Genomic DNA, 57,671 nt, shown 5'->3' with positions numbered 1-57,671 from the left:
CTGATATTCTTTTATGATAATAATTATCAGCTATCTGTATTGATTATTATGTTAGCATTTGCTAACTTATTTTTCAAGGGGATAACCTCTATTTTTTACTTAATTTCTAAGAAAGGACATAATCAGATGAGTAAAGTAAAAGTAATCTTTTGGACAGGAAGCGGAAATACTCAGGCAATGGCTGATGCTGTAGCAAACGGAATCAATGCTGCAGGCGGTGAGGCTGAGGTTCTTACATTTGACGCTATCAGCGTAGCAGACGCAGCAAAGGAGTCTGTTATCGCATTCGGATGCCCCGCTATGGGCGCTGAAGTTCTTGAGGAAGGAACAGTTGAGCCTTTCATGGCTGAGTACGAAGGTTTCGCAAGCGGCAAGAAGATCGCTCTCTTTGGTTCATACGGCTGGGGCGACGGTCAGTGGATGCGCGATTGGCAGGACAGACTTACAGCTGCAGGCGCTACAATAATCGGCGGTGAGGGTCTTATCGTAAACAGCGCTCCCGACGAAGACGGAATCTCTAAGTGCGAAGATCTCGGAAGACAGCTCGCACAGGCATAAAGTAACTTAACACGGGTGCCCGGATTTATTAATGACGCCCACATATTAACACGACATACACTACAACTTCCTCCGTATTCGGAAATAAATCGAGTAGGAGGGAGTGATTAGCTCCCGTCCTCTCACAGCACCGTACGAACCGTTCGGTATACGGCGCTTTCAATAGTTGACGTGCATAGACTGATAGGCTGTGGCTAAATCATAAAAGCCACTGTTTATCAGTCTTTCTTTGATAAGGATTGAGTTACCTGCTCCGAGAGAGATACCCTTGCTAAGACGCTCTGTATTTGTAACGAAAAGATCGTCACCTACAAGCTGAACCTTGTGACCAATCTTAGCTGTCATCTTCTGCCAGCCTTCCCAGTCCTCCTCATCAAGTCCGTCTTCGATGGAGATGATGGGATACTTATCTACGAGGCTCTCCCAGTGAGCGATAAGCTCATCTGATGTGAACTCTTTTCCTGACTTAGGCTGCTTGTAGAAGCCTTTTCCTTTTTCGCTCTTCCACTCTGATGAAGCAGCGTCCATAGCGATCATGAAGTCTTTTCCGGGCTCAAAGCCTGCTGCCTTGATAGCCTCAAGGATCTTCTCGATCGCATCCTCGTCGCTCTTAAGCTGGTTGGGAGCAAAACCACCCTCGTCACCAACTGCTGTTACGTCGCCCATGTCTTTGATGAGTTTCTTGAGGTTGTGGAAGACCTCAGCGCACCAACGAAGAGCTTCCTTGAATGAAGGTGCTCCGACGGGCATGATCATGAATTCCTGTGTATCAACGGCGCTGTCAGCGTGTGCTCCGCCGTTGAGAATATTCATCATAGGAACGGGAAGTCTGTTTCCGGATACGCCGCCAAGGAATCTGTAAAGCGGGATTCCAAGTGACTTAGCTGCTGCTCTTGCAGTTGCAATTGAAACCGCAAGGATTGCATTTGCGCCGAGTTTAGACTTATCTTTTGTTCCGTCAGCCTTGATCATGGCTGCGTCTACTGCATATGTATCAGATGCATCGATACCTTTGATGACATCGTTGATAACAGTGTTGATATTGTCTACGGCCTTTGTAACGCCCTTTCCAAGGTAACGTGACTTGTCGCCGTCTCTAAGCTCAAGTGCCTCGAACTCACCTGTTGATGCTCCGCTGGGAGCTGTTCCTGTTGCTACTGTTCCGTCAGCAAGAATAACTTCCGCCTCAACGGTAGGATTTCCTCTTGAATCAAGGATTTCTCTTCCTATTACTTTTTCAATTGCAAGCTTTCCCATATTTGCTTACTCCTTTCAATCTAAAAAACACCAATTGTTAGCTTCCGCTAACTAAATCATTCTATTATAGCCGTTTTTTCATGTCAACGAAATGGGCATGGTTTGTGGCTTAATGATAAATAATCTCAAAAAGATTAAAACGCTTCTTTCAGAACTTCCTTAAGCGTATCCGCTGACGCCTTAAGCGCTTTATTTTCCTCGTCGCTCAGTCTGATTGGAACCGCACCCTCAACGCCGCTTCTTCCTACGATCGCGGGCATGCTGAGTGCAATGTCTTCTATTCCGAACTCGCCGTGCTGAATACTTGATACGGGAAGTATAGATTTCTCATCTCTGATTATCGCTTCGCAGATACGCCTTACGCTCATAGCTATTCCGTAATAGGTCGCACCCTTTTTCTCTATGATCTTGTACGCGCTGTTCTTGACGTTTTCAGCGATCTCTTTCATTGATTTCTCATGCTCGAAATGTCCTCTCATCTCGCAGAAATCATTGAGCGGGATTCCGGATACGTTGGCACTGCTCCACGCCGCGATCTCGCTGTCTCCGTGCTCTCCTATGATGCAGGCATGAACGGATCTGCTGTCGATGCTAAGGTGCTGTCCGAGAAGATATTTAAGTCTCGCGGTATCAAGAACTGTACCCGAGCCGAATACTCTGTTTTCGGGGAATCCGCTGAGTTTCGCCGCAGCATATGTAAGTATGTCCACGGGATTTGCAACGATAAGAAGTATTCCATCCGTGTTATATTTTGCAATTTCGGGAATGATGGATTTGAAGATTCCGATATTCTTTTTTACAAGATCAAGTCTTGTCTCGCCGGGTTTCTGGCCTGCGCCCGCAGTCACGACAATAACTGCCGCATCGGCGACGTCTTTATAATCACCTGCATATATCTGCATGGGCTTAGCAAAAGGAAGGCCGTGACTTATATCTAGTGCCTCGCCTTCTGCCTTTTCTTTATTCACATCAATCAGCACCATTTCAGAAAACAAGCCGCTTTCCATAAGTGCAAATGCTGATGCCGATCCGACAAATCCACAACCTACTACCGCTACTTTTCTTTCTTTTAAAGCTGCCATGATGTGCCTCCTCACTTAGAAACCTATATGATATACGAAATGCTCCATGACTTACGTCATTTTCTTGTTTTGAATTATGAAACCTATATCAATTATACCTCACTTAATTCCCGCTTGCTTAAGTGCGTCGTTATACGCATCTATAACCGCCTGCGTAGAAAAAGTCGCTCCGCTAACAGTGTCTACGTCCCCCAAAGGTTCTTGCTTTAGCTTCTCTATCACGTCTTCGGAAAAGTGCTTGTAATCATCCTCATCTTCATAGCTTGGAAGTGTGATATCAACAACTTCTCCGTTCTCAACTTTTATCTCGACGGTTATGTCTCCGGCATATCCAAAGCATGTGGCGCTGTATACTCCATCGGTCACGGCCTGAGAAATCTCTTTTGCCCCATCCTCATCCGCGGAAGTTTCGGAACCTTCGCCTTGTGCAGGTTCATCGGCGCTTTCAACGATCACATTCTTTGCCAAGTTTGAAGCGTTAGCCGCAGTGCTTTTTAGTCCACCGTATATTCCGAGAGAAATGAAAACGACCGCGATGAGCGAGATGTATCTGCATCTGTCGAAATCAAAATCCTTGTGCTTTGTACTATAGGCCTTCATTGGTCTGCAGATAAAGTACCAAAGGAATATGATCGAGTACGTAAAGATATTGAGTGTTGACCTTGCATCGCCTCTGAGTGCGCCTCTTGTATATAAGAGCAAGATGTGGCAGTAGATGAATGCGTAAAAGATATACGCAAAGCGCTGCAAGTTTTTCCACGCCTTGGGATTCATCTTTTTTCTGATCAGAATAAAAGATGTAACGAAAAGCGGGATCATGATGATAAACATTATGACTGACAGGATGTATAGCAGTGTCTTTTCCGGGGAAAAAATTCCCGAGATTGAAAAGACATGTCCCAAAGTCAGGATTGAAGCTATTATTGACAGTTGTCCTCTTAGGGGCATTAAAAGCTTAATCGGCTCGGAACCGTTTTTAAATGTTGATGCGTACATCACCAAAACAAAAAAGGATGTTCCAAGCCCTGCTTTACTGAACATAGGAAATATGTATTCGCCCACAAAACCGCCGGGAACTATCCCCTGTGCCTGTATGATTATTGTCGCAAGGGATAGGATCGCCGAGATCACATAAAACGGTATTGGATTCTTTTTAAGCGGTTTTTCAAATAAAAGGACAAACAATACAGCCGTTAATAAAGATATGAAAATTACCATGGCAATATTGTTCCTTTCTTGATCTTAATATGAATCTGATTATTTGTGCTCTTCTTCTGCGGGAGCAACCTCAGTGATTTCCACATCAAGCTTCACATCGGGATATCCGGCTGATTTTACAACAACCTTGAAGTTTCCTTCTTTATCAAAAACTTTTGAAAGAGTCTTATCAGCTGTTCCGTCTTCTTTGATGATCTTGGCACCGTGACGACCTGCACCGGAAACTTCTTCTCCGTTAACTTCGTACTTCTCGATGTTTTTAAGGTATGCGGCAAACTCTTCATCAGATGCGCCGTCAGCTTTTTTAACTCCGTCGTCGGACGCATCGGCAACTGCCTTATCTGTTGAAAGGACGAAATCTGCTGTGTAAGGAGCATAAACTCCGGACTTGTCACTTACTGTAAGTGTGTATTTTCCTGCAAGTGCATCTTTCCATGTAATCTCTTTTCCATCGCAGGTGATGTCCTTGCTGTCACCCTCAACCGCATATTCAAGCTCGTAATCCTCAGGGAAACCGGTGAGCGAAACAGTTGTTTTGCCGCTCTTTACGGTTGCATCGGCTACCTTGATCTCATTATCGAATTTCAAAGGAAGATAGAGATTTACGCTTGTCTTTTTCACACCTTCTGTTGTGTAGAGAATAATCTCATCGACCGTCTTTCCGGGAAGATCCGCGTAAGGCTCGTATACAACGGTGTTGCCGTGAGGCTCTTCGTACTTATCTGTTGTCGCAAAAGCGATCTCAAAACCTCTCCATACGTTTTCAAGAGAACGCATTGCATAAGTCTTGCCGTCAGTTGTGTGAATGCTTGCTGCGAATACGGTCTTCTCGGCAAGTGATTCATCAAGGTCGATCTCATAGTCGCCCCAGAATGTTGCCGTATTTATGTTTGCCTCTTTTGAATCGAAATCTTCAGCATCGCCCTGCGTTTTTCCAAATGAATATTTTCCTGAATCATCTACAGAAACTTCCTTGTAGTTTGCGGGAGTTTCGGAAAGCTCGGCGTAAGAATAATCTGCAGCTGCATATAGATCTGCTTCATCGGCTACCTTGAGGCTTTCATCAAGTGTAACTCCTTCGGGAATAAGAACCGGGAAGCTGACACCAAGGATCTTACTGTTGTCTTCAAGGTGATATGTACCACCTGTGAGCTTCTCGTTTGCAGCCTTGTTCATCGTCGCGCTTGAAACGGCGTCAACTCCGTCTCCGCCTTCAAACTCGGCTGCAAAAAAGTCACCGTAAGGAATGTTCATCTTAACGAAAGTTCCTTCGACCTTTACCTCTTCGGTTGTAGCTTCTGCGGCCTGTGTTTCTTCGGTTGCCGCAGCGCCTGTCTCTGTTGCATTATTGGCTGCAGAATTGCTCTCAGCTTGGTTTCCGCATCCTATAAGTGTAAATGCCATAATGGCAGCGCATGTTACTGATATAACTTTGCTTTTCATAAATAGACTCCTCTCTTTTGTTAGCTATTGCTAACTACATTTTAAAAGTAGTCTATCATAAATTTTTCGGAACATCAAAATGGAATAGCAACTCCGCCTTCGGGGATTACTTTCTTTTTATATTGTAAGTACCGCATCCAGGCGCTGATACCTGCCATTGACCACACGATTCCGACTGACCACCAGATGCCCCAGACGCCGATCGCAGCGATTCCCGTAAGGGGTATGGGTACAATGAATCTTCCGATTACTTCGACGATTCCGTTTATCAGCGCAAATACAGAATCTCCAAGACCGTTAAGCACACCTCTTACGATGTAGATCGTTCCTAGCATGATATAAAAGATACTGGTTATCTGCAGTGCTCTTGCGCCCATATTTATAACGGCTGAATCTGCGACAAAAATTCTTATTATATATTTTCCGAACAGCTGCATTACAGGCAGCATTGCAACAGAAAAGATTGCCATCATCATTACGCACTTCTTAAATCCGACCGTGATTCGATCGTACTTACGCGCGCCGTAGTTCTGGCCTGTAAAAGTAGCAAGGGCTGCACTGAGCGTCTGATAAGGAAGGTGGATTATCTGCTCTATTCTGCTGGTTGCTGTAAATGCCGCTACGGCAACAGGTCCGAAGGAATTAACCACTCTCTGAAGCGCCATGCAAGAGATCGCGATCATTGAGAATTGCAGTGAGAGCGGTATTCCGAGCTTTAAAACTCTGGAGACAATGTACGGTTTAAACGCAAGGTCTTTTCCCTTAAGATGAAAAAATTCATTTCTATTTATTGCGTATATAAGGCATCCTATTCCCGAAGCAAACTGCGCTACCACAGTCGCTACGCCTGCGCCGACAACGCCCATATGGAAGCCGCACACAAGCAGCACGTCCATTGAGGCGTTGAGAACGCAGGAAAAGATAAGGAAATAAAGCGGTGTTTTTGAATCTCCGAGTGCACGAAGCATGGAAGATGCGTAGTTATAAAGCGACACAAAAACAAGACCGACGCACATTATCTTAAGATATGCCGCGGAATCGGCCATTATGTCTGCCGGTGTCTCAAGAAGCCTTAGTATTTTCCCTGACAAAAGAAATGCGATAATGCCTACGATCGTCGGGAAAACCACCATGATATATCCCGTATTGGCGATACAGCTCTTTACATCGTCGTCATCGCCTTTTCCGAAAAACTGCGAAGTGATGATGCCTCCGCCGTTTCCGATTCCGTTGCAGAGCGCAAAGAAAAGAAACGTCACGGAGCCCGTAGCACCAACCGCACCAAGCGCTTTCGCGCCGACAAATTGGCCTACGATGATCGCATCCACCAAATTGTAAAGCTGCTGAAAAAGATTTCCGATAAGCATCGGAATTGAAAATTTTATTATCAAAGAGACCGGATTTCCCTCGGTCATGTTGATCACTGCGGATTTATGCGTTTTATTACTCATTTTAAAGTTACTACCTCTTCATTGTCGTCAACGAACTGTTTTTCAACTTCGACGCCATCGCAGCCGATCTTGTAGTCACCCTTAAATGCATTCACGATAGCATAACCGTTTTCATCGGTTGTGACTGTCTCGTCCGTCCACCATTCTTCTTTTACAAGCTTTTTGAGCATCTCAAACGAAGGCTTCTTGGAATTATCAAGTCTGATATATCCGCTCGGAGCCTTGAGCCATGCGCCGTCTCTGTAATCCCATGTTGTCACGGCTTCAACAAGAGGATGTGAAAAGAGAATTCTATACATCTCCTCTATTTCTTTTGCCTGTCTTTCTTCTCCCTCGGGGGTCGAAGGCCATTCGTCAACCTGCCAGTCGTTCAGATCGACTATGTGCGCCGGCATGATATCGCCCGAGATCAAAGTGTTCTCCGTAAAATGAATCGGAAGTCCGAAATGGGAGTATCTCTCAAGAACCTCCTCCAATTTCTCTTTTCCCCAGTATCCCTGATGCTGATGGGACTGGATTCCGATGGCGCTTATCGGAACTCCGGCGTTGAGGCAGCCGTCGATAAGTATCTCGTAGCTTGTTGAAGTATTGAAATCGTTGAGCAAAAGAACTGCATCGGGATTGTCGGCGTGAGCTCTTTCAAAAACCTCTTTTATCAGGCCGACTCTGCCTTTTTCCTTGCAGATCCTTGTGATCGCATTGTCGTACTTATCGAAAATCGGCATGATCACGACTTCGTTGATAACATCCCACATGTCGATGACGCCCTTGAAGCCTACAACTTCTCTGTCTATTCTCTCAAGCTGCTTCTGCATGATCGTCTTGTTGTCGTATTTCATGAGCCAATCCGCACAGGCTGTGTGCCAGCAAAGCGGATGCCCTTTGACCTTAGCGCCCTTGCTCTGAAGATACTTGGCCGCCTTCATGAGCGCGTCCTTATTGGGCTTGCCTTCCTCGGTCTCATATTGTCCCCAGTAAAAAGGCAGCGTGCCGTAGTTAAAAATCTCCAGCCAGCTGTCCGTTATCTGCTTGTATTCATCTTCTTCCTTAAGTACGTATGGAATAAAATCAAAGGCTCCGCAGCCAAACAAAAACTTGTGGTTCGTCTGCCTGATGCCTATATTCTTGTTAGAAAGCGGATTGCCCTGTGCATCCACGAATCGTATCCGCTTGTTGACTTTTCTGTGTGCTATTTCCATTATATCCACCTCTCATTTGTTTATGAAACCCACCTAAGAGTAATGATAGTAGTACATGGAAACCGCAGCCTCTTATATTTCGATTTTTCAGTTGTCATTTTTTGTTATATCCATACCGCTCGTTGTATCATTTTTCTCCTGAAAAATGCCATGCATCCTCGGCAAGTCGATTTGCACCTCCCATCGCCTCGAAAATGAGCGCAATATCGTTTATCGGCACGCAAATCAACTATTTTTGCAAAAATGCATGCATCGAAACCATAGAAAAAGCATGCGCTTTCATGAAAAACCTCAAAGCGCATGCTTACAAACCTCTGCTTATACCCAAATTTCAATTGTAATACCGATAAAATCGCCAAATTAGGCATGCAAATTTGAAGAAAATCGTATTTCGCATGCCCAAGTTGCAAAATCCTGAGAAAGAATTGTTTTATAAATTATCCATCTCTACCTATTTCGCGATATCCAACAATAGCTGTCACTACATCTTCCTTTTTTATAATTGCTACTTTCTTCTTTTCAGATATTAATTCCTGCGACAAAAGCACCACATTTTCAGGATAACCTGAAACTTCATCGTATCCTATCACCGTATATCCATCTATTTCATTCAATGCATTCGAAGCACTCTTCAAAAAAATCTTTTTTACATTATCTAATCCCAATTCTTTTTTGGGCAAAAAAGAATACATATCGGTTATATCATATTTTTTCATAATCCCTTATACTTCCTCACAAAAATACATTCTTCTATCCCTCATCCACGCCAGGGCTTCTTTCTCGGTCGCAAAGCCCGCTTCCGTGCCGGACCATTTCCCTGTGCCGGTGTCAGAGCCCTTTCCAACGGTGGTTCCGGGGCGCGTTCCCGCAGAAATACCGGAGCCATTGCCCGCGGAAGTGCCGGAGCCCGCGCCCACTGCGGCGGCGAACGCCTCGAGGTCGGTGATCTTCGCCATGATCACGGGCTTATCGGGGAGAACTTCGCCTTTGTCGAGCGCGCGAAGTTCATCTTCCTTATTCATTCTGCGGATGTAGTCATCGTCTCTGACGCAGTAGATATCGTAGTTTTTCTTGATTTCTTCGTAGTCGGAGATTCTATTCAAGGTAAAATCGCACACCTTTTCAAAGCCCATCCAGGAATAGATGGACTCGTCCACAGGCAAAAGAAATACGAAAGGAATGTGCTCTTTCTTTAAGAGCTCAAATGTCTTTTCAAACACCTTCGCCATCTGCCGCTCGCGTCGCCTGCTTTCTTTGGTCGCGACGGCAACGACGTAGTAAGACGGAACAAGTTTTCCGCACAGATTAACCGTGTACGGATTGAGGTGAAGCATCGAAATCACTTCACCGTTTTCCTCGCTCACTATCATCCTGTTGTCGCTGCATTTGTCTTCATAGTAGTAGTCGACAAACTCCTTCGGATCGTCAAAAGACTCTTCGTAAAGCTCTCTCGTATTCTCTTTTTCCAAAATATCTTTCTGTGAATACTCTTTTATCATGTGTTCTATACTCATCCGGTTTTGCGAATACTCGTTTATTATCGGATTCCCTTAAATGCTCTTCTCACATACTCTGTATTTCCTGGCGTAGCCAATCTGGTTGTAGCTCTCCTTGGCTTGCCTAAGACCCTCGAGACCCATGTCATCTTCTCTGTTGACAAGCTCGGCGTCTTCAAACGCGTTTAAAAGAAACTGTTGATTGATGACCTGATAGATTCCGGGAATCTCGGAGTTGCCTTTCTCAACGCTGATAACCGCCATCTTTTCTCTGCTGTTGTAGGAGCCGATGGTGAAGGCTTCAAGCATTTCGTCGATAAAAATTCCGCCTACTCTGAACGTAACTTTGTCGCAGTTTCTGAGAACATCGACAATTCCGTTTTTTTCCGCAATTAGCGTATCTTCGCTCTCTGCGCCTTCCGCTATCCTATTCTCTACCCATTTTTTCATGAACTCTTCAAGGAAATATTCGTCGACGCAGCACATGGTCTTGTATTCCCATCTGCCCTCATATTCTTTCATGAATTTGTTTACGAGATTTCTTTTCTTCTGGAACTTCTTTCCCGCAAGGGTTCTGAGTTCCTCGGCATCGTAGAGATAGTCTTTAAGGTCGGTTTCTTCCTCGACGGCATATTCGGGGTCATCAAATAATCCCAAAACTTTCAGCGCATCTTCGTCCGCAAGGTCAATCCTTAACGGGCTCTTTAATTCCTCGTGGAAGTACTGTCTTAATAGCTCAAAATACTTTGGGAGATCTTCGTCCGAGCAATATGGCATCGCCGCAAAATATCCTTTTTCATCCTTCATAAGAATGAGCGCAGCGCCGTCTTCCAGATAGATTTCCGTATTGTACAGGCCCTTCCAAATATACGTATCAAGCACCGTGCTGTCGCAGGTCTTGTTGTTTCTCAGCGCATATATCTTGGAAAGCTCCGCAGCTTCTTCAAAATTCGGTTTGTGAAATGCGATGGTCCTAGGGGACGGGGTTTGTGGTCCATTTTGCTTCTCAAGCTTTTCCGCCATATTCATATCCTGCTTCCTCGACAGCCGCCTTGATAAGCGCTTCGTCGATATCCTTGGTGGTTTCTATAGTTACAAGGTTCTTTTCGTGAGATGCTGTCGCACTTGTGATTCCGTCGATTGCCTCAAGTGCTTTTTTTACGTGTGCTTCGCAGTGCTGGCACATCATTCCGTTAACTGTGATATTCATTTGATTGTTCTCCTTTTTGTTTTTATATACCTTTATTAGATTCAGCCTCAGCGCATTCGATACCACGCAAAAACTTGAGAGTCCCATTGCCGCCGCGCCGAACATCGGATTTAATGTCCAGCCGAAAGCCGCAACGTAGCAGCCTGCCGCAAGCGGGATTCCTATAACGTTGTAAAAGAATGCCCAGAATAGATTTTCCTTTATGTTCTTAAGTGTTGCTCTTGAGATCCTGATTGCTGCCGCAACATCGAGAAGGCTTCCCTTCATAAGCACGACGTCCGCTGCATCTATCGCAATGTCCGTTCCCGCGCCGATCGCGATTCCGATGTCCGCACGTGTGAGCGCAGGCGCATCGTTAATTCCGTCTCCGACCATGGCGACTTTGCCTTTTGCCATAAGCTCTTTTACCACGGACTCTTTTCCGTCGGGCATCACTTCCGCGACAACTTCGTCAACGCCGGCCTGATCCGCGATTGCCTTGGCTGTTATCTTGTTATCGCCGGTGAGCATGACAACGTGAAGACCCATTTCTTTCAGCTGCGAAATCGCCGCGGCCGAATCCTCTTTTATCGCATCTGCGACAGCAATTATTCCGAGCAGTTCATTGTTCTTGGTAAAAAGAACCTGTGTCTTGCCCTGCTTTGCGAGCTCATCCATTGTGCTCTTATGTGAAACGACGGCGTCACCTGCGATTCCCGCGATAAACTTAGCGTTTCCGCCCGCGATCACGTTGTCGCCAAACTTTGCTCGAAGACCGTTTCCGGACAAAGCCTCAAACTCTTTTGTCTCCTCAAGCTTGATTCCCTGCTCTTCAGCGCATGTTGCGATTGCCTTTGAAATCGGATGTTCGCTCTTTGCTTCAAGTGAAAAAGCTGTGCTAAGTAGTTCTTCTTTGCTGTGACCTGCAACCGGTATAATATCCGTAACGCGCATGATTCCTGTGGTTATCGTTCCCGTTTTATCGAGCGCGACGATATTTATTTTGCCCGCAAGTTCCTGAGCTGCAGCGGTTTTATACAGAATGCCGGCTCTTGCACCGACTCCGTTTCCGACCATAATGGCTACGGGTGTGGCAAGTCCAAGCGCGCAGGGGCAGCTGATGACAAGAACGGATACCGCTCTGGCGATCGCATAACCGAAAGTCTGTCCGACAAGGAGCCAGACGATAAATGTGACAATTGCGATGGCGATTACAACAGGGACAAAAACGCCGGATACTCTGTCGGCGATCTTGGCAATCGGCGCCTTAGTCGCTGCCGCGTCGCTCACCATGCGGATGATTCCCGCAAGCGTTGTGTCTTCTCCGACTCTGGTTGCTTCGCAGACCATATATCCCGAGGTATTTATTGTTGCGGCGGAAACCTTGTCTCCGACTTGTTTTTCCACGGGAATGCTCTCACCCGTAAGTGCGGATTCGTTCACGGCGCTCTCGCCCTCAGTCACGATACCGTCCACGGGTATGCTGTCTCCGGGTCTTACAACGAATCTATCTCCGACTGAAACTTCCTCGATCGGAACCTCTTTTTCCACGCCGTCTTTTAGAAGAACAGCTGTCTTGGGTGCTATCTTCATGAGCGACTTGAGCGCATCGGTGGTCTTGCCTTTGGACTTAGCTTCAAGCGTCTTTCCGACTGTGATAAGTGTGAGTATTGTCGCCGCGGATTCAAAGTAGAACTGATCCATGAAGTACATGATCTTGTCGGTGTCGTTTGCGAGCACGGCGCCTGTCATCGCAAAAAGCGCATATACGCTGTACGCAAAAGAAGCTGTGGCTCCGAGTGCAACGAGCGTGTCCATGTTGGGCGATCTGTGGAGAAGCCCTTTGAAACCGCTTATAAAGAATTTCTGATTTATGACCATGATAAGGCCCGCTATCAGAAGCTCGTACAAGCCCATCGCGACATGGTTTCCGTCAAGGAACCCGGGCAGCGGCCAGTTCCACAGCATGTGTCCCATCGATACGTACATAAGTGGAATCAAAAGAACTACCGAAGCGATCAACCTCTTTTTTAACTTGAGAGTTTCTGTGTCTTTCAGAGAATCTTCCGCTTCCTGCGCGGCGCTACCGCCTGCTGCCTTGGATGATTTCTTAAGGCTTGCTCCGTATCCTGCGGCCTCTACCGCTTTAATTATTTCTTCGCTGGATGCGCTGCCTTCAACGCCCATCGAGTTTGTGAGAAGGCTTACCGCGCAGCTCTCGACTCCGTCGATCGCGCTCACCGCCTTTTCAACTCTGGCCTGGCATGCAGCACAGCTCATACCTGTTACGTTGTATTGTTCCATTTCTTTTACCTTCATTTCTTATTCGCGATATACGTAGTTCTGCTCGTACACATGCAAATAATGAACGATGCTTACTTCATAAGCTTCTGCAATGTAACAACAAGCTCGTCTATGATCTCGTCGTTACCATTTCGGATATTATCCGCAACGCAAGACTTCATGTGATTGGCAAGAAGCACCTTATTAAAGCTGTTGAGCGCGCTTGTTATCGCTGACACCTGCACCAGAATATCCGTGCAATATGCATCGTTTTCAAGCATTCCTTCTACGCCCCGAACCTGCCCTTCAATTCGCTTAAGCCTGTTTATGAGATCTTTTTTCTCTTTATCTTCTCTGTCTTTATGCTTACCAGAGCAGTGCGGGCAGCTTGTGTTCATCTCTTCTGTATCGTGCATGTCTTGAGCATTTTCCTTCTTCCTTGCCATATCTTCCTCCTACCGAACAGTACATCTTTTATGATATAAAAATACCCTAGAGGGGTATACCAATCTTTTGAGATTAATATATACCCCCTTAGGGTATTTGTCAATTAGGTTTTGTGAAATTTAATTTTTTGCAGCCGGCTGTGTTTTCCCCGCCCCGATTTCAAAATGGCGTCTTACAATTCCAAGATCCACTTTGCTGAAGGGGCCGCCTTTGTCGACGAATTCTATCGTTTCGTCGTCTTTTAGTTTGACAAGGAATCTCTGCTGATTGATCGCAGTGGGCGCCAAAAGAGCCATCTCCATCCCTTTGTCGAACCACTCAGGTCTGCTGCCGGGCGCTTCGCATAACTGCGAAATGTCTTTTGACTTATGAGGATTGCCTTGATTCTTGCCGTATCCGATCGCGATGGATATCACAAGTCGCTCACCATCCAAAACCTCAGCTGCAATCTTCTTGCGGTTGAAGGTTCCTGCCCAGCAGGTGTTAAGTCCAAGGGTCTGTGCAAAAAGAACGAGCTTCTCGCCGTAGTATCCGACTCTTTGCTCTAAATCTTTTGCATCTTTTCCAACGCAGGCTATAACGCTCGGCGCGGAAGCCAGTCCCATAGCCTTGTTGAGGAGCCTGTTGTACGCATCTCCCGCATCTTCGATGAACTGCAGATGAAGATTCCCTTCCTTGTTGAGCTCATCAACTTTTTCTTTTATCAACCTAACCTTTTCGGGTTCGATTCTTTTTTCCAAATAGTTTCTGACTGAATGTCTTGCAAGGATTGCTTCTATATCGTTCATTGCTTCTCCTTTCAGCGCGCTTATTTAAGCTCTATCTCTTCACCCGGGCGAACAATCAGCTTGCCGGGGCCGTCGAATTTATCTGCCGCGTCTTTATCGAATCCGGTCTTATCTTTTACGGGCTCCATGTGGTAAGGGATTGTATGTTTAGCGTTGATGACTTTGGCACATTCTGATGCCTCGGTGACATCCATGTTGAAAACTCCGTCGCAACAGATGAAAGCGTAGTCGAGATTTCTTTTGCCCAGATCAGGCATTGACGGCGTAGTCGAAGTGTCTCCGGAAAAATAAACCTTAACTCCGTCTGCGAAAGTGAGTATAAATCCAACACAATCCGATGCCTTATGATTCTTGTTGTATCCGGCTTCCACAGCCTCGACAGTGACATATCCAAGGTCAAATGTCTGATATTCTCCGCGTTTAAGCGCATCTTTCCATTTGATCAAAGTGCAGACCGGATTTTTCTTTTTTATCATCTTATCCTGAGTGTGATCGTAGTGATTATGCGTCATAAGGATGAGATCCGCGGGAAGATCATAGCCGTCTCCCATGAATGGATCAAGGTATATTACTTTGCCTTCTTCGGTGACAATCCTTACGCTTGCGTGTCCTTGGTACAGAAGTTTTGCTGCCATGCGCTTTACCCTCCATCATTACAACACTGCTTTTTTCCACTCATCTTCCTTGAAGCCTGCGAGCACGGTTTTGTCTTTTATGAGCAAGGGTCTCTTAACGAGCATTCCGTCTGATGCAAGGATATCCAGCATCTCGTCGTCGCTCATGTTCGGAAGCTTCTTGGAAAGTTCCATTTCTCTGTAGAGCATTCCGCTTGTGTTGAAGAACTTCTTCAGCGGAAGGCCGCTTTTTGCGTTAAGATCTTTGAGCGTCTTTTTGTCGGGATGGTTCTCTTTTATGTCGATGTTTTCGTATTTAACGCCATTGTCATCAAGCCATTTCAAGGCTTTTTTGCAGGTGGAACATTTTGAATAGCAATATACTTTTATCATTGTGTGTCCTCCTAGGTTATCTAAGTCTCAGCATTTTCTTCTCTCATCTTCATTCTATTATAAATGCATATCATGGCTATTGCGAATGTAAACTTACAAAAGCCGACGTTCATAACGCAGGATTCGATGCATCTTATAAATCCTTCTCTTCCGGTTCCTTCCGTCAAAATAGGCAATCCATCTTTTATAAGACTAAATACAAAGCTCCACAAGTAACTGATAATAAACGGGGCGAAAAAGGATGGAACTCATATACTGCATGGTGGCAAAAATCATTTGAATTTAATGGAGATGATTATCTTAGAGTCAGCCAAGGCTATTCTCTTGTCCCTACTTACACAGATAGAGATCTCGATTATCTATTCTCATTAGTAAAGGATAAATGCCTTATCGGAACATACAGTCAATACAAGACTCCCAAGCTTATTTGGAAAACAATACGTGAGCACGATGAAAAAATCCGCCGAGAAAGACCAAGTATCTTTGAAAAAATATGTAATCTGAATCAAATGAGTATAGCTAGCAGTTTTGAGTAATCCGACCACATAGTGATCTACAAGCAAAAGCCCGCAAATGATGCGGGCTTTATTATATTCCTATGCTTCGTGAACCCTTTCATTACTAATATCCATAGCAACTTTGCGCTTTCTGTACAATGTCCGGGTCTGGTAAAATAACAGCGCATAACTTGTTATTCCAAGTAACAACATCAAAGCATTGTCCTTAGAAATTTAAGTGAGATATTTAGATATTCGGCTGATGGATGGAGCAGTTTTGGCCACTGGAATTATAATGTATCGTCGAGACCGCATCCGAGATTGACTACCGCTGCACTTGGATGTTTTTTCAAATAGTCTTTTACCTCCCATGCAAGACCATATTGTCTCTGGGCAACCTCAAGCGCTCCGTGAAGTCCTGTCTTGGTCTCCATCTTCTTGCACTTTTCTTCAAAATCGTAATCGATCATTGAGCATATGCGCTCAGCCTCGGGATCATTAAATAGCTCAGGGAAATGTTCGGAGCACACTTTTCTTCCTATCAAAGGTATTATCAGTGTTTCTTGAACAGTGTTCTTCTCGATTTTGTACATGAAATATAAACCCTCTCATATTTTTATAAAAACGTGATTCTATAATACTACAAAAAGTTAGCACGCGCTAACTTTTATTCATTCGATATTTTCTTTTAAATAAAAAAGCGGGCGGAGCGCCATTTCAGCGTTTCGCCCGTTTTATCATTTGTTCTCTCATTTAATTTAGCAAGCTTGCTTCAGCACCACAGCTTGCTTTTTTCTTCCAAGCACATGATCTATCAGCATAAAGATAAATCCCAATACAATGAAGAATACCAGTAGTACAAGAACCCAAGTGATCACACCCTGTATTCCGACTCTCTCCGGATTTAAGAAAAAGTACGGATAGATGAGCGGATTTGTTCCTGTGTGATTCATTATGCTGCTGTCAAAGTTTCTGAGTGCCGCGTGTGCGAATACATATCCCACATATGTAAGCGGGAACAGCGATGACAGAAGTGGCATTTTCCAGTTCATTGTTCCATGCTCATAGAACAATACCCAATCAGCTGTATACATAATAGGCAAAACGACATGGCACAAAATACATTCAACTTTATAATTAAGCGCAGGATCTCTTCCCGCATCTCCGGCCAGCAAGATATTGAAAACCAAAAATGTCAGTATGATTCCAAGCATACTTATCACGCGAAGCCCCGGCTTAAGTGTCACATATCCATCGCCTTTTTTCCTCAGGGTCTGAATAAGCTCGGCAAGCATAATGCCAGCACATAGATAGTTACTGATGTTGGTGAAGAAGATATAGAAGTCCCCTTCAAATTGCATGTTAAAAAACCCAACGCTCCCCACACATGCAATCACCGCAAGTGCGCAGTAAAAAGACTGAAATACGATCTGCGCATCTCTGCTCTTAGAAATTTTACTCATATTTAGTTACCTCTTTCCTTTTTCTCTTTTCCCCACCAAGTATCTTATTTTATCTCATCTGAGAATTTTGAGCAAATCGTCAAAAAACTGTTCGCGGTATTTCAAGCATATCCAGTAGCTTTACAAAAGTGTCCTGTCCATCGAGACAGGTATCAATAAGCCAGCCCTTCTCATTTTTCCATTCGGAAAGTCCTCTGTAATAATAGTTCTTCTTTGTATCTTCAATGATGAAAGGTATCACATTGTGATGAAGACATTCTTTTAATGCAACAAGTCTTCCGACACGCCCGTTTCCATCCTGGAAGGGATGGATTAATTCGAACTCTGCATGAAATGCTACGATATCTTCAAACGTGACCTTTTCCTTGGCATTATATTTATCAATCAAAGCCTTCATGTGCTTATGCACCTCAGATGGCTTTGATGTTTCTCTGCCACCAACGACATTCGCACGCTTTTTGTAATCACCTACCGCAAACCATCCCAGAGTCGAATCCTTGGTATCATGCTTTAAAACAAAATGCAGTTGTTTGATGATATCTTCAGTTAGCTCATCCTCTGCAATATCTATCACATAATCTATCGCCCTAAAATGATGAACCGTTTCCAGAACATCATCCACAGGAATCCCATCTCTCACATCAAGAGTATTGGTTTCAAAAATCAATCTTGTCTGATCTTCCGAAAGCTTGCTTCCCTCAATATGATTTGAATTATATGTCATCCTGACCTGGAGCTCATGATAAAGGCCACCGGACAATCTCATTTCTTTTTCATCACGAAGAACCTGAAGAATGCTGTTGTCTGAAATATCTCTCATGATCACATCAGGCGATTCGCCGAGATATTCAGCAATCTTCTGTATACTTCGCTTGGAAAGCTTCTCTCCCTTAGCTATCTTGGCGACCGTTCGTGTGGATAGCCCAAGTTCCGTAGAGAGCTCAGTCTTTCCTATGCCTTTTTTCTTTAAGGCTTTTTCAAGACCCTCATACGAAATCATATTTGTCTCACCTCCAATAATCTTTACTTATTTTACCGCGGCGCGCTAAAAAAGTAAAGATTATTGGACTTTAAGGAATAAAAAGTAAAGATTATCCAGCCGATTCCAATTCATCCTTCCAGCGCTTTACGTTTTTCTCGGTAATACTCTGATTCCTGTGTGGCATTAAAGCCATCGAGCAAATACTCTTTTGGAATGTACTTATCATATTCAAGGTCCATGAAATAGTTACAGAATATCTGCTCACCATAGATTATTTTGCCTTTTCCGTCAGTCAGAGCATAAATAAATCCCTGATATGGATCGGCGTTTACCGCAAGAAGCTCATATGTTTTTTCTTCTTCCACACAATAGTATCCGATATATTCCGTAGACTCATACTCTTTTAACCTCTTTACTTCTTCAGCATAAGCATCCTCGGAATATTCCACGACCATATAACCCAAATACTGCGCATCCCACGGGTTGTAATAGACCATCTTAAAGTCTGTAACGTTCATTTCCTTAGATATTTCTTTTGGCCAAATGGTCTCGTCCATACCCCACTTCGTCCACTGAGTATCAACGCCTTTTTCATAGGCCCCGTTAGAAAAGTTCATATAATCGTTGTAGGCAGACACGTCATCATATACTTCTACCTTCGCGCTTGATACCATCAGCATAAGAATTCCAACAATAAATGTCATTACGATCGCTCGCCAAAAAGCTGCGATCACTCCGACTATTGTAACGAACTTTATCCATTTAACGAGTCGTTTATTCTTAGTGATCTTTTCCAAAAGACCTGTCACATAAAGCGTTAAAATCGCCATGATCACAAGCGCTATAAACGAAACAAACAAGATACCTTTATTTATCTCGTCCAAGCTTTTATGAAATGTCTGCAGAAAAATAGCTACCAATAAAACCAACACACCGACGAAACTAATTATCTGCATCTTCCTTAAAAGACTGCCTTTTTCCTCATTAGCATAGTCAGCCATCTTAGTGGCGACATCTCTTACTTCTTTATCCATCATCTCGCTTTTTCTTTCTCCTTCAATTATTTCTCTGACATCCACATCATAGAAATCCGCAATCTCAACCAGTAACGAAATATCCGGTAGATTGGTTCCGGTTTCCCAACGTGATACGGATCTGGAGCTTACATTAAAAACCTGCGCAAGCTGTTCTTGTGTCATTTGCTTTTCATGTCTTAATTCTTTTAAAAATCTGCCTGCTTTTTTCTGGTCCAATGATTTTTCTCCTCCTTCCCTTGGATAATTGAAGTTTAAAAAATCAGTCCGAACAATACCACGACACAAAGCGAGGAATGCCGTTTTTTCGTACCGGACACGGTGTGTCTAATGAACTAAAACCATTTCTTCGTCCCTACGGTTCATTTACCAGGTCCATCGCCGTTCTTCTCTTTCTGTACAATGTATATGTCTGGTAAATGATCAGTACAGATAATGCAATTCCAAGTAAAAAGTCAGCTATAAATGCGTTTATATTTACAATAGCATGATCATAAGATGCTAAAGAATTATTTATAGTATAAAATTTCTCCATCCTAAAGCTTTTAATAAATCTGATCACAGTATCAAGTATTATCAGCGCCGAAGCAATTGTCAGCATATTCACCCACAACTTACGCTTCCCATCGCGTATAAAGAAGCCTAATGATGCTATTGCCCCCAAAGCACAAGGTATGATAGTCGTCCACACAATTTTAAATACATTTCTGATTATCATTATATAATACGATCCGGGATTATTAGAAACAACACCATACTTTTCACCGCCGGGATCCATTGCATGTTTGAGCATCTGACTATAATCCGGAATTCTACTATAAAGCCTGATCCCGCCATCCAGTAATAAATGTGCCCCAAAATAAATAAGCAAAATTATTCCTATTCTCTTTGGCGTCAATGTATCTTTTACAGCACTATATATACCGTAAGAAAAAATAATCAAAAGTATTATTCTCTCCAATTCAACACTAAGCGGAAAATAACCTCCAAACCTCTCATTAGCATGAATATACAGTAAGCCCATATCTAAAGCTATTTTCATAAAAACAGACATCGCTATAAGTGCATACAATACACTCGTAATAGCATTAATTGTTTTGTTCTCCACCACAGGATTTTTTTCAACCACGTTAGTCATCTCCTTTCCGGATAAAAGGTCGTCAAGGCTAACACTCAAAATCTCGGATATTTTCTTTAATGTAATAATGTCAGGATAACGCTCACTGCACTCCCAACGTGAGACCGTCTGTCTTGTAACATATAATTGCTCAGCCAGTGCTTTCTGCGTCAATCCATTTGATTCCCTCGCGCTTCTGAGTTGCTCTCCAAATCCGACCATATAATAAACCGTCCTTTTCAAATTAATTTTTCACACCTGCAGATGTTGAATTCAGTATCTCGCAACGTTCTTCTTTTTACAAGAAAAATGCATGAAAAAGCGGGGTTCCATTATGGTACCCCGCATTCAGCATTTGAAGATTGTGCAGTCTATAGCCATCGTCATCCAAAAGAATTGGCGAGATCAGGCTCTTTCGATCATTATGCATTTCAGAATAGAATGATTCCGGCGTGGCATCACATGCTTTAAGCTTACCGATCACACTGTCCAAGAGCGACAATTCAGCTTCCGCCCTATTGATCAGCTTCTCTAAATAATCCTTCTGCGCCAACTCTTTGACAAGCTTAATGTTCTCTTTTTTGATGTACTTGCCACGGGTATCACCATTGTCAGCTATCAAATAGTACTGTGCCGAGCCTTTTCTATGAGAAATGCGGAGTTTCCCCTCCCGGGCCTTCTTTACGCCTTTCCGCACCAGCGCTATCGCTTGACTTAGCTCATGCTTTCTTGCGTCAAGTTCTTTTATAATTCTGTCAGTGTTCAGCGCTTGCGTCACCTCTTGCTTACACATGCAATTCTAATATAACAGTTCTTCAATGCTATAATGTCACAACCTTTTATAAAAACGGTACCATGTATACCGGGATATAACTAATACCATTTTCCCTCTTATAATCTTTCGTATGAACAACGTATTTTTCGCATATACGACTCCTGAATTTATCACAAAACACATCCAACGACTTATGTCCTCTGTAATTTCCCGACTTCACCTCTATAGGACAAATCTTGTTTCCCGCCGAAGTCAGAAAATCTATCTCATACAAATGATTTGATGAATCACTTTCCATCGTGTAATAGAACAGATTATTACCTTTGGCAACAAGCATCTGGGCAACGACATTTTCATAGACATAGCCCAAATTGGCTTCAAGTTTATCGGAAAGCAACTTATTATAAATTGTATTCTCTGTATAATTCTTATCCCTGAACGCAAGCGTCACAAACAAACCTACATCGGAAGTAAACAATTTATATCTGCCTGCGTCCTTCTCTAACGCCATACCAACTCCGGGATTATTTGCGTGATATGCTATATTGACCGTGTAAGAAGAAAGCATATCCGGCAACAGATCACGTACCTGTCCGGAACGTGTGCCTTCTCTCGCGCTTGATAATACATACCTCGAAGCATTGCCGCTTAAGTTTGCGGGTATCGCATCATATATGTCCCCCGCCAGACCGGAAGGATCGATTTTTGTAAAATCTTCTTCGTAAAGATCTACTATGTCTCTTTTGATCTCATCTACCGCCTGCAGATTATTCTGTTCTAAATATGTTTCTATGGCCTGAGGCATTCCTCCGATCAGCATATATAATCTAAATGTCCGCATGAGACTCCTGTGAATAGAATTCCCCGCAGGTCTCTTTTTTTCCATAAGCATTTTGATCGTCCCGGTAGAAACCTCATCACCGATTGCCCACAAAAATTCCTCAAAATCCATCGGATACATAGATATTTTATGTTCTTCGCTTGGGATCAGAATATCCTTCGTATTCTTCCTGATTGATATAAGTGACCCTGTCTCAATGTATTTATATCTGCCATCGGCTACGAGATACTTTATTGCCTGCCTTGCCTTGGGAAACAACTGGACTTCATCAAAAATGATCACAGATTCTTTCTCAAATAATCTTGTTCCGGTCAATTGCTGCAACTGTAAAAAGAAGAAATCCAGATCATAAGTATCATCAAATAAGTCCTTGATTGCCTTGCTGGTATGGGCAAAATCAATCATGATGTATGATTTAAACTCTTTTTTAGCAAATTCTTCCGCTATAGTCGATTTACCGACTCGTCTCGCTCCCTTAATCAGCAATGCGTACTTATCACTTCGATTTTCCTTCCATTCAAGAATCTCGCTATAGATTTTCCTTCTAAATACCGGTTTTTCCATACATCAATCCGTCCTTTCAAACCGAGTATAACGCAAATCCCCATTCGTGTAAATGCATTTTTAACGCAAATCCCCATTCATTTATTTTGGATTTTTACTCAAATCCCCGTTCAGTTGACTACAATCCCTATAATATATTCTCCGGCTTAGTCTTTCTGCCGGTCCATAGGGTTCAGCATCACCTTTTTGCACTTACCAGAGCTCTCATCTGTATCAGCATGATCACGCTTACCATAGTATTTTTCTGATTTGTTTTAGAGTAAATCGTGAGGTAATCATATGGCGTATAGAAAAGGCAATAACACTTGGTGCGCTGCCAAGACCCATGAACTTGTTCAGCAGCTTGTTAATCCTTCTGAAATACCCTATCTACGATAATTACTAGGGCTTCCTTGCGAAGCTTGTAGCCTGCTTTGGCTTCCCTGACTAGGTTTTTAAAACTGTAATAAGCCATGGAATACTGATCTGCTCCTTCCAGATAAGTTGCATAATGATTTTCATTGCCTGTAAGGTATTTCTCCAGGTCGGGGCCCTCTTTTCTCTTCTTTGCCATACAGAGCCTCCTTCTTTGATTTTTGCTATCACAAGATTTTTGCTACAAAAAAAGCACTCATAACCAGTGTTACCTGGCTATAAGTGCCTATTTCATAACTTTAAGGAGCTGTTCCTTTAAGTCAAACTAATTTTTCAGTTTATAAGTACGTGCATCAGAGGTCATCAATTTATTAGCAAATTGGCATCAGCTCTCATCAATTGGCATCTTCCGTTTTGACTTTGAGGTCAGTGCGTATCGATGCATCCTTGTGCGTCTGCTGTTGCCGGCTGTCGACGCGTGTCGTCCTAGTCCTGTCCTTTCTGACTTTTCAGAGTCGGGATTTTTTCGACCGCTTAAGCATTTGGAAGCATTTGAGAACATATACGAGCATCTATCTTCATAACTGAACTTTTTGGGTTACGCATTTGAGAACATTTACGTTCATTTGACTTCCCCACAGATTTGTCAGCTGTTTGTCAAAGGCTATATCAGTCACGATATTTCGTACTTGTTTCAGCGTATACTTTCCGTAGACTTTTGCGCTTTTCCTTTGACTAATTATGCTCGTTTGTCAGAATGTTGTTTTGTCAATTTTGGTTTGTCAGAAAAATTCTTTTCGGAGTACCATTTTAGAAAACGCCATTAAGCTTTGCTGCAAGCTTATTGATTGATTCTTTGTTTCTCCGATCTGACGAATCAGCATAGATTTCATATGTAGTAGAAATCTGTCTGTGTCCCATCACTGCCTGGATCACTTTTGGATTGTCTTCCACCTCACAGAGCCTTGTAGCAAATGTACGTCTCAGATAGTGGCATGTGAAATGCGGAAGTATTATCGGTTCCCTATCTTCCCTAACAGCGTCAATCTCTTCCTCATGATTGTAATCATTGTAGATTCTCTTAATTGCTTTATTAACTGAGGCAGCGCTCATTACTGAGCCATACTTGTTTTGGAAAATGAATCCCGAATATCCGTCTACTACAGTCTGATTGTACCCCTTGCCTGCAAGTTGGTTTTCCTTTTCAAATTGGAATGCTTCTTTAACAGCATCCATCATAGGGATTACTCTGCAGCCTGCTTTGGTCTTAGGTGTTGAGATCCTTAGCTTTGATGTGCGTGAACCCTTCTGAGGGTAGTACGACAGTGTATGATTAACATCTATCCATCCCTCTTTCAGATCGATGTCCTGCCAACGAAGGCCAGTGCATTCTCCAATTCGCATTCCCGTTCCAAGAAGTACAGTAAAAAGCGGCCACCAATGATAATACACCGGGCTCATAGCAACATATTCCATAAAGGCTTTTTGTTGCTCTGGAGTAAGTGCCTGCCTTTCCGTTTCCGTCTTAGGAAGTCTCTTTGCAAGTTCTCTCTTTGCTCCTTCGGTCGGGTTCTTTCTTATTATATCATCTCTTACAGCCAACTCGAATGTTGGATGCAACAATCCATCTACAGATTCAATAGTAGAAAATGAAAGATGCCTTTCCGAATGTAAAAAGGTGTAGAACTGCAACACATCGGAATACTTTACATCAACAAGTTTCTTTTTTCCGAAGTCATCTCTGACATAACGCTCGTAAGTATATTCATAGTTGCTCTGTGTCGAATCCTTCAGGTCTATTCTTGTTGAAATGTATCTGTCATATGTCGAATTGATGGTTGCAAGGCCTGCAGCATAGATATCAAGTCCATCCAGCTGATCCTTTTTTAATTTGTCCTCTTTCCGTCTAAGTTCTAACAGATTATCTGCATATATGTATTTCTTCCTGCCGATAGGATCAATGTAGATATACATATAACGCTTGTCTGATTTTCTCTGATGTTCTCCGCGGAAGAGGGTGTTACCTTTCAAGTCTTTTCTTGAATTTGCCATTCTTCCTCCATAACTACCGTTTTTTCGCGGTTCGTAAATACTCCTCTACAAGTTCCGGATCCACAAAAACAAGCGTCTTACTATGTGGATAATAAGCTCCGCAGGCTTCTGCCAACTTTTTCATAGTTGCTCTGCCGACCTTAAAATACTCCGAAGCTTCTTTGAGTCGCATCAGTCTTGTTGCCTTTGCTTTAGTCTCTTTTACTGTAGCAATGTCATTGCCCATTTGATTCCTTTCTGCAAAGTTAAAGACGTTTTATGAAATTAGACTTGGCTGTAATTCATGAAAAGTACTTCAGCACAATATTATTATGACTCTATTCGAGCGCTGTAGCAAGAACTAATCTGAATCTGCCAAGTCTTATTCATACGTTACCGATTCTTATGTGACAAAATAAATTCTTCCAATATTGGATAATCAATATACACTGTAGCCCTGTTTATATAGTGGTACCTGGCTCCGTAGAACCAGGTATAATAGCTGCTTTTCTATATTTTAGAACACTATATAAGCCCTCTATATAAATATGGAAGAAATGTCATGTCATATTAAAGAAGGCTTTTTGTCCGACAATATGTAGGCAAAGACTATTCAAAGGATTCTACGGCAATCATATTTCTTCATACCGGATTCCAAGAATCCCTCCTGAACAATCGTTAAGGTCGTATCCTGTGATGTCGTCACGCCAGGCATATTTTCCCCTTATAACACAGTTATAACATTTGAAAAGTCCTATAAATATGCCAGCACTCATGCAACAGGCTACATCAGGGATAAATATGCATTGCTTATATGGTCTTTCCTTATGTAAAATGAAAATGGAATTTATTTCTGAATATGGAGATGACGATGAATAGCAGATTTGATGAACTAAACCCTATGAATTATGAAAACAATATCGAAAGATTTCCAGATACTTACGTAGATTATTTTGACACACGAAAAAGAAAAGTCCGCTGCATATCTGAAGGTACCGACGAGGTGGTTTACCTTATCAGGAACAGCCAGAACTTCTCTACAAATACCCATATCTTCATCCATATTGTTCCGAACATATTCAGCCCTCTCTTTCTTCCAAAACTTTTTTCTCACGATTACCATTTGTTTGATACATTCCTGCAGGCTGGTGGAATCTCTCAAGATACTCATCAAAGATGTCTCTGTTGATCAGAACGGTTCCTTCTCTCCTGTAAATCGCTCCTGCCTGGTCTGCCATCTCAAGAATTTTCTTATGTTCAAGGCTGTAAACAATTTCTGCATCCCTATATCTGAGCCATTTTTTCCTCAAGGTACGCATCACTACTTTTTCCTGGACTATAACTTCCCGGTTAAATGGACTGTTTTTCTCATTCTCATTTTCAAGTTCGCCAACGTAATCACGGTTATCATCAAAATACGGTCTGTCTTCTTTTTTTCTTTTCATGTATGATGTCCTCCTTATTTTTTATGTGCTGAAGAACCATCCATGAATTAGCCAACAAAAAAGAGCTACTTTTTAGAATTTTGTTTTCTAAAAAGTAGCTCTTATAACCTTTTGTAAAGTTATCGAAAAAAAGTTTTCTGTTTTTAATGGTGCGCCTCTGAGCGCATCTACAAACCTCTAAATTCATCTCCCGTTTGTCAGGAGTTTGTCAAAATGACATTCCTTATCTCAAAAGCCCTCATGGATACTGGGCTTATCACTTCATGGACTTAAGTGTCGGGAAGAGTATTTGACTTACGGTACTATCGGGTAAACCTCAGTATTATCAAGTATTCCCGTAATTTCCTTTGAAGTATTATTGAGTGCTATGCAGTAGGCAAAAAACGGAATTTGCTGTACCTTTGCTGTACTTCCGATTTCTTGCTGTACTTTGCAGGAAAGAAGCATAGATCTCTTTTCTAAAAGATGTCTAAATTCGCTGACAAATTGTCCAATGCTTCCTTCTTCTTTGCCTCTGACACTTCAGCATAGATATCCATTGTGGTCTCAATGCTCTTGTGTCCCATTACCGACTGAATTACCTTTACGTTCGTTTCATTCTCGCAGAAGCGTGTACAAAACGTGTGCCTCAGATGATGACAGGAAAAGTGCGGAATGATTACAGGCTCCCTGTTCTCATTCTTCGCCTTCACGATCTCTTCAGCGTTATGGGCTTCGTAGATCCTCTTGATAGCCCTGTTCACCGCCTGAGGATTATGGATCGTTCCGAAACGATTGGTGAAGATGAATCCCGTCATCCCATCGACCACTGCCTCTGAAAAGCCTTCTTCCATCTGGCGATCGTACTCTCCCTTCAATGCATCATATACCTGCTGCATCATCGGAAGAAGCCTGATACCTGCCTCAGTCTTCGGAAGCGATACCCTGAACTCACACTTGTAGGTATCGTCGCGCCTCGGATAATAAGACATTGCGTGGTTCACGCTGATGATCCTCTTTTCGAGATCCACATCCTCCCAGCGAAGTCCTACCACCTCACCAATCCTGCAACCCGTTCCCAAAAGTACCGTGAAGAACGGAAGCCATCCTACGAATACCGGGCTCTGTGCAATGTAGCCCATGAAAGCCCTCTGCTGTTCCAAGGTAAGAGCATGCCTGATGCCCTTCTTGTTTCCGGTCTTCTTCCTAAGTTCAGCCATCACCCTGTCTGACGGATTCGTTCTGATGATACCGTCACGGACTGCAAGCTGAAACGTAGGATGCAGGATAGTGTGGATCGTGTCGATAGTGTTGATCTGAAGCCCTCTCTTCTCCAAGAGATCATGATAGAACTGAAGCACGTCAGAATACTTGATATCACCGATTTTCTTTTTCCCGAATCCATCTCTAACGTAATGATCATACATATAGGTGTAATTCGAGTAAGTGGTTGATCTCAGCTCTGACTTGGTGGAAATGTAGCGGTCATAAAGGAAATTCAAATCCGCGCTTCCTGCCACATACACATCCAGACCATCCAACTGGTCTTTTACCAGCTTCTTCTCTCTTTCCCTGAGCTTGGCCAGATCCTTCGAGTAGATGTAACGCCTCTCACCATTCGGATCCGTGTAACCATACACATACTTACCGTCGCTCGCCCTCTGGAATTCACCCTTTCTAAGCGCTCTGCCTTTGTTATCTTTTCTTGCTGCCATTTTGCATTCTCCTTTCTAATGAAAGAAAAGAGATCTGCACTTATTTCCGGGGCTCCTTCTCGTAAAGCAATTCGATGCCGTCTTTTAAAGCTTCGGTCATGGTTTTGTTGATTGCTTCAGCGTAAGCCTTCAGCCTCTGGTATTCCCTCTCAGTGAAACGAACCGATACCTTATGAACCATCGGCTCTTCCAATGGTGGTCTTCCCATCTTAGCCATCTGCTGCGCCTCCTCTCTCAACGTACCTCTATTTTACTTATTGCCCGTCAATAAGTCAAGCCCTATTTTGAAAAAGTGCAAATCAATTTTCGGGATCAATCTGATAAGCGGAATGTCTCCAGGTACTGCTCGAATATGTCGCAGTTCACCAGTACCAGCTTGTTCAGCTTGTAGACGGCACCGGCATCCTTTGCCATATCCTCGAACTTGGATTGACACATGGAATACATCTCTGCACCTTCCTTGTATCTGACAAAACGCTTCCGATCGACTTTCTTAGGTATTTTTCTATCCATAGTAGTTAGCCTCCTTCAAATTATTTGAAGCTCTCTGCTTCTACTACTATGGAAAAAAGTTAACCCCCTGTTTACTCGATAACAGCTTGCTCTACGGGATAATACTGAAAAAAGCGGCTGACAGAGATAAATCCCCATCAGCCGCTCTTCTTAAACTCTTTTCACATAATCCAAGCTTATCCACCCGGCTCCGCTCTTCAGCCTTCCCCATCCAGCCTTGGAGCCTTTACCGGACTTCACCTCAACGATAGTATATGTTCCAACCGGGATATACTTTATCCTATCAAAATCCGTACTGGCACCTTTACGGATATTGAGATCTGTCGCCCTCACTCTCACAAGGAACGGACAATCTTCGTTACTCATCCCACCGGATGACGGATCACTGCTGCCACCAGCGTATTTCTTATAATACCCCTCACCGTACTCAGCTCTCTTCACCTGCACCGCATTGCTCTGATCCGCCGGCCTCTCATACCAAAGCAGCACCGCATCGGAAGCCTCTCTGACATTCTCAGCATTCGAATACGGAACACCAATTTGTGTAGAGTGCAGCGGTGGAAAGTTGATTATCACCAAGGCTGACGAGATCGAGGCGACATTCACGGAGATCGGAACGGAACCGGTAATGTGCGTGGCTGAAGGCGCTACAGAGTACGGAAGGAGGGATGCGTAATGGGAAAGATCATCATGTGCGGTTCATTTAAGGGCGGTGTTGGGAAATCCGTTACCACCTTCAATCTGGCTTACTCTCTGGCTGAGATCGGGAAGAAGGTGCTTGCAGTGGACTTTGACAGCCAGGCTAATCTTACCACCTGTTTCGGGGTGGAGGATGTCGAGGCTCTTCCGGTAACTATCGGTCATCTGATGATGGCTGAGATTGAGGAAGAAGCCCTGCCTGAGACAGTCGATTACATTCATAGCAGGAACGGTGTGGATTTTATCCCGTCTTCGATGGTTCTTTCGGCGGTAGACAGCAAGCTGAGACTGGAAATGGGAGCTGAAGGGATGCTTTCCACCACGGGATGCGGATGAGAAGTATATCCTGCTTCCGTTCTTTTGGGTACCGGAAGAGACGATACCTCAGAGGGTAAAGCAGGCTTCCGTTCCTTATGATGTATGGGAGGGGCAGGGATACCTGCTTTCGACAGAGGGCAACGTGATCCACTATGACTTCATCGAGCATTTTATAAATGAGCTTGCTGAGAAGTACCACATTTTTTTCTTAGGCGGGACGGCTTCAGGCAAGTATGTGACCGAGAGATCCGCGATGCAGATGACAGCGGTGTACTGTTGCGTGAGGATATCTTGGTGGAACGATGCGGAATCAGGACTGAGAGCGAATAACCTTCAGAACAGTTTTGAAAAGAAGCTGGGTATGGATGATGAGGCATACACGCTTGCGGTCGATATGGGAGCGTATGGCAATTTCATCAGAGACGGTGCCGGATATGGCCTGGCTCAGTGGACTTTTTGGAGCAGGAAGCAGGGGATTTTTGAATTTGCTAAGTCCAGGGGAAAAAGCATCGGGGATCTTCAGATGCAGCTAGATTTCCTTTGGAAGGAACTGATGATGAGTTATCAGGCGGTGCTGACTGTGCTTCAGAATCCAAGTTCTTTGAGCCACTGTCCTTTGAGCATAATCGTCGGAGTGCTCTTGTAGCGATAGCCCGACTGCTCGTAAACCTTCATATTCCTGATCTTCTTAAATGCCATGTTCGTTGCCTCCTTGTTCATTGTATCCTTGAAGCTTTGTGTGCATCGTTGCCTTGCTGAAGGTTCCCGGACATTCGCCAAAACGAAAAGAGCCACTCTTCCAAGATTTCTCTTAGAAAAGTGGCTCTCAATAAGCGCAACTTCTATTTTTCTTTCCTGCTGCTTCGTACTGCTTTTCGTCCTTTCCCGTATTATTCAGTGTTATCGGGTATTATAGGAGCGAAATTTGCTGTACTCTTGCTGTACTTTTTTATCTCAAGGGCTCGGAAGCCTTGATTTTACTGCATTTCTCAGCTCAACGACTTCAAGGTCGGGAACTCCAATACATCTCTAATTCTCCATTTATTTAACGAAGACATGATTAAGATATCTATTCCATATCCTATCACGCCTGACTGTGGCATTTACATTTACAACGCCAAATAGTCTTCTTTTCCCGATAAGATAAGCGTTGTTAATTTACATCGGTTTCTTTTAACTTTCTGCGCAACTCTTCGATTTCTGCCATGACCGATTCTTTAGTTGGGAAAGAATAGTAGGTTGGCCAACCGAAATCCCTACTGGTTATCCTTGTTCCATCATCATAAAGCTTGTTTCTGGCAGCTTGCATATTATCAAGCCATCTAAGCGATAATAGATCAAATCCTGATTTCGTCCATTTTATAAGTCCGTCTAGATAGTCCCAGCTTTCGGATGGCTCAAGTCTTCTTTCGATTATACCCTTAATGAATTTAGGATCGTATTTCATATCGCCAATCCCCGATATATCTATAGTGTTTTCTTCTATCTCATTATCGCTAAAAAGAACCGCCTTACTCCTGTTATCTCCACGAACGTCTTCAAGCCCGTCCATTTCATTTTTCAATGATTCACCTTCATCATATGACGCTTCTATCTCACTAGGGTTTACGACACTAATATCGATTCTGTCAGCATGTTCTTTATTATCCCCTTCCGGTTTAGCCACTTTCACTCTTACTACCGGATCCTCAAGATCAAATGACAAGTATTTTTGACCTTCCACTACGATAACTTCACCATATACCTTGTATTTATTAGCGGTATCCCATTTCATACAACGATATACAGCATTCGCAAGTGCCGACGCAGCACATCTTTTCATTTTAATTAAACCATTTTTGTTCATGCACCATATTAGCTTGGTAAAACCGACAGATTCATCCGCAGCTTTTCGCAAGAGCATTTTTCCATATATCGGATTATAAAGGACCTCTACCTCATACGATATGTCCGGAACTCCCAGCTTTTCCAGACATGTTTTATTACAGATAAATCCATTCCTGTCAAATGTAAGCACCGGTTTACTTCCTGTATAAAAAAAGCGTGCACTTACCGGAGAATACATTGATACCGTAGCATCGACTTTAACGCTTACCATCGCTCTTAGTTCATCCAACTCATCACAGTAATCACCGTTATCTGATTCTATAATCTCACATTCTTCATCCGTCATGCCCTGCTCTGAATTAAATTCTTCATCTGACACCACATATAGATGCTCAATTTCTTTTTCAGTTTCCTGCATAGCCGATTTTTCTGATTCAACCATACCTGATAGCACATAATCTGGATATATGGACTCTTTTCCCTGATAAACGTCATACGCCTTAAGAGATGCACGCATATAATCGGTAGCTTCAAATCCCTGCCATCCCGGAACTACAAGCACGTAACCTTTAAGCACCCCTGTCATATAAGTTTTAAGGACCTGCGGTCCATTCCTCCAGCCATTCTTATTGGCATTCTTGAGTTTATATGCCAAGTAAAAATCATCTCTGGATATTATCGCAGGATGTTGGTCAATACCATAGTACTGCGTAACGTTTCTTATATTTTTTCTGGAAGTATGCTCCTGACAATCAACAGTATATGTTTTCTGCGCAAGAACATCTCCACATTTCTTCTCATTATCAAATACTCTCAGCACGCTATCTGTGTTCCAGTTCATCAACCCTTCTTTTACAGTGCCGTTAAGGCATATATGCGTGTGTTTCTTCCGCCTTAATTCAATCAATGTTTGTGCTATTTCCTCCGGGCCAAACCCGGCCAGGTACATATCATAAATAAGCCTGACAGTCTTTGCTTCCTCTTCATCAATGTCAATCCTGTTAACACCGGTTCTTCTGTATCCCAGAGATGCCGGCACTGTAAAAGAGCCATCTTCGTAGCGTTGCCTGTAGGACGCAGTAATGGCTTCTGATTTTTTCTGACTTTCTTCCTCTGCGACAATTGCAAGAACATCTATAATAAGACGCATTGTAGGATTGAAAGTATCCATCTTTTCAGTTTCAAAATAAATCGCGACAGGCTTATCCAGTTTTCTAAGTTCTCTGGTTATACGAACACTGTCCCCAAGATTTCTGCATAGCCTCGATATACTCTTGGTTATTATAAGATCAAACTTACCCGCTCTTGCATCCTCCTCCATCATCTGAAGACCAACACGATTTTTTGTAGTTGTTGCAGACTTTCCCTCGTCAGAATACAAGGCCACCAATTTCCAATTCGGGTTGGATCTGACATAGTTGATATAATATTTCTTTTGAAGATTAAAAGAAACCGCCTGACTTACACTGTCTGTCGAGACCCTGCAGTAGACCGCCACCCTAAGCTTTCTGTCTTTAAAATCAACTTTTGGTCTTTCAATCGGCAATATTTTCTTTATCTTGGACTTATCCTTTCCGTTCCATACACGTCTCTTTACATCCTCTTTTGTTTCGTATACTGCCATATTTTACTCCTCCCCACCGGTATCTTCTATCCTTATCTTAGCTTTAACCTTATGTTCAGCCGGAGGCGGGCCAAAAGTATATTGTCCCCAATCATCCGGATACAATATATACTGTGTAACAGGACCGGGATCCTTTCCATCGCCCTTTGCCTTCTGTCGCCGTTCCTTTTCCTCAGCCTTCTCGTTCTCTATATCCTTTAGTCTTTCAATTGTTTTTTCATCAAGTTCCGAATCGAATACTCCCATCTTAAGCCGTGATCTTGTCATAATCGGACTTGCCTCTGCTTCAGATAATTCAAAGAACCACATCTTCTCAGTCGGATCTGCCTCATTGACCCCGATATATCCGCTGATCTTATGCGAATACCCTCGATTCCAGTTCATCATCTTATATAACCTTGCAGAAAACTCCCTTCCCGTGATCTTCCTGCGAATTATCTTGCCATCTTTAATACGACACCACCTCTGAGCGTCAAGTTCATCCTCATTGCTCTTTCTGATTATCATAAGTTTTTGTTCTTTGACAATTATGATCTGGATATAATCAATACCTTCCCACTTGCGGATGCACTGCGTAGAAAATGAAACTCCGTCAGGGGTAAGTGTCGCTGCTTCATCATTAACCCTTGACATAAACTGTCGTCTGACTATCTCTCCATTTTCTATGTTAAGAATTCGCTCTCCGGCTTCATTGTATTTTCTCTCCTCTCTTCGCTTTACCCCCATCAGCTCCTCTGTTGTGGTATGAAAAATACTGGCCATCTTAAGCAATTTGTCGTATGTCGGTAGAGCTTCACCGGTCTCATATTTAGATATCAGTGTATCGTCAGCCCCAATCCTGTCTCCGAGCTGTTTCTGTGTCAGCCCGGCCTCTTCACGCTTTTCTTTTATCTTGTTTTGAAAAAATGCTCCCATGAACTAATCATAGCAACGAAAACTTGAATATAGTTCAAGTTTAAAAAAATCGCCACAGAAATATCAAAAAGATATTCTGTGACGATATATGTCTTTTCTCTTGGATTTTTTTAATAATGTATGTCCTTAAATGTTTGACATCAAAAATGCCCGCAATCCCAGTATTTATCAGCTGTTCAGCGATTTTAACGTGGGAAACAGCAGCACATCTCTTATACCTGCACTGTTAGTAAGCAACATGCAGAGACGGTCGATTCCGTATCCAATACCGCCTGTAGGGGGCATACCGATCTCGAGGGCATTGAGGAAGTCCTCGTCGGTGTGCTCAGCCTCTTCGTCGCCTGCTGCCGCGTTGGCATCCTGAGCGGCGAAACGCTCGCGCTGATCGATAGGATCGTTAAGCTCTGAATATGCGTTACACATCTCCCATGTGTTGATGAAGAGCTCGAAACGCTCAACCTTCTCGGGATCTGTGGGTTTCTTCTTGGTAAGAGGTGAGATAGCAAGAGGATGATCCATGATAAATGTAGGCTGGATCAGGTTCTTCTCGCAGAACTCCTCGAAGAAAAGATTGATGATATCGCCCTTCTTGTGACGATCTTCAAACTCAATGCCGCGCTCCTTAGCGATAGCCTTGGCCTCTTCGTCTGTCTTAACCGCATCGAAATCAACACCGGCATACTTCTTGATGGCGTCGTTCATTGTAAGACGCTCGAAAGGCTTGCCAAGGTCGATGATATTGTCGCCGTAAGGAATCTGAGTTGTACCGCAAACCTTCTCAGCAAGATAACGGAACATGGACTCTGTAAGCTCCATCATACCCTCATAGTCAGTATATGCCTGGTAGAGCTCCATAAGAGTGAACTCAGGGTTGTGTCTTGTGTCTGTACCCTCGTTTCTGAATACACGTCCGATCTCGAAGACTCTCTCCATTCCGCCTACAATAAGTCTCTTTAAATAAAGCTCAAGAGAGATACGAAGCTTTCTCTCCTCATCAAGTGCGTTGTAGTGTGTGAGGAAAGGTCTTGCAGCAGCGCCGCCCGCATTCTCAACGAGCATGGGAGTCTCAACTTCCATGAAATCTCTGTCAGCAAGGAAGTTACGGATCTCGCGAAGAATAGCGCTTCTCTTCTTGAATGTCTCCTTGACCTCTTCGTTCATAACAAGGTCAACATATCTCTGTCTGTAACGGATCTCTGTATCTGTAAGTCCGTGGAATTTCTCAGGGAGGGGCATAAGTGACTTAGCTAAAAGAACCAGCTCTTTTACATGAACTGAAATCTCACCGGTCTTGGTTCTGAAAGCAAATCCCTTAATACCGATGATGTCACCGATATCCATTTTCTTGAAATCAGCATAAGCCTCGTCTCCAAGGTCATTTCTTGACACATAGAGCTGCATGCGTCCGTCTCTGTCCTGAAGGTTGGCAAAAGAAGCCTTACCCATGACACGCTTACTCATCATACGTCCTGCAAGGCTTACAACCTTGTCTGCAGGAATGTCTGAAAGAGGTACTGTGATAGCCTTTCCGTCCTCATCAACGGGAGCAACGAATTCAAGAGCTTCAAAGTTGTCCCTGATCTGCTGTGTATGATGTGTCTGATCGTATTTTACAATCTGAAAAGGATCTCTTCCCTGCGCCTGAAGCTCAGCAAGCTTGTCTCTTCTTACCTGGCGAAGGCGTCCGACATCCTCCTGTGTGTTCTGGTTATTCTGCTGATTATTCTCTGCCACTTTACTTCCTCCGTATCATAATAGTCCGATATTATTTCTTAAAAAAAGCCAGCGAATACGTATAATCGCCGGCTCCAAAAATCACTGTTAAGATCACCAATTATTTGAGAGTCACGTATACACTCAAAAAGGTAAGTTACTTAGTTATCAGATCTCTCGATTCCGAGAACCTTATACTTAAGCACGCCTGCCTGTGTCTCTACAGATACAGTCTGTCCCTTCTTGGCACCAAGAAGAGCCTTACCTACAGGTGACTCGTTGGAAATCTTGCCCTTAAGGCTGTTCGCCTCAGATGAGCCTACAATCTTATATTCAAGGTCCTCGTTGAACTCAAGGTCGCGAATCTTAACCTTGCATCCGATGCTGATCTTGTTGAGGTCTACGTCCTCTTCTACAACAACTTCTGCGTTCTTAAGGATTTTCTCAAGAGCTTCGATTCTAGCCTCGATGTCTCTCTGCTCATCCTTGGCTGCATCGTACTCGGCGTTCTCTGAAAGGTCGCCCTGCTCTCTTGCCTCTTTAATCTTCTCTGCAACTTCCTTACGCTTGACTACCTTAAGCTCATGAAGCTCGTCCTCGTATTTCTTGAGTCCTTCGTAAGTTAAAATATTCTTCTTCTCTTCCATGTCGAATTCCTACCCCTTCAAATTTTTATAAGCTTCCTTCGCGGAGCATTTATTTGAATGTATTTAAAATAATAAAAACTTCTTTTTAACTTGGATATTATACAGTCTATTATTTTATGTGTCAATGATTTGCATTTTCCCGTCCAAAACGTCCGGCGAATCCCTCACTGTCCCAACATAACTGCGGCACAAGCACGCTTAAGCGAATCCATATCCGTCATCTGGTTTATCTCATTCCTAAACTTGGCGCTGCCCGGCATTCCGTAGGTATACCAAGACACGTGCTTACGCATTTCTCTTATTCCGATGTACTCGCCCTTGTACTTAAGCTGCAGATCGGCATGCCTTATGACCGTATCGTAGATTTCCTGCATACTTGGCTTTTCACAGATCTCTCCGATTTCAAAAAAGCTTTTGAATTCCCTGAAGATAAAAGGATTGCCCTGAGCGGCTCTTGCTACCATTACGCCGTCGCATCCGGTCTCATCGAACATGCGCTGTGCATCCTGAGGCGTATTCACATCTCCGTTTCCGATAACAGGGACATTCACAGCCTCTTTTACCTTGGAAATGATCTCCCAGTCGGCTTCTCCCGAATAATACTGCTCTCTGGTTCTTCCGTGCACGGCTATCGCGGCAGCTCCGCCCTCGGTAGCCGCAAGCGCACATTCAACCGCGTTTACCGATGCATCATTAAAGCCTTTTCTTATCTTAACTGTGACAGGCCTGTCAGAAACTTTCACGAGCGCTGCAACTATCTCTTGAATAAGCTCAGGCTTTTTCATAAGTGCCGAGCCTTCACCGTTACTGACAACCTTAGGCACGGGGCAGCCCATGTTTACATCAAGTATGTCATAGGGTCTGTCCTTGATCATACCGACTGCCTCCTGCATGATTGCAGGTTCCGATCCGAAAAGCTGGAGTGAAACAGGGTGTTCATCTTCATGAATCTCCATGAGCAAGCCTGTGTTTCGGTTCTTGTAGATAATGGCCTTGGCGCTCACCATCTCCATGCACACAAGCCCGGCACCCATTTCACGGCATAGCAAACGAAACGGCAGGTCTGATACACCTGCCATGGGTCCCAGTATTATGTTATTTTCAAGGGTTACGTTTCCTATCTGTAACTTTCCGTAGCCTGCCATATGTCTGATTCTCTTTCAAAAAAATTTGCGCATGCCTCTGCTTTTTTTACTCTTCCTCAAGAATGTCCGCAGGATTCTCTCCGCGCACATATATCCTGTAATAAAGGCCGAGCGCCTCGAAAAGATCCTGTCTCTTTCTTCTTACTTCTCCGACAAGAAGTCCCGCAGTGATCTCATCGTATGTGATGTCCTCTTCATCCGCATCGGTCTCAATGCTGATATTTCCGTCTTCCTCAAATACGATGGTAAAGATTCCGCCCGCTTCCTGAGTAAAAAGAACGCTGATAATATTGAGCTCTTTCTTAATACTCTCGGGAATCTGCTTAAATATAGGGTTAAAATAGTACTTCTGCTCGTATGCGTTAGCTCCGCAAAGTACCACTCTTCCATTCGCTACATTCTCGAAAGTACGACCCTTGTTGGTCTTTTGCATCTCGTCTATCTTAAGGTCTTCTTTTCCTTCGGAGAACTCGGCGTCAAAATTCTTGCCGCCTTCACCGAATTCTTTATTGTATTCTTCTTCGAATTTATCTGCTCTCATTTTACGTCAAACTCTCCGTTTTCATCTTCTTTTAACTGGGGTTTGTTCTTACTGTTCTTGGCATAAAGGATATTTAATCCCTCAAGGATAAGGTTCGGATCGTAGATGTCAATCTCCTCGGTCTCTGCCGATATAAGTCTTCCGAGGCCTCCCGTCGCAACGACTTTCATATTTGTAAGTCCGGACTCTCTTTTCATCTCATTGATGATGTACTTGGTCTGACCGATCTGGCCGTACACAAGTCCCGCCTGCATACTTGATATCGTTTCTTTTGCAAGGATACTCTTGGGCTTAACGATCTCAACTTCGGGGAGCTTCGCTGTGTCTTCCCAGAGTGCCTTTGCTGAGATTCCGATTCCGGGAGCAACCACTCCGGTAAAGAATTCTCCTTTTTCATTAACCGCAACGTAAGTTGTCGCCGTACCAAAATCTATTACAAGGATTGGTCCGCCGTATAGCTCATACGCGGCAACCGCGCCAACGATAAGGTCGGGTCCTATCTCTCTTGGATTGTCGGTTACGATCTTAAGTCCCGTCTTGATTCCGGGGCCTACGATATAAGGTTTCTTGCCGATGTATTTTGTGATCGCATTGATAAGTGCATGCATGATCTTGGGAACAACGCTCGCGATCATTACGCCGTCTATCTTTTCTTTTACAATTCCGTTGCTTGCAAGAAGCTGCAACAGCATGATCCCGAACTCATCCGAAGTACGTGACATCTGTGTCGTCATTCTAAATGAGCCTACGAGCTTATCCTTTGAATAAACTCCAAATGTGATATTCGTATTACCTACATCGATAACAAGAATCATAACTTCCCTCCGTTAAACATATCCATAAAGGCCTCGCACAGACACTTCGCCGGCATTTATCTCGGAAATGCTTCCGTCCTCTTTTTCTATTATAAGCGCTCCGCCAATTGTAATGCCCTTGGCTGTTGCTTCGTACTCTCCCGCAGGATCAAGTATTTTTACCGTTTTATCTTTGTTGATGAGCCTCTCTTCATATTCATCTTTTAAAAGAGAAAGATCAAAGCTCTTCATGTATGTATCATAATTGTCTTCAAAGCGTTTCATGACCGCAGCAACGACCGCGCTTCTGTCAACCTTGTAGCCTGTCTGTGAATAGATCGATCCGGCGATGCCTTTTATATCATCGGGAAAAACAGTCATGTTGACATTGATACCGACTCCGATGACAACGTCGCTGACAGTGTTGTCATTATTCATGTGAAGCTCTGTAAGGATGCCACAGATTTTTTTGCCCGCGATAATAACGTCATTGGGCCATTTGATCTGAGGAAAATCAAGTATGTCTTCATTATCCAGGATAACATCCTCGATTCCCTGCGCAACGGAAAGTCCCATGATAAGCGTCATCATAGAAAGCTTATCGGGAGTTGCATCGGGTCTTACTATGAGGCTCATCGCAACGTTGCTTCCTTCCTGGGTCTCCCAGACTCTTCCTCTGGTGCCCCTTCCGGCGCTCTGTCTGTCGACTACGACAAGTGTTCCGTGCGGCGCACCCTCTTTTGCAAGGAGCGCAGCGTCATCGTTGGTCGAGCCTGTTTCTTCCTTATAAACAAGGTTACAGGCAGCCCACCTCGTGTGTAGCTGCCCTTTTATGTTCTCTGCACTTAGCATAAAAATTATCCTTTGAGTGTTGCGTACATAACTGCCTTAATGGTATGCATACGATTCTCTGCTTCGTCAAAAACGATAGATCTTTCTGACTCAAATACTTCGTTTGTAACTTCCATCTCATCAAGACCGAATTTCTCTTTGATCTCTTTTCCGATGGTAGTGTTAAGATCGTGGAATGAAGGCAGGCAGTGCATGAATACGGCACCTTCACCGGCATTGTTCATGACATCCATATTTACCTGATAAGGAGAAAGATCTTTGATTCTCTCCTCCCAAACTTCCTCGGGCTCGCCCATGGATACCCAGATATCGGTCGCGATAACGTCTGCGCCCTTGGTTCCTTCCATGACGTCCTCTGTAAACTTAAGTGTAGCGCCTGTCTGCTTGGCGATCTCATTACATGTATCAATAAGTCCCTGCTCGGGGAAATATTTCTTGTTAGTCACTATCGTAATGTTCATGCCCATCTTGGCAGCTGTAACGATGTAGGAATTACCCATGTTGTATCTTGCATCGCCCATGTATACGAAATTAATTCCCTTGATACGTCCGAAATGCTCTCTGATAGTAAGAAGGTCTGCGAGCATCTGTGTGGGATGGAACTCGTTGGTAAGTCCGTTCCATACCGGCACGCTGCTGTACTTAGCCATTGTCTCAACAATATCCTGCTCGAAACCTCTGTATTCTATTCCGTCATAGAACCTAGAAAGAACTCTTACGGTATCGGCGATACTCTCTTTTTTACCGATCTGTGAGTCTGTGGGATTAAGGAAAGTTGATCCCATACCAAGGTCTTTGGCGGCTACTTCAAAAGCACATCTGGTACGCGTACTTGTCTTCTCAAAAATAAGTGCTACGTTCTTGCCCTTAAGCTCGTCGTGAAGAATGCCGTTTCTCTTCTTTTCCTTGAGATCTGCAGCAACATCCAAAAGATATGTGATCTCTTCGGGTGTGTAATCAAGAAGTTTTAAAAAATCGCGTCCCTTTAAGTTCATAATGTGCTCCTCTGCTTTCGTCTAATAATTACCCATTATTATCACACGGCAAACGCCAATTGTAAACACGGGCAAATTGTAAAAGGGACTGCATCTCTGCAATCCCTTGTATATTACCAGAATACGTGTGCTCCGATAACCTGTCCTTCTCTGCCGTTGTTCCTTCTGAAGTGAAGTGCTCCTCCGACAGTGGTCTCTCCGTTGAGCGCTGCCTGTGCAGCCTGGTAATTGGTGTCGTAAATATTTCCACCTGTATATACTCTGTCAACCGTTCCGTTAAGCGCCGGTGTAAACTGTCCCGATGCATAGATAACGCCTTGAATAGTGTTGGGATAAGCTCCGCTCTTAACACGGTTCATAACAACCGCTCCGACGGCAACTCTTCCTTCATAAGGCTGGTTACCTGCTTCGCACTGAATAAGTGCTGCAAGAAGTTTAAGCTCGTCCGCATCTGCGGCAACCGCGCCACGGTTTTCGGTAAGCTTGGCTTTCTTCTTTTCAAGCTCTCTTTGCTTGATGGCTGCCATTGTTTCACCATGGTCGATCTTAAAATCTGTGGTTACACAATCTGCCAAAACATAACCTGTCTCATCGTTGTAATCAACGCTGATCCATCCGTTCCCGAGATCCTCTATCATATCGACAAAGGTCTTTTCTCCGAGAACTCCTAATACTTCAGCATCATCCGATGCTTCCGCTCTGACATTAAGAGCACTGCTCTGACTGGTGACGATCTGCTTTCCAACGTCCTGTGCAAGTGCCTGAGCTTCATCATCAAAAAGAAGATACTCATCCTTGGCCCAACCTATGAGGTCTCCGGACTTAATCTTGGACCAGCCGTCCTTTCTCTCCAAGAGCTTTCCTCCACAGTCCTTATAAAGGACTCCGACTTTACTGCTTTCTTCGTCGGGAGTTTCTCTTATGTTCATTACTTTGCTTACGTTAGCCATAACAAGACTGTGCTCATTACTGTCAGATGATGAGGCACTACTTGCGGAAGAAGATGACTTCTCCGAGTTACTACATACTTTAGTCTCTGTTGCATTCTTATCTATCCCAAGTGGCGTAACGGGACTAACGATATTGGATATTCCTGCCGAAACATCCGAATACGGTACTCCTGCTTTCGCTGCGTCTGCAATTATCCCCTGGGAAAAGAAAAGAAATAGGACTAGAGAGCAAATCGTAGCAAGTCTCACTATCGTAAGGGATAACTTTCTAGCTTTTTTCATATATTTGCTTCCTATTTAGATACCAAAATTGCCGTAAGTCGATTTTACACCCTCATAATATGTAAAGGCTTACAGCGAAACTTTTTCGTAAGTGATATTAGCAAACATACAATTTTTTGTCAAATTTTGTATTTTTTTACAAGCTTCTGCTCTTCTCTATACAAGCCTGAACAGCGTCCATTACCGCGCCTCTGAAGCCTTCGTTTTCAAGAACATGAACAGCTTCTATTGTTGTACCTGCAGGTGAGCATACCATGTCTTTGAGCTCGCCGGGATGCTTGCCTGTTTCAAGCACCATCTTGGCACTTCCGAGAACCGACTGAGCGGCAAATTCATAAGCCTGCTTTCTTGGCATTCCGCCTTCGACAGCCGCATCTGCCATTGCTTCGATAAAAAGAAATACGTAGGCAGGTGACGATCCGCTGACGCCGACAACAACATCCATAAGTGATTCGGGAACTGTATAAGCCTTACCAAAGCTCTCCAAAAGCTCTTTTACAAAATGATAATCATCGTCGCCCACAAGGTCGTTTCTGCAAACCGCAGAGCAGCCTTCAAGTACGAGCGCAGGTGTGTTGGGCATAACTCTGATGAGCTTAACGGGCTTCTCAAATTCGTTCTGAAGCCACTGGATTGTCTTGCCCGCTGCGATGCTGACAACAACCTTGCTGTCATCTACGCTGTCCATAATGTCCGCGATAACCACCTTGAGATACTGAGGTTTAACGGCAAGAATTATGATGTCCGCTTCCTTAGCAACAGCCTCATTGGAACTGCGTGTCTGGATACCGTATTTGTTGGCAACCTTAAGGCATGTCTCCTCAGTTGCTGCGGTTCCGATGATCTCGTTGGGACCCATAAGTCCTTTTGCAAGTATTCCTCCGATTATGGCTTTCGCCATGTTTCCAAGTCCGATAAATCCAATTGTCATGGTCTTCATCTCCTCCTCTGTCTTGATGCTTCAAATGTAAGTATAGCTGAAGATGTCGCTGCGTTCATCGACTCAACTTCGCCCTTCATGGGGATGAGTACGTATTCGCTTGCAGCATCGGCAGTCTCTTTGGTCAAACCGTTTCCTTCATTTCCGATAAGGAATGCGGTCGGCTTTGTATAATCAAATTCGTCGTAGTTCTTTTTACCTTTGAGGTGAGCGGCGTAGGTTGTAATTCCGGCCTGTGCCAGCTCTTTTACCATGTTCGGAAGATCTTCCACATAGATAAACGGCATCCTGAAAATAGATCCCATCGTAGAGCGAACAACCTTGGGATTGTACATATCGGCGCAGCCCTTACTTAAGATGACGCCCGTAACTCCCGCGCCCTCTGAGCTTCTGAGCATAGTGCCGAGGTTCCCCGGATCCTGAATGTTCTCAAGCACGAGCAAAAGAGGCTGTGCGCTGCCCATGTCCTTATTATAACCCTCAAGAACTTCTTCAAGCGCGTAGTGATACTGACTTACAACCGCAAGAACGCCTTGCGGTGTCTGCGTTGCAGCCATCTTCTTCATAACTTCGGCGGTAACTGTCTCGGCGCCATATCTCCAAAGGATCTCTTTGTCGTCCTCGGAAGCTTCATCCGCAAACTTCTCGGTAACGTAAACTTCGCGCACCTGAAGTACCGGCGCTTCACGCAGCATCTTCATGCCTTCGATGACGAATACGTCGTCTTCGCGCCTTGCCTTATTTTTTTCTATATAACTTACGACCTTGCGAACACGGTCGTTGTTTAGGCTTGTTATCATATGAAATCTCTCTTTAAAACAAAATCAGCGCATTACTGCGCAGTGCCATGATTAAACGTGGCGAGTATTAATAGTATAGCACATACCCATGGCTCGAACTAGCCTCGTTAATACCTCGTCATGTTCTCTGCTCAAAAAAGCCCCTCACCGGAATCATCCGATAAGGGGCTGTAAGTCTGTATTGTTATTCTGTTCATGCACGCATGTGCGCGGCACTTATATCAAAGAAGACGAGCGATCTCGTACATGTACTCGTTGATGTTCTTCTTCATTGCAAGAGCCTCGTCGATATCGTAATCAACGAACTGACCGTTGCGATAACCAACTACTCTGTTAGTCTTGCCTGCTGCAAGGATATCAGCTGCATAGCATCCCATCATTGATGCATATACACGGTCCTTACATGTCGGGCTACCACCACGCTGCATGTATCCGAGGATTGAAGCTCTTGTCTCAAGACCTGTAGCAGCCTCGATACGACGTGCCATTGATGTTGAATGTCCGATACCCTCGGCATTAACGATGATGTGGTGTGTCTTACCTTTCTTACGATTATCGATGATGTTGTCGATAATACGCTGCTCGTTGTAGTCATACTTCTCAGGAAGAAGAATGTCGTCCGCACCGTTGGCGATTGAACACCAAAGTGCGATGTATCCTGCGTGACGTCCCATAACCTCTACGATACTAACTCTCTCGTGAGATGATGATGTATCACGGATCTTATCTATTGCGCTCATCGCTGTGTTGATGGCTGTGTCAAAACCGATTGTATAGTCAGTACATGAAATATCAAGGTCGATTGTTCCGGGAATACCTACAGTATTGATACCCTGCTGTGAAAGCTTCTGAGCTCCGCGGTATGATCCGTCACCACCGATTACGATAACACCGTCAATTCCATGCTTACGGCAAATCTCAGCACCCTTGGCCTGACCCTCGGGAGTTGTGAATTCCATACAACGAGCTGTTCCGAGAATAGTTCCGCCTCGCTGAATAATATCAGCAACGCTTCTTCTGTCCATATCCTCAATCTCCTCGTTAAGAAGACCCTGATAACCCTTCTTGATACCCTTGACCTTAAGTCCGTTTGCAAGAGACTTACGAACAACTGCTCTGATCGCAGCGTTCATTCCGGGAGCATCGCCACCGCTGGTCAATACGCCGATTGTTTTGATTTCCTTTGCCATAACTGATTTCCTCGATTCTAATTAACTTAACCTAAAATCATCAAACCTCTTGATTGATAATTTTCAGACATACTCCTTTCCTATATTAGAGCAATTTTTATTAAATTGCAATCATAACGAAAACGATTTCATAAAAAGTTTTATGTTATAATTTTTCTTGGCAACACAATTCCTTGGCAAAAGAACTTTCTGCAAGGAATAATCATCCTTAAAAACGGAGCATTTTATGTCATTTACACACCTTCATGTCCACACGGAATACAGCCTTTTAGACGGTTCCAACAAGATAAAAGAATATGTGAAAAGGTTAAAAGACCTTGGCATGACCGCCGGAGCCATCACGGATCACGGCGTTATGTACGGTGTCATTGACTTTTATAAAGCATGCAAGGAAGCAGGCATCAACCCTATCCTTGGATGCGAGGTTTATGTTGCTCCGGGCTCAAGATTCGATAAAGAAGCCAAGGGAACGGATGACAGATACTATCACCTTGTTCTTTTGGCAGAAAATAACGTGGGATACGCCAATCTCTCCCACATCGTAAGCCGCGGATTTACCGAGGGTTATTACTACAAGCCCCGTGTCGATATGGAGCTTTTGGAAGAGTACCACGAGGGAATCATAGCACTCAGCGCCTGTCTTGCGGGCGAGATTCCAAGGAATATCTTAAGAGGTGATGGCGGCGCGGCGAAAGAAGCTGCTATGCGCATGGACAAGATCTTTGGTCACGGCAATTTCTTTTTGGAGCTTCAGGACCACGGAATCCCTGCACAGCGTACCGTAAACAGTTCGCTCATGGCTCTTTCTCAGGAGCTTGATATTCCGCTTGTAGCGACCAACGACTGCCACTACACCTACGAAGACGATGCGGAGGCTCACGACCTCCTTCTTTGCATTCAAACAGGTAAAAAAGTGGATGACGAAGACCGTATGCGCTACGAAGGCGGTCAGTACTACGTCAAGAGCGAAGACGAGATGAGAGCTCTTTTCCCTTATGCTCAAGAAGCTATTGATAATACGCAAAAGATTGCGGACAGATGTAACGTCGAGATCGAATTCGGCGTAACCAAGTTGCCGCACTTTGATGTGCCCGAGGGCTATGATTCATGGACATATCTGTGCAAACTCTGCGAAGACGGTCTTAATGAAAGATATCCCGATGACGACGGTACTTTGAAAAAGAAACTCGACTACGAGCTTGGCGTTATCAAACGCATGGGCTACGTAGATTACTTCCTTATAGTATGGGACTATATAAATTACTGCCGCGAAAACGGCATCGCTGTCGGCCCCGGAAGAGGCTCGGCTGCGGGCAGTATCGTCTCATATTGTATGCATATCACCAACATCGATCCTATTAAATACGATCTTCTCTTTGAGCGTTTCCTTAATCCCGAGCGTGTGTCCATGCCCGATATAGACGTGGATTTCGAGTACGAGAGAAGACAGGACGTTATTGATTACGTTACCGAAAAATACGGCGCCGATAAGGTCGTTCAGATCATCACCTTCGGTACGCTTGCCGCAAAAGGTGTTATCCGTGACGTCGCAAGGGTTATGGATCTTCCTTACAGCTACGGCGATCAGATTTCCAAGATGGTTCCGAACGAGCTCAACATCACGCTTGAGCGTGCGCTGGAGCTTAATCCCGAGCTTCGCGGTCAGTACGAGAGCGATCCGACTGTTCACAAGCTCATCGATATGTGTAAAAAACTCGAAGGACTTCCGCGCCATACTTCCATTCACGCGGCCGGAGTCGTTATCTGCAGCGCACCTGCGGAGGACCTCGTTCCTCTCTCACGCTCCGCAGAAGGTAATATCACAACTCAGTTCACGATGACCACCATCGAGGAACTGGGGCTGCTTAAGATGGATTTCCTGGGTCTTCGTACCCTCACTGTTATTAAAGACGCAACGAGATTTGCAAACGAATCTCTCGGCGCTAAGCCGGGCGATCCCAATTTCATCGACATAGACAAGATCGATTACAACGATCCCAAGACTCTTGCCCTTATCGGAAGCGGCAAGTGCGACGGTATATTCCAGCTTGAGTCGGGCGGTATGCAGGCCTTCATGAAGGAGCTTAAACCGCAGTCTCTTGAAGACATCATCGCGGGAATTTCTCTTTATCGTCCGGGTCCGATGGATTTCATCCCGAAGTATATCAAGGGTAAAAATGACGCAGGTTCCATCACATACCTAACTCCCGAGCTTGAGCCTATACTTAATCCGACCTACGGCTGTATCGTCTATCAGGAGCAGGTTATGCAGATAGTTCAACAGCTCGGCGGCTACACGCTTGGTCGTGCCGACCTTGTTCGCCGTGCGATGAGTAAAAAGAAACAGCACGTCATGGAAGTTGAAAGAGCCAACTTCGTAAACGGAAACTCCGAAGAGAACGTTCCGGGATGCGCATCGAAAGGCATCTCCGCAGATGTTGCAAACGCGATCTACGATTCCATGATGGACTTTGCCAAGTATGCGTTTAATAAATCACATGCCGCTTGCTACGCCGTTGTCGCGCTTCAGACCGCTTGGCTTAAGTGCTACTATCCCGTTGAGTTCATGGCAGCGCTCATGACTTCCGTAATAGACAATCCGGGCAAAGTTTCGGGCTATATTTTATCTTGCAGGAACATGAACATCACTCTGCTTCCGCCTGATATCAACGAAGGATTCGACGGATTCTCCGTTGCGGAGATCGATGCGGAAGGCGATGAGCCTTCGGGAGTCTCCAATGCTTCGACTTCCGGCAAGAAAAAGGCTATCCGCTACGCTCTTACCGCGATCAAAGGTATCGGTCGCCCCGTTATCGCTTCTATCGTAAGAGAAAGAGAGCAGCGCGGACCATTTAAGAACATCAACGACTTCCTTACAAGAATGCAGGGTAAGGACAGCGAAGTTAATAAAAGAGCCATCGAAAGCTTTATCAAAGCCGGTGCTTTCGACTGCTTCGAAGGAACAAGAAAGCAGCTCATCACCGTATACTCGCAGATCATGGACAACATCCATTCAAGCGGCAAAGCTTCTATGGCCGGCCAGATATCTCTTTTTGATATCGTCGGCGAATCCGATAAAAAGCAGTACGAGATTCCTCTTCCAAACGTGGGAGAATTCCCTCGTGAGCTCCTTCTTGAATTTGAGAAAGAGGTGCTCGGAATCTACATCTCGGGACATCCTCTTGAGGAATATGTCGGACTTTGGAAAAAGAAAACAACCAATCAGACCACCGACTTCTATCTTGATGACGAAACGGGAGAGCCTAAAGTAAGAGATAACGAGACCGCCACAATAGGTGGAATCATCAGTGATAAAAAGATCAAGTATACCAAGAACGATCAGGTTATGGCATTCATTACTCTTGAAGACCTTGTCGGAACAGTTGAAGTAATCGTCTTTCCAAAGACTTACGAAGCCAACGCAGCAAGACTTAACGCCGATGCAAAGGTATTTATCGAGGGCCGCATATCAGTCGAAGATGACCGCGACGCCAAGCTTATCGCATCAAAGATCACATTATTCGACGAGATGCCCAGAACGTTGTGGATACGCTTTGATAATATGGCAGCTTATGAAACGGGACAAAAAGAGCTTGATAAGCTCATCTTAAGTAATGAAGGAAAAGATGAGATCGCGATTTATCTCAAAGATTCCAAGCAGATTAAAAAGCTTGGCAGAAACTACAATGTAAATGCCGATGAAAACTTGATCTCAAAACTTGAAAAAACCTTCGGAAAAGACAATGTACAGCTTGTATAACTTATAAAAAAACATTGCTCGCGACACTTTTCGTGTCCGAGCAATGCTTTTTTGTCTGATATTAATTAAAGCTTTCAAGAAGCTCAATTCTGCATTTTAACTTATCCTGAAGTGAGAGATAAATATATCTTCCGCTGCCGTCACCGTAGTTTCCTACCTGCTCGACAACTGCGCCAAATTCCTCTTTTAACTTCTCAATAACAGGATCTGCTTTATCTACATAGAAAGCAATGTGGTGAATTCCCTCGCCGTACTTATCAAGGTGATCTCTCCATACGGAAGGTGCTTTGTTGGGCTCAATAAGCTCAAGCTGAACACCGGGTGTAAGATCGATAAACGCAAGCTTACATCCCGCTTCCGGAGCAGGCTGACCGAATACCGTTGTCTGTGTGATCTCATAATCACCGCCCGGCTGAGTATCAGGCTCTTTTACATCAAATAAAAGAGCGTACTGTTTTTTGGTCGCCTCAATATCATGTACGACAAATCCCACCTGAGCAAATTTTGCCGTATCCAAGATTGCTTTTAAACTCATACTCTTTCTCCTTGTCTTTTGTGTTAGTAAATTTAGTATATCACTTGCCGCTTATTTCTTTTTGCAGCTTTGCGATCGTCTCCTTGTAGTCTCCGTCAACCTTGATGTTAAGTTCAGTCTTTAATGCATCGAAGGTATCAAAGAACATGTACGCTTGCCCGGGATAGTATCCGATGTGATACTCAGACTCTGCTCCCGAAATTTCTTTGATAGTTTTACGCGCCTCTTTTTCGTCGGGCACGAGAAACGCCATGTGCTGAAACCCTTCGCCGTGTTTTTCAAGAAACGTCTTCCACGGGCTGTCCTCTTCTCCGGGCTGCACGATCTCAAGTGCAAGATTATCAAGCTTAATTACACCGATCCTGCAATTATGATATAATTCGGGCTTTCCGTTTGTAAGTGTGGGAGCAACGTCGGGTCCCGGGATATTCCATATATCCGGCTTTTCCTCAAGTCCCAAAAGGCGACTCCATTTATCAACAACTGCCTCAATATCTTTTACCACAAATGCAATATGAACAACGCTCTTTGTTCCGATTGCCATCTTCTTTCCTCCTGATTGTTATGATCAAATCTCCGTCTCGTTGAATTTAAATACCTTAAACAAGATAAGAATAATTACCAATGCTACAAGCAGCATGATCCAAGCCTGTGCCGAAGCATATCCCATCTTAAAGAAAGAGAATGCGTTCTGATACAGGTACAAAGAATAGAACATTGTAGCATTGCTCGGGCCGCCTTCAGTCATGATATAGGGCTCGGCAAACCACTGGAACACGCCGATGATCAGTGTCGTTACATTGTAAAGAATAGTGGGTCTTATAAGCGGAACAGAGATATGCCAGGACTGCTTCCAGAAATTGGCACCGTCTATCGCCGCCGCATCATAAAGACTTTCCGGAACATCCTGCAATCCCGCAAGGTAAATGATTATCGCATTTCCGCAGGTCCATATCATCATCAGGATGAATGCAGGTTTTGCCCATGTCGGAGAGCTGAGCCATCCGGGTCCCGGAATATGGAAGTATCCGAGGATCGTATTGACTATACCCGAATCGGGCTGCATTACCCATATCCACAAAAGGCACGCAACGACTGTTGGAACGAGCGTCGGGATGAAGAACACAACTCTCATCCAACCTGTTCCTCTAAGCTTTTTATTATTCAAAAGAAGCGAAACAAGAACCGCCGTAAACGTTGTAACGGGAACACCTATCGCAATCATGTACAGCGTATTCATGCATGCTTTTACAAAAGTCTTGTCCTTAAATAGGTTCGTATAATTCGCAAGTCCCACAAAAGTAGGTTTTCCTATAACGTTGTAATTGCAAAGCGAATAGTACAGCGAACAAGCGATGGGATATAAGGTAAATACCAAAAATCCTATTATCCACGGAAGTACAAACAAAAGCCCGTGGATCGCTTCTTTTTTACGCATCTTGGAACCGCTGTAATCCGCAAACATTTTATTTATCATTCTTTTTACAAACATATACTCGGCCCCCTTATCCCTTAATTCCACTCATGGTAATTCCCTGAATGAAGTACTTCTGAAGTACGAAGAACAAGATAAGTACGGGAAGAACCATTACAACTCCAAGTGCAAGCAAAAGCTCCCAGTTGGGATTTAGGTTTGACCTCAGCATAGATGCCGCGAGCGAGAGTGTGTACAATCTGTCGCTTCCGAGGAATACCAAAGGTCCTAAGAAGTCTTTCCATGAATTCATGAATGACATGATCGCAACCGTCGCAAGTACGGGCTTTGAGATCGGCATCATAAGTTTTAGGAATATCGTAAATTCTCCGGCGCCGTCGATCCTTGCGGATTCCGTAAGCTCTTTTGGAATTCCTACAAGGAACTGTCTCATCAAAAAGATAAAGAACGCGTTTCCGAAAAATCCCGGAAGTGTCAGCGGAAGGAAGGTTCCTATCCAACCGATCTTCGTGTACATGAGATAAAGCGGAATAAGTGTAACCTGATAAGGCAATATCATTGTCGCGATGACGATGATAAAGATCTTATCCCTGCCCGGCCAGCGAAGTCTCGAGAATCCGTACGCGATCAGCGAATTGGAAGCGAGCGCTCCGATTATGTTCAAAACAACGATTATAACTGTATTTTTGAGATATCTGAAAAACGGAATCTTTGTAAAAACCTGCTGATAGTTTTCCAGTGTTATCCTCTTTGGGAACCATCTGAAAGGTACCGAGAACAATTCACTGGAGGTTTTAAACGAACCCGTAAGGAGGAAAAAAAACGGTAGCAGGAATCCCATTGCAAATATAAGCAAAAAGAGATATATTATGCCTTTCTGTATCATGATACCGATTTTATACCCTCGAAGTCCCTTCCCCATTTTTCTTCTCCTTTCCGAGTTATCATATTTCTTTTAACTTATTACTTTGCTTCAAGTGCAGCCTGCATCTGATCTTCAAGAGTCTTTAACTCAGTTGCGGGATCGAGTGAGGTATCGTAAATAAGATTCTCACGAAGTGTCTGGAACTGTGTTGAAAGCTCTGCGGATACTGAGCAAAGTGCGGGAATACCGTTCTCGGGTGATGCTGCGATCTCACGCTCCATAGCGTACATTGCATCGCCTTCTTTTGTAAGTGTTACATCATCAAATGCCGCATCGATTACGGGGATCGATCTCCACTGACAGAAGTTGTCATCGTTAACTGTACCCTGCTCACAGAACTTTACGAAAAGTGCTGCAAGAGCTGCTTTTTCAGGATCTGTTCCGCTGGGAATTGCAAATACGTTACATCCGAATGTTGAGCTCTTTGCTCTTCCGTATTCGGGAACGGGCACGGGAACTGCTGTGTAAGGAACATCAGGTGCATATGCCTTAAGAGCGCCTGTGAACCAGTTACCTGTGATGGTCATTCCAACCTTACCTGTCATGAAAGGATGATCGGGTGAGAACATTCCGCCAAGTCCTGATGAGAATGCGTTGATCTTCTCGGGATCATACTTCTTGGCATAGCTCTGGATCCACTCCATATACTTAACCATGTTGTCGCCTGTAAGATTGATCTTGTTCTCTGCCTGGTTATAAGGATCTGCTCCGAAGAAGAAAGGAAGAACGAATGCATCGTTTCCTGAATCAAGCCAAGGAATAAGTCCCATTCTTGAATAGTTGCTTCCGTCGGCAACTGTCATAGCATCTGCCCAAGCATCAAGCTCTTCAAGAGTTGTAGGCGGGTTGTCTACATCAAGTCCGCACTCTTTTGCAATGTCGGGTCTGAAATATAACATGATAACGTTTGTATCCTGAGGAATCAGATAGCACTGATCCTTGTAGTACATAACGTCTTTACATCCTGCATAGAAAGAATCAACATCAAGGTCGATCTGCTTTAAGATGCTGTCGAGAGGCATGAATGAACCCTCAGCAACATACTGATATGCACTTGTCGGATTATCCGTGACCAAAAGATCCGGTGCGGTTCCGCCTGCGATGGATGAGAGGAGCTTACCGTTGTTGATACCTGCGCCGTCCGGTACATACTGTACTTCGCATGTGATACCAAGATCTTTGTACGCTTCGTTAAACGCATCTACACGTTCCTGATCCCATGTAGCGGAATCACCGGTAAACGCTGACCAATATGAAAAGCTTCCCTTAAGACCGATATCGGTTACTTCCACCTCGATCTGTCTGTCGCCCATAGAAACTGTCTTTTTTGAAGTATTGCTCTCAGTCGTCTCAACAGAAACGGTTGATACCTGCTCGCCGGCTGCCGCAGGAGCTGCGCTCTGATCTGTCGGTGCGCTTTCGCTTCCGCATCCGACAAGTAAAGAAGCTGCCATAAGTCCGGCTGTGAAAACAGACAATGCACTCTTAATGTGTCTTCTCATTTTTTTACCTCCCATAGAAAAAATACCTCTGAATAACAAGTTCCTCTAAATCGATTTAAGATGAAACATCTTCTATACCCATATCCTAGTTCTGAGGGGCAAATATTTCTCATACTTTTTTGCTGTGAACAGATAACTTTTTGTCCAGTTTTTGTTCGATTGGTACAAATATCCAATTATGAGGATTGATTTTTTGGTGATATTGTGTTAGATTGGGCAAAAATGATGACAATATTTGACTATTAAATATACAACTTGTTACAGATTACACGGAAAGGACCGAAAACCCATGCCACAGTCCAATCAGACCAGAGAAATTATTCAATACCGGGATTTCAAAGATGTCGGAATGTCTTATAAAAGCTCGCCCTGCACCTTCCCGCCGCACTGGCACTTGTCGGCGGAATTTGTCCTTGTGAGCAAAGACAATTGTTCTTACGAAGTCAACAACCTAAGGTATTTACTAAACGAAGGAGACATCCTTCTTGTCTGGCCCGCAGAGGTTCATGCCGTTATAAATACGCCTCCGAACGCATCGCTTATTTTGCAATTTTCCTCAGAGATTCTAACCGGGTTAAAAGATATAGATCTTATATCCAACAGACTTAGAAATATCCACGTGATCAGAAGAAGCGACAATACTCTCCACAGAAAGCTCTATGAAGAAATTCGCTCCTGCTATGATATTTACCATTCGGGAGATATGTTTATAGAAACTCAGATAAAATCCAAGATACTGGATATGCTTCGCACGATCGCGATTCACGTTATGACAAACGATGATTCCGATGCATCGCATAGCAGTGGTTCAAGCGACACTTATTACAAAATCCAGAAAGCATGCTCGTATATTATGGAGAATTGCACGTCAGACTTAACTCAGCAAGAAGTAGCAGATTACGTGAATTTCTCGACGTATTATTTTTCCAGGATTTTTAAAGAATATACTGCGGAAAGCTTTAACGCATTTCTCACAAGACACAGACTTGAACACGCCGTTAAATTACTTGCTTCCGACAGCATATCGATAACGGACGTAGCCTTCTTATCGGGATTTCAGAGTATATCAAGCTTTAACAAAGCTTTTTCAAAGAGCATGAACTGCTCACCGAAAGAATACAGAAAATTAAGGCATTGAGAGATTTCTTTTCTCTCAATGCCTTTTATTTTACTAACTGTAATACACTTAGCGACGTATATTGATGATATGCTCTATATTACTGTACAGCTGCCTTGAGCTCATCAACCTTGTTGGTCTGCTCCCAAGGAAGGTTAAGGTCGTTACGTCCGAAGTGGCCGTAAGCTGCTGTTCCCTTGTAGATAGGACGACGAAGGTCGAGCATCTTGATGATACCGGCGGGACGAAGGTCGAATACCTTACGAACTGCCTCTGTAAGCTTCTCATCAGAAACCTTACCTGTTCCGAATGTGTCTACAAGAATTGATGTAGGCTGTGCTACACCGATAGCATATGAAAGCTGGATCTCAGCCTTGTCTGCAAGACCTGCGGCAACGATGTTCTTTGCAACGTATCTTGCTGCGTAAGCTGCTGAACGGTCAACCTTGGTGCAATCCTTACCTGAGAATGCTCCGCCGCCGTGACGAGCTGCTCCGCCGTATGTGTCAACGATGATCTTACGTCCTGTAAGTCCTGCGTCACCCTGAGGTCCGCCGATTACGAAACGTCCTGTAGGATTGATGAAGATCTTGGTATTTGCATCAACCATCTTAGGATCAACGATAGCGTCGATAACGTACTTTCTGATATCTTCGTGGATCTGCTCCTGAGTAACCTTCTCATCATGCTGAGTTGAGATTACGATAGCTTCAAGCCGGAAAGGCTTGCCGTTCTCATCGTACTCAACAGAAACCTGGCTCTTACCGTCTGCTCTGAGGTAAGCAAGAGTTCCGTTCTTTCTAACCTCTGTAAGCTTCTTTGTGAGCTTGTGAGCAAGGCTGATAGCGTAAGGCATGTACTCTTCTGTCTCGTTTGTAGCATAACCGAACATCATCCCCTGGTCGCCGGCACCGATTGCCTCAAGCTGCTCATCTGTCATCTGATTCTCTCTTGCCTCGAGCGCCTTATCAACACCCATAGCGATATCAGCTGACTGCTGGTCAAGAGCTACAAGAACAGCACATGTGTTGCCGTCGAAGCCCTTAGCTGAATCATCATATCCGATCTCTTTGATTGTCTCTCTTGCGATCTTAGCGTAATCAACGTGAGCCTTGGTTGTGATCTCACCTGTGATGAGAACGAAACCTGTACAAGTTGCTGTCTCGCAAGCTACACGGCTCATAGGATCCTCTGCCATGCAGGCATCAAGGATCGCGTCTGAAATGTTATCGCAGATCTTATCGGGATGTCCCTCTGTTACTGATTCGGATGTAAAAATAAACTTATCCATTATGTTTCCTTTCTCGCGTACCGTCACGCATTAAAAAACCGCTTGTTGCGTGCACAAACAAGCGGAACTGATTGATTTTCAGATCCTCTTATTGCTCGTAGTCCGTAATCGGAATTGCACGCTCAGGTTGGCACCTTCCTCATCTTGAGGGGTTGCCGTGGCTTCATAGGTCCTATGTACCTCCACCACTCTGAATAAGAGAACTTCGTATATAATTATGGAATCTATCGTTTGGATTAGATTCGTTTATGATAATACATTATAAGATTAATAAAAGCAATAGTTCTTTTGATAATCTTTTTCTAAAGTACCTAATAAGAAAAAATTATCACTTCGGACACCTGCATTATTTCCAATCATGCCCCCACACTTTATCGCAGAGATCTACGCAATATTGCATGGTAAAAGAGCTGTCTTGAAGCTTTATCTCATTCTCTTTTGCCAAGTCCTCGGAATATTCCGAAAGCGGATAAACGGTAACTCCGTGTTCCTTGCTGCTCTCGTGACACACAACCGCTTCAACCTCATGATCTTTGATGACCGCTTCGCCGGATGCATTCTTGGTTATCGTAACCTTAGCCATTCCGCCGACACTTCTGTTGGAAACGCCTTTACCCGTCGACGATGTCCAGCTCACAAAGTTTCCGAGCGAGTAATAAACAAGCATGTCTCCGCCGCCGTGATTATTGGTTATTCCTGTGTTCTCATCTTCAAGCATCTCAACAGGTTCGATAACGTGAGGATGCGCACCTATAACAAGATCCGCTCCGCCTTCTCTGAAAATGCCTGTCCAGTACTCCTGATACGCATCGGTTCCGAGATTGTACTCTGTTCCCCAGTGCGGTATCACGAGCGTGAAATCAGCATTCTCTTCCGTGTACTTAAGGTCTTTTTCTACCTTATCTTTTTCAAGCATATCTACAGCATGAGGCATATCCTTGGGAAAAGCTATTCCGTTGGTTCCGTAGGAATAGTTAAGGATCGCGATCTTAATGCCGTTTTTCTCGATGATATCTATATTTTCATATTCATACTCAAAGCCGTTAAGCCCGACAACTTTTATCTGCGGATAGCGCTGCTTCCAGAATTCGTAGCAGTTGATGATGCCTTTTTTGCCCATATCAAGCGAGTGATTCGTCGCATGACAAACCACATCAACTCCCGCTTCCACAAGCGCATCGCCGGCTTCATACGGCGCATTAAACATCGGATATCCGGACACTCCGAGCTCTTTACCGCCAATGATAACTTCCTGATTTACAATGGCGACATCCGCAGCTTGCATCTTAGGCTTAACATGCTCGAAGATAAAGTCATAGTTGTAATTACCCTCGGCGTCCTTAGCCACGCGCTGAACAGGCTCATGAAGGAGAATGTCTCCGACCATGAGTAGGGTCACGTCAGAAGATTGCTCTTTCTGCAAAGTCGCAGAATCTTCTTTTGGCGACGATGCCAGTGATGCTTCAGCCGAAGCGACCTCCACCGATGCAGCTTGCGCGGATGCGACGGAGTTGCCTGGTATATCTGCCGTTTGGCCGCCAGCGTCAGATGCTACCTTAACGCTTCCGTCGTTCACCGAAGTCATTTCGGCTGCTGCGCGTTCATCCGATTCTCCCGGCGCGTTTGACGCTTGAAAACTGCAGCCGGATAGGGCTAGTATGCATATTATCGAAATGAGGACTTTTAAATGTTTACTCATATCATTCCCACTTATACTTTTTCAGATAAAAAATAAAATAGCATTTCGCTCGCGAAATATAGGAAATTCGGTGGAATTTCCTATATAAAAAACCACCACACATCACGTGCAATGTCATTAAGTTAACATTGGACTCGGGGACAAAAAGAATCAAAGAGGATGTTGGAATAGTTCCTTCATCCTCTTTTTCTATGTCATTTCCACGTCAAAAAGACGGATTAAAATCCGCCTGAGCTTAACGTGTAAAATTCAAAGCTTTATGCTACCCTATAGAGGAAACCTCTGAAGATTCTTGCAGACTGGTATCTTACCCGGTGCCTGTCTGGTCTAATAGGTACAAGATTTTTTGAAATGATGGTTTCCAGATCTGGTGGAGATGTCGTACCGCGGTAATACTTTCTGCACATGTGAGCTGCGACCGAAAAATTGGCTTTATATGTATATTTT

53 protein-coding genes, 2 pseudogenes and 1 riboswitch are annotated in these 57,671 nt (G+C 44.0%); of the genes and pseudogenes, 5 read left to right on the top strand and 50 right to left on the bottom strand.

What is annotated here, in order from left to right:
• The first annotated feature begins 126 nt into the window (after nucleotides 1–126).
• Nucleotides 127–558 carry a flavodoxin gene (locus tag BM377_RS11040; RefSeq protein WP_092248084.1) on the top strand — a complete coding sequence of 144 codons (432 nt, stop codon included), beginning with the start codon at nucleotides 127–129 and terminating at the stop codon, nucleotides 556–558.
• Nucleotides 559–768: 210 nt separating this feature from the next.
• Here BM377_RS11040 and eno read toward each other — a convergent pair.
• The 29 genes and pseudogenes from eno to BM377_RS10890 all read right to left on the bottom strand — a co-directional run.
• A pseudogene (eno, locus tag BM377_RS11035) lies at nucleotides 769–1,815 on the bottom strand (phosphopyruvate hydratase); the annotation flags it as partial.
• 134 nt (nucleotides 1,816–1,949) lie between these two features.
• Nucleotides 1,950–2,897 carry an L-lactate dehydrogenase gene (locus tag BM377_RS11030; RefSeq protein ID WP_092248081.1) on the bottom strand — a complete coding sequence of 316 codons (948 nt, stop codon included), beginning with the start codon at nucleotides 2,895–2,897 and terminating at the stop codon, nucleotides 1,950–1,952.
• Nucleotides 2,898–2,996: 99 nt separating this feature from the next.
• Complete coding sequence (locus BM377_RS11025; protein ID WP_092248078.1) at nucleotides 2,997–4,115, bottom strand: FMN-binding protein; 1,119 nt, start codon at nucleotides 4,113–4,115, stop codon at nucleotides 2,997–2,999.
• A 39-nt stretch (nucleotides 4,116–4,154) separates the two neighbouring features.
• Complete coding sequence (locus BM377_RS11020; protein WP_092248075.1) at nucleotides 4,155–5,558, bottom strand: hemoblobin-interacting domain-containing protein; 1,404 nt, start codon at nucleotides 5,556–5,558, stop codon at nucleotides 4,155–4,157.
• 74 nt (nucleotides 5,559–5,632) lie between these two features.
• Nucleotides 5,633–7,009, bottom strand: coding sequence for an MATE family efflux transporter (locus tag BM377_RS11015; protein ID WP_092248072.1), 1,377 nt, complete (start codon nucleotides 7,007–7,009; stop codon nucleotides 5,633–5,635).
• Nucleotides 7,006–8,208, bottom strand: a complete 1,203-nt coding sequence (locus BM377_RS11010) for an endo-1,4-beta-xylanase (protein ID WP_092248069.1) — start codon at nucleotides 8,206–8,208, stop codon at nucleotides 7,006–7,008. Before BM377_RS11010 ends, BM377_RS11015 begins: the two co-directional genes overlap by 4 nt.
• 437 nt (nucleotides 8,209–8,645) lie before the next feature.
• Entirely contained in the window at nucleotides 8,646–8,924 is a 279-nt protein-coding gene (locus tag BM377_RS11005; protein ID WP_092248066.1) for a hypothetical protein, read from the bottom strand.
• A gap of 6 nt (nucleotides 8,925–8,930) precedes the next feature.
• A complete protein-coding gene (locus BM377_RS11000) occupies nucleotides 8,931–9,722 on the bottom strand; it encodes a GNAT family N-acetyltransferase (protein WP_092248062.1) in 792 nt (263 codons plus the stop codon).
• Nucleotides 9,723–9,758: 36 nt separating this feature from the next.
• Nucleotides 9,759–10,733 carry a DUF2156 domain-containing protein gene (locus BM377_RS10995; protein ID WP_242948157.1) on the bottom strand — a complete coding sequence of 325 codons (975 nt, stop codon included), beginning with the start codon at nucleotides 10,731–10,733 and terminating at the stop codon, nucleotides 9,759–9,761.
• On the bottom strand, nucleotides 10,711–13,197 hold the full coding sequence (locus BM377_RS10990) for a heavy metal translocating P-type ATPase (protein WP_092248059.1): 2,487 nt from the start codon (nucleotides 13,195–13,197) through the stop codon (nucleotides 10,711–10,713). Before BM377_RS10990 ends, BM377_RS10995 begins: the two co-directional genes overlap by 23 nt.
• Nucleotides 13,198–13,268: 71 nt before the next feature.
• On the bottom strand, nucleotides 13,269–13,574 hold the full coding sequence (locus BM377_RS10985) for a metal-sensing transcriptional repressor (RefSeq protein ID WP_242948160.1): 306 nt from the start codon (nucleotides 13,572–13,574) through the stop codon (nucleotides 13,269–13,271).
• A gap of 168 nt (nucleotides 13,575–13,742) precedes the next feature.
• A complete protein-coding gene (locus tag BM377_RS10980; protein WP_092248054.1) occupies nucleotides 13,743–14,411 on the bottom strand; it encodes a nitroreductase family protein in 669 nt (222 codons plus the stop codon).
• 20 nt (nucleotides 14,412–14,431) lie between these two features.
• On the bottom strand, nucleotides 14,432–15,046 hold the full coding sequence (locus tag BM377_RS10975; RefSeq protein WP_092248051.1) for an MBL fold metallo-hydrolase: 615 nt from the start codon (nucleotides 15,044–15,046) through the stop codon (nucleotides 14,432–14,434).
• Nucleotides 15,047–15,064: 18 nt separating this feature from the next.
• Entirely contained in the window at nucleotides 15,065–15,418 is a 354-nt protein-coding gene (locus BM377_RS10970) for an arsenate reductase family protein (RefSeq protein WP_092248048.1), read from the bottom strand.
• A gap of 787 nt (nucleotides 15,419–16,205) precedes the next feature.
• On the bottom strand, nucleotides 16,206–16,508 hold the full coding sequence (locus BM377_RS10960; protein ID WP_092248042.1) for a hypothetical protein: 303 nt from the start codon (nucleotides 16,506–16,508) through the stop codon (nucleotides 16,206–16,208).
• A gap of 165 nt (nucleotides 16,509–16,673) precedes the next feature.
• On the bottom strand, nucleotides 16,674–17,378 hold the full coding sequence (locus tag BM377_RS10955) for a Pr6Pr family membrane protein (protein WP_199704166.1): 705 nt from the start codon (nucleotides 17,376–17,378) through the stop codon (nucleotides 16,674–16,676).
• A 79-nt stretch (nucleotides 17,379–17,457) separates the two neighbouring features.
• Nucleotides 17,458–18,378: a Fic family protein gene (locus BM377_RS10950; protein WP_092248039.1), complete on the bottom strand. Its 921-nt coding sequence runs from the start codon at nucleotides 18,376–18,378 to the stop codon at nucleotides 17,458–17,460.
• 110 nt (nucleotides 18,379–18,488) lie between these two features.
• Nucleotides 18,489–19,613 carry a helix-turn-helix domain-containing protein gene (locus BM377_RS10945; RefSeq protein ID WP_092248035.1) on the bottom strand — a complete coding sequence of 375 codons (1,125 nt, stop codon included), beginning with the start codon at nucleotides 19,611–19,613 and terminating at the stop codon, nucleotides 18,489–18,491.
• Nucleotides 19,614–19,749: 136 nt separating this feature from the next.
• Nucleotides 19,750–20,733: a helix-turn-helix domain-containing protein gene (locus BM377_RS10940; RefSeq protein WP_092248032.1), complete on the bottom strand. Its 984-nt coding sequence runs from the start codon at nucleotides 20,731–20,733 to the stop codon at nucleotides 19,750–19,752.
• A 76-nt stretch (nucleotides 20,734–20,809) separates the two neighbouring features.
• The gene (locus BM377_RS10935; protein ID WP_092248029.1) at nucleotides 20,810–21,304 is read right to left on the bottom strand and encodes a hypothetical protein; all 495 of its coding nucleotides are present in this window, start codon (nucleotides 21,302–21,304) and stop codon (nucleotides 20,810–20,812) included.
• Between the two features lie 46 nt (nucleotides 21,305–21,350).
• Nucleotides 21,351–22,691, bottom strand: coding sequence for an ATP-binding protein (locus tag BM377_RS10930; RefSeq protein ID WP_092248026.1), 1,341 nt, complete (start codon nucleotides 22,689–22,691; stop codon nucleotides 21,351–21,353).
• Nucleotides 22,692–23,037: 346 nt separating this feature from the next.
• Nucleotides 23,038–23,244 carry a DUF6462 family protein gene (locus BM377_RS10925; protein WP_092248022.1) on the bottom strand — a complete coding sequence of 69 codons (207 nt, stop codon included), beginning with the start codon at nucleotides 23,242–23,244 and terminating at the stop codon, nucleotides 23,038–23,040.
• Between the two features lie 611 nt (nucleotides 23,245–23,855).
• Entirely contained in the window at nucleotides 23,856–25,097 is a 1,242-nt protein-coding gene (locus BM377_RS10920) for a site-specific integrase (protein ID WP_092248019.1), read from the bottom strand.
• Nucleotides 25,098–25,110: 13 nt separating this feature from the next.
• Nucleotides 25,111–25,323 (bottom strand): DUF6462 family protein, encoded by a 213-nt coding sequence (locus BM377_RS10915; RefSeq protein ID WP_026495897.1) that lies wholly within the window; start codon nucleotides 25,321–25,323, stop codon nucleotides 25,111–25,113.
• A gap of 832 nt (nucleotides 25,324–26,155) precedes the next feature.
• Nucleotides 26,156–26,521 carry a DUF6462 family protein gene (locus tag BM377_RS10910; RefSeq protein WP_022766300.1) on the bottom strand — a complete coding sequence of 122 codons (366 nt, stop codon included), beginning with the start codon at nucleotides 26,519–26,521 and terminating at the stop codon, nucleotides 26,156–26,158.
• 458 nt (nucleotides 26,522–26,979) lie between these two features.
• Entirely contained in the window at nucleotides 26,980–28,215 is a 1,236-nt protein-coding gene (locus BM377_RS10905; RefSeq protein WP_092248016.1) for a tyrosine-type recombinase/integrase, read from the bottom strand.
• 40 nt (nucleotides 28,216–28,255) lie between these two features.
• Nucleotides 28,256–28,432: a hypothetical protein gene (locus BM377_RS10900; RefSeq protein ID WP_035650251.1), complete on the bottom strand. Its 177-nt coding sequence runs from the start codon at nucleotides 28,430–28,432 to the stop codon at nucleotides 28,256–28,258.
• Nucleotides 28,433–28,527: 95 nt separating this feature from the next.
• Nucleotides 28,528–28,728 carry a DUF6462 family protein gene (locus tag BM377_RS10895; RefSeq protein WP_242948156.1) on the bottom strand — a complete coding sequence of 67 codons (201 nt, stop codon included), beginning with the start codon at nucleotides 28,726–28,728 and terminating at the stop codon, nucleotides 28,528–28,530.
• A gap of 150 nt (nucleotides 28,729–28,878) precedes the next feature.
• Entirely contained in the window at nucleotides 28,879–29,169 is a 291-nt protein-coding gene (locus BM377_RS10890) for an SH3 domain-containing protein (RefSeq protein WP_330392983.1), read from the bottom strand.
• Between the two features lie 234 nt (nucleotides 29,170–29,403).
• Between BM377_RS10890 and BM377_RS10885 the strand changes: the two genes are divergently transcribed.
• A complete protein-coding gene (locus BM377_RS10885; protein WP_092248013.1) occupies nucleotides 29,404–29,763 on the top strand; it encodes a ParA family protein in 360 nt (119 codons plus the stop codon).
• 124 nt (nucleotides 29,764–29,887) lie between these two features.
• On the top strand, nucleotides 29,888–30,391 hold the full coding sequence (locus tag BM377_RS16695; protein ID WP_330392981.1) for a phage tail tip lysozyme: 504 nt from the start codon (nucleotides 29,888–29,890) through the stop codon (nucleotides 30,389–30,391).
• Between the two features lie 507 nt (nucleotides 30,392–30,898).
• Here BM377_RS16695 and BM377_RS10875 read toward each other — a convergent pair.
• From BM377_RS10875 to pfkA, 13 genes are all read right to left on the bottom strand, one after another.
• The gene (locus BM377_RS10875) at nucleotides 30,899–33,196 is read right to left on the bottom strand and encodes a recombinase family protein (RefSeq protein ID WP_092248010.1); all 2,298 of its coding nucleotides are present in this window, start codon (nucleotides 33,194–33,196) and stop codon (nucleotides 30,899–30,901) included.
• Nucleotides 33,197–33,199: 3 nt separating this feature from the next.
• Nucleotides 33,200–34,111, bottom strand: coding sequence for a helix-turn-helix transcriptional regulator (locus BM377_RS10870; protein WP_092248007.1), 912 nt, complete (start codon nucleotides 34,109–34,111; stop codon nucleotides 33,200–33,202).
• A 168-nt stretch (nucleotides 34,112–34,279) separates the two neighbouring features.
• The gene (gene lysS, locus BM377_RS10865; protein ID WP_092248004.1) at nucleotides 34,280–35,845 is read right to left on the bottom strand and encodes a lysine--tRNA ligase; all 1,566 of its coding nucleotides are present in this window, start codon (nucleotides 35,843–35,845) and stop codon (nucleotides 34,280–34,282) included.
• A 140-nt stretch (nucleotides 35,846–35,985) separates the two neighbouring features.
• Nucleotides 35,986–36,471 carry a transcription elongation factor GreA gene (gene greA / locus BM377_RS10860; protein WP_092248001.1) on the bottom strand — a complete coding sequence of 162 codons (486 nt, stop codon included), beginning with the start codon at nucleotides 36,469–36,471 and terminating at the stop codon, nucleotides 35,986–35,988.
• A 164-nt stretch (nucleotides 36,472–36,635) separates the two neighbouring features.
• Nucleotides 36,636–37,616 (bottom strand): tRNA dihydrouridine synthase DusB, encoded by a 981-nt coding sequence (dusB, locus tag BM377_RS10855; protein WP_092247998.1) that lies wholly within the window; start codon nucleotides 37,614–37,616, stop codon nucleotides 36,636–36,638.
• A gap of 46 nt (nucleotides 37,617–37,662) precedes the next feature.
• Complete coding sequence (locus tag BM377_RS10850) at nucleotides 37,663–38,157, bottom strand: DUF6145 family protein (protein ID WP_242948155.1); 495 nt, start codon at nucleotides 38,155–38,157, stop codon at nucleotides 37,663–37,665.
• Nucleotides 38,154–38,972 carry a type III pantothenate kinase gene (locus BM377_RS10845; RefSeq protein ID WP_092247995.1) on the bottom strand — a complete coding sequence of 273 codons (819 nt, stop codon included), beginning with the start codon at nucleotides 38,970–38,972 and terminating at the stop codon, nucleotides 38,154–38,156. Before BM377_RS10845 ends, BM377_RS10850 begins: the two co-directional genes overlap by 4 nt.
• 12 nt (nucleotides 38,973–38,984) lie before the next feature.
• Nucleotides 38,985–39,803: a biotin--[acetyl-CoA-carboxylase] ligase gene (locus BM377_RS10840; RefSeq protein ID WP_092247992.1), complete on the bottom strand. Its 819-nt coding sequence runs from the start codon at nucleotides 39,801–39,803 to the stop codon at nucleotides 38,985–38,987.
• Between the two features lie 5 nt (nucleotides 39,804–39,808).
• Nucleotides 39,809–40,798 (bottom strand): ornithine carbamoyltransferase, encoded by a 990-nt coding sequence (argF, locus tag BM377_RS10835; protein WP_092247989.1) that lies wholly within the window; start codon nucleotides 40,796–40,798, stop codon nucleotides 39,809–39,811.
• Between the two features lie 113 nt (nucleotides 40,799–40,911).
• Entirely contained in the window at nucleotides 40,912–42,030 is a 1,119-nt protein-coding gene (locus BM377_RS10830; protein ID WP_092247986.1) for a cell wall hydrolase, read from the bottom strand.
• 136 nt (nucleotides 42,031–42,166) lie between these two features.
• Nucleotides 42,167–42,961: a pyrroline-5-carboxylate reductase gene (gene proC, locus BM377_RS10825; protein WP_092248140.1), complete on the bottom strand. Its 795-nt coding sequence runs from the start codon at nucleotides 42,959–42,961 to the stop codon at nucleotides 42,167–42,169.
• Nucleotides 42,962–42,966: 5 nt separating this feature from the next.
• Nucleotides 42,967–43,770: a TrmH family RNA methyltransferase gene (locus tag BM377_RS10820; protein WP_092247983.1), complete on the bottom strand. Its 804-nt coding sequence runs from the start codon at nucleotides 43,768–43,770 to the stop codon at nucleotides 42,967–42,969.
• A 221-nt stretch (nucleotides 43,771–43,991) separates the two neighbouring features.
• Nucleotides 43,992–44,960 (bottom strand): 6-phosphofructokinase, encoded by a 969-nt coding sequence (gene pfkA / locus BM377_RS10815; protein ID WP_092247980.1) that lies wholly within the window; start codon nucleotides 44,958–44,960, stop codon nucleotides 43,992–43,994.
• 226 nt (nucleotides 44,961–45,186) lie between these two features.
• Between pfkA and BM377_RS10810 the strand changes: the two genes are divergently transcribed.
• The gene (locus BM377_RS10810; RefSeq protein ID WP_092247977.1) at nucleotides 45,187–48,720 is read left to right on the top strand and encodes a DNA polymerase III subunit alpha; all 3,534 of its coding nucleotides are present in this window, start codon (nucleotides 45,187–45,189) and stop codon (nucleotides 48,718–48,720) included.
• Nucleotides 48,721–48,781: 61 nt separating this feature from the next.
• Here BM377_RS10810 and BM377_RS10805 read toward each other — a convergent pair whose 3' ends face one another.
• From BM377_RS10805 to BM377_RS10785, 5 genes are read right to left on the bottom strand one after another with little or no spacing between them, the layout of a single operon-like run.
• Complete coding sequence (locus BM377_RS10805) at nucleotides 48,782–49,255, bottom strand: VOC family protein (protein ID WP_092247974.1); 474 nt, start codon at nucleotides 49,253–49,255, stop codon at nucleotides 48,782–48,784.
• A 40-nt stretch (nucleotides 49,256–49,295) separates the two neighbouring features.
• Nucleotides 49,296–49,799: a VOC family protein gene (locus tag BM377_RS10800; RefSeq protein ID WP_092247971.1), complete on the bottom strand. Its 504-nt coding sequence runs from the start codon at nucleotides 49,797–49,799 to the stop codon at nucleotides 49,296–49,298.
• Between the two features lie 24 nt (nucleotides 49,800–49,823).
• Nucleotides 49,824–50,747, bottom strand: coding sequence for a carbohydrate ABC transporter permease (locus BM377_RS10795; RefSeq protein WP_242948154.1), 924 nt, complete (start codon nucleotides 50,745–50,747; stop codon nucleotides 49,824–49,826).
• 13 nt (nucleotides 50,748–50,760) lie between these two features.
• The gene (locus tag BM377_RS10790; RefSeq protein WP_092247968.1) at nucleotides 50,761–51,612 is read right to left on the bottom strand and encodes a carbohydrate ABC transporter permease; all 852 of its coding nucleotides are present in this window, start codon (nucleotides 51,610–51,612) and stop codon (nucleotides 50,761–50,763) included.
• Between the two features lie 41 nt (nucleotides 51,613–51,653).
• Nucleotides 51,654–53,117, bottom strand: a complete 1,464-nt coding sequence (locus BM377_RS10785; RefSeq protein WP_177223864.1) for an extracellular solute-binding protein — start codon at nucleotides 53,115–53,117, stop codon at nucleotides 51,654–51,656.
• Between the two features lie 289 nt (nucleotides 53,118–53,406).
• Here BM377_RS10785 and BM377_RS10780 point away from each other — a divergent pair, with 289 nt between their 5' ends.
• Nucleotides 53,407–54,255, top strand: coding sequence for an AraC family transcriptional regulator (locus BM377_RS10780; protein ID WP_092247962.1), 849 nt, complete (start codon nucleotides 53,407–53,409; stop codon nucleotides 54,253–54,255).
• Nucleotides 54,256–54,334: 79 nt separating this feature from the next.
• Here the strand turns inward: BM377_RS10780 and metK are convergent, their stop codons facing one another.
• From metK to BM377_RS16430, 3 genes and pseudogenes are all read right to left on the bottom strand, one after another.
• Complete coding sequence (gene metK, locus BM377_RS10775; RefSeq protein ID WP_092247959.1) at nucleotides 54,335–55,525, bottom strand: methionine adenosyltransferase; 1,191 nt, start codon at nucleotides 55,523–55,525, stop codon at nucleotides 54,335–54,337.
• Nucleotides 55,526–55,610: 85 nt separating this feature from the next.
• A riboswitch (SAM riboswitch) is annotated at nucleotides 55,611–55,726 on the bottom strand.
• Nucleotides 55,727–55,871: 145 nt separating this feature from the next.
• Nucleotides 55,872–57,224: a CapA family protein gene (locus tag BM377_RS10770; protein ID WP_092247956.1), complete on the bottom strand. Its 1,353-nt coding sequence runs from the start codon at nucleotides 57,222–57,224 to the stop codon at nucleotides 55,872–55,874.
• Between the two features lie 257 nt (nucleotides 57,225–57,481).
• Nucleotides 57,482–57,671 (bottom strand): annotated as a pseudogene (locus BM377_RS16430) (IS4 family transposase); the annotation flags it as partial.

The organism is Butyrivibrio sp. INlla21, from assembly GCF_900116875.1.
In the GTDB taxonomy this organism is placed as follows: Bacteria; Bacillota; Clostridia; order Lachnospirales; family Lachnospiraceae; genus Butyrivibrio.
This window is presented reverse-complemented; position numbering and strand designations above follow the sequence as displayed.

What these genes read in the sequence shown, in the direction of transcription:
- BM377_RS10915 (WP_026495897.1), bottom strand. Translation starts at nt 25,323, where the DNA reads ATGGGCAATGACATTGCTACAGTAAAAGAGACTAAAGCAAAGGCAACA.
- BM377_RS10925 (WP_092248022.1), bottom strand. Translation starts at nt 23,244, where the DNA reads ATGGCAAAGAAGAGAAAAGAGGGCCCCGACCTGGAGAAATACCTTACA.
- BM377_RS11030 (WP_092248081.1), bottom strand. Translation starts at nt 2,897, where the DNA reads ATGGCAGCTTTAAAAGAAAGAAAAGTAGCGGTAGTAGGTTGTGGATTT.
- BM377_RS10850 (WP_242948155.1), bottom strand. Translation starts at nt 38,157, where the DNA reads ATGAGAGCAGATAAATTCGAAGAAGAATACAATAAAGAATTCGGTGAA.
- BM377_RS10800 (WP_092247971.1), bottom strand. Translation starts at nt 49,799, where the DNA reads ATGGCAATCGGAACAAAGAGCGTTGTTCATATTGCATTTGTGGTAAAA.
- BM377_RS10785 (WP_177223864.1), bottom strand. Translation starts at nt 53,117, where the DNA reads ATGAGAAGACACATTAAGAGTGCATTGTCTGTTTTCACAGCCGGACTT.
- BM377_RS10870 (WP_092248007.1), bottom strand. Translation starts at nt 34,111, where the DNA reads ATGGGAGCATTTTTTCAAAACAAGATAAAAGAAAAGCGTGAAGAGGCC.
- BM377_RS10795 (WP_242948154.1), bottom strand. Translation starts at nt 50,747, where the DNA reads ATGTTTGTAAAAAGAATGATAAATAAAATGTTTGCGGATTACAGCGGT.
- BM377_RS11015 (WP_092248072.1), bottom strand. Translation starts at nt 7,009, where the DNA reads ATGAGTAATAAAACGCATAAATCCGCAGTGATCAACATGACCGAGGGA.
- BM377_RS11020 (WP_092248075.1), bottom strand. Translation starts at nt 5,558, where the DNA reads ATGAAAAGCAAAGTTATATCAGTAACATGCGCTGCCATTATGGCATTT.
- BM377_RS10990 (WP_092248059.1), bottom strand. Translation starts at nt 13,197, where the DNA reads ATGGAACAATACAACGTAACAGGTATGAGCTGTGCTGCATGCCAGGCC.
- greA (WP_092248001.1), bottom strand. Translation starts at nt 36,471, where the DNA reads ATGGAAGAGAAGAAGAATATTTTAACTTACGAAGGACTCAAGAAATAC.
- BM377_RS10805 (WP_092247974.1), bottom strand. Translation starts at nt 49,255, where the DNA reads ATGAGTTTAAAAGCAATCTTGGATACGGCAAAATTTGCTCAGGTGGGA.
- BM377_RS10970 (WP_092248048.1), bottom strand. Translation starts at nt 15,418, where the DNA reads ATGATAAAAGTATATTGCTATTCAAAATGTTCCACCTGCAAAAAAGCC.
- BM377_RS10900 (WP_035650251.1), bottom strand. Translation starts at nt 28,432, where the DNA reads ATGGCTAAGATGGGAAGACCACCATTGGAAGAGCCGATGGTTCATAAG.
- BM377_RS10780 (WP_092247962.1), top strand. Translation starts at nt 53,407, where the DNA reads ATGCCACAGTCCAATCAGACCAGAGAAATTATTCAATACCGGGATTTC.
- BM377_RS10895 (WP_242948156.1), bottom strand. Translation starts at nt 28,728, where the DNA reads ATGGATAGAAAAATACCTAAGAAAGTCGATCGGAAGCGTTTTGTCAGA.
- BM377_RS10955 (WP_199704166.1), bottom strand. Translation starts at nt 17,378, where the DNA reads ATGAGTAAAATTTCTAAGAGCAGAGATGCGCAGATCGTATTTCAGTCT.
- BM377_RS11025 (WP_092248078.1), bottom strand. Translation starts at nt 4,115, where the DNA reads ATGGTAATTTTCATATCTTTATTAACGGCTGTATTGTTTGTCCTTTTA.
- argF (WP_092247989.1), bottom strand. Translation starts at nt 40,798, where the DNA reads ATGAACTTAAAGGGACGCGATTTTTTAAAACTTCTTGATTACACACCC.
- BM377_RS11010 (WP_092248069.1), bottom strand. Translation starts at nt 8,208, where the DNA reads ATGGAAATAGCACACAGAAAAGTCAACAAGCGGATACGATTCGTGGAT.
- BM377_RS10935 (WP_092248029.1), bottom strand. Translation starts at nt 21,304, where the DNA reads ATGTGTAAGCAAGAGGTGACGCAAGCGCTGAACACTGACAGAATTATA.
- metK (WP_092247959.1), bottom strand. Translation starts at nt 55,525, where the DNA reads ATGGATAAGTTTATTTTTACATCCGAATCAGTAACAGAGGGACATCCC.
- BM377_RS10885 (WP_092248013.1), top strand. Translation starts at nt 29,404, where the DNA reads ATGGGAAAGATCATCATGTGCGGTTCATTTAAGGGCGGTGTTGGGAAA.
- BM377_RS10820 (WP_092247983.1), bottom strand. Translation starts at nt 43,770, where the DNA reads ATGATAACAAGCCTAAACAACGACCGTGTTCGCAAGGTCGTAAGTTAT.
- BM377_RS10995 (WP_242948157.1), bottom strand. Translation starts at nt 10,733, where the DNA reads ATGAATATGGCGGAAAAGCTTGAGAAGCAAAATGGACCACAAACCCCG.
- BM377_RS10840 (WP_092247992.1), bottom strand. Translation starts at nt 39,803, where the DNA reads ATGCTAAGTGCAGAGAACATAAAAGGGCAGCTACACACGAGGTGGGCT.
- BM377_RS10830 (WP_092247986.1), bottom strand. Translation starts at nt 42,030, where the DNA reads ATGAAAAAAGCTAGAAAGTTATCCCTTACGATAGTGAGACTTGCTACG.
- proC (WP_092248140.1), bottom strand. Translation starts at nt 42,961, where the DNA reads ATGACAATTGGATTTATCGGACTTGGAAACATGGCGAAAGCCATAATC.
- BM377_RS10790 (WP_092247968.1), bottom strand. Translation starts at nt 51,612, where the DNA reads ATGGGGAAGGGACTTCGAGGGTATAAAATCGGTATCATGATACAGAAA.
- BM377_RS10905 (WP_092248016.1), bottom strand. Translation starts at nt 28,215, where the DNA reads ATGGCAGCAAGAAAAGATAACAAAGGCAGAGCGCTTAGAAAGGGTGAA.
- BM377_RS11005 (WP_092248066.1), bottom strand. Translation starts at nt 8,924, where the DNA reads ATGAAAAAATATGATATAACCGATATGTATTCTTTTTTGCCCAAAAAA.
- BM377_RS10975 (WP_092248051.1), bottom strand. Translation starts at nt 15,046, where the DNA reads ATGGCAGCAAAACTTCTGTACCAAGGACACGCAAGCGTAAGGATTGTC.
- BM377_RS10930 (WP_092248026.1), bottom strand. Translation starts at nt 22,691, where the DNA reads ATGGAAAAACCGGTATTTAGAAGGAAAATCTATAGCGAGATTCTTGAA.
- BM377_RS10980 (WP_092248054.1), bottom strand. Translation starts at nt 14,411, where the DNA reads ATGAACGATATAGAAGCAATCCTTGCAAGACATTCAGTCAGAAACTAT.
- BM377_RS10810 (WP_092247977.1), top strand. Translation starts at nt 45,187, where the DNA reads ATGTCATTTACACACCTTCATGTCCACACGGAATACAGCCTTTTAGAC.
- BM377_RS11000 (WP_092248062.1), bottom strand. Translation starts at nt 9,722, where the DNA reads ATGAGTATAGAACACATGATAAAAGAGTATTCACAGAAAGATATTTTG.
- BM377_RS11040 (WP_092248084.1), top strand. Translation starts at nt 127, where the DNA reads ATGAGTAAAGTAAAAGTAATCTTTTGGACAGGAAGCGGAAATACTCAG.
- BM377_RS10950 (WP_092248039.1), bottom strand. Translation starts at nt 18,378, where the DNA reads ATGATTTCGTATGAGGGTCTTGAAAAAGCCTTAAAGAAAAAAGGCATA.
- BM377_RS10875 (WP_092248010.1), bottom strand. Translation starts at nt 33,196, where the DNA reads ATGGCAGTATACGAAACAAAAGAGGATGTAAAGAGACGTGTATGGAAC.
- BM377_RS10985 (WP_242948160.1), bottom strand. Translation starts at nt 13,574, where the DNA reads ATGAACACAAGCTGCCCGCACTGCTCTGGTAAGCATAAAGACAGAGAA.
- BM377_RS10940 (WP_092248032.1), bottom strand. Translation starts at nt 20,733, where the DNA reads ATGGTCGGATTTGGAGAGCAACTCAGAAGCGCGAGGGAATCAAATGGA.
- BM377_RS10845 (WP_092247995.1), bottom strand. Translation starts at nt 38,972, where the DNA reads ATGATTCTTGTTATCGATGTAGGTAATACGAATATCACATTTGGAGTT.
- BM377_RS10910 (WP_022766300.1), bottom strand. Translation starts at nt 26,521, where the DNA reads ATGAAAAGAAAAAAAGAAGACAGACCGTATTTTGATGATAACCGTGAT.
- dusB (WP_092247998.1), bottom strand. Translation starts at nt 37,616, where the DNA reads ATGGCAGGCTACGGAAAGTTACAGATAGGAAACGTAACCCTTGAAAAT.
- BM377_RS10960 (WP_092248042.1), bottom strand. Translation starts at nt 16,508, where the DNA reads ATGTACAAAATCGAGAAGAACACTGTTCAAGAAACACTGATAATACCT.
- BM377_RS10770 (WP_092247956.1), bottom strand. Translation starts at nt 57,224, where the DNA reads ATGAGTAAACATTTAAAAGTCCTCATTTCGATAATATGCATACTAGCC.
- pfkA (WP_092247980.1), bottom strand. Translation starts at nt 44,960, where the DNA reads ATGGCAAAGGAAATCAAAACAATCGGCGTATTGACCAGCGGTGGCGAT.
- BM377_RS10920 (WP_092248019.1), bottom strand. Translation starts at nt 25,097, where the DNA reads ATGGCAAATTCAAGAAAAGACTTGAAAGGTAACACCCTCTTCCGCGGA.